The organism is Kitasatospora sp. NPDC001225, from assembly GCF_053597855.1.
In genome coordinates, this window is the sequence record NZ_JBSFJC010000045.1 from 1 (window position 1) to 57,671 (window position 57,671).

Genomic DNA, 57,671 nt, shown 5'->3' on the forward strand with positions numbered 1-57,671 from the left:
AGCCCGGCGAGCACGATCCCGCCGACGAGCAGCCAGACGAACCCGAGCCGCTGGGCGGCGATGTTGGGCCGACTTCCTGCGCACCGGCGGCTCCCCGCAGGGGGTTGACCTGCGGGGAGCCGGGTTGACGTGGCCGTGTCCCGGTACGGGCGGGGCGCGTTGGCCGGGTGTGAGTGGTTTTGGGAGGCTGCCGGAACCGGAACGGCGGCTGGCTGAGGAAACGATCCTGCACGGCGCTCCGGGCCGCCCGCCGGAGCGGCCGCCGGAGCAGTCGTGGGCGGCGCCCGTGGCGGCGCCCGTGGCGGCGCCCGTGCCGGAACCCGTGGCGGAACCCGGTCCGGAGACGCCCATCTACGCCGAACTGGCCCGGCGCTGGCAGGCCGAGGGGCGGGCCGTCCCCGGGCTGCCCGACCCGGACTGGGAGCCGCCGGCCGCGCCGGCCGGGGCTCAGGAGGCGTCCGGCTCCGGCTGGAGCCCGGCGCGGGCGTCGGGGTGGAACCCGGGGGCCGGCTCGGGGTGGAACCCGGGGTAGAACTGCCGCGCCCACCGGCGGAACAGCCCGATCGAGCGCTCCCCGGGGACGAGCCGGGGCTGCGCCAGGTACCGCTTGTGGTCCAGGACCGGGCGGTCCTGCTTGATGATCCGCACCGAGGCCTGGAGCGCCGCCCAGGAGGCCGCCCGGTCGACGGCCCGCGCCGCGCCGACCCCCGGCACCGGCACCGTGGCGGTCACCGCGAAGCGCACCCTGGTCCGCCACGGCGCGACCGGCGTCGGCAGCACCCACACCCGCAAGGCGCCGCCCACCTGCGGAAGTTCGACCTCCATGCGCATCAGCCCGAGGCCGAACAGCGTCACCGGCTGCTCCAGGCTCACCGCGCCCAGCCCGGGGAACCGGGTCGTGGTGCGCTGGTGGACGGTGAACAGCGGCCCGGCCACCTCGGGCGGGGCGGTCTCCCGGGTGTCCAGGCCGTGCAGCACCCGGGTGTGCCGGAAGTCGACGCTGTTCTCCATCACCTCCTGCGGGTGGGAGAGCACGTCCCCGCTCCACCACGCCAGCGGCCGTACCCCGACCGCCGGCGGCAGCTCCCAGGCCGGTGCGCCGCCGTCCGGACCGCCGCCCGAACCGTTGCCCGGGCCGCCGCCGGGGCCGCACCAGACGAACAGCGCGCCGTCCCGCTCGCACAGCCGGCGCCCGGCCAGGGCGCCGCGGAACCGGATGCCGTCCGGCGAACCGGTGCACGAGCCGTCCGGGCCGAAGGCGAAGCCGTGGAACGGGCAGACCAGCTCCTCGCCCCGGACCTTCCCGCCCGCCCCGAAGTGCGCGCCCAGGTGCGGGCAGTGCGGGCCGACCGCGCGCACCGCGCCCCGGCGGGTCCGGTACAGCACCACGTCCTCGCCCATCAGCCGGACCGTGCGCACCCGCCCGGGCGGCAGGTCCCGGGACCGGCCGACGCAGAACCAGCCACTGGGGTACGGCAGGGGGGCGGAGCGCTCGTCCACGCGGAGTTCACCTCGATGGCTTGACAGCCGTGTGAACGTACCAGGCGACGTGCTCCCGAACGCCGTACATCTCCACCGTGGACCGGAGATTGAGCCACTTGGCCGGATCGCCGAAGCGCCGCAGTATCTCCCACGGCAGCCGGAAGTACGCGTACACGGCCTCAGAGGTCGGCAGGTAGTACGGCGTCGCGTCCAGCGCCTCCTCGACCTCGAAGCCGGCCTCGGCGAGCAGCCGCGACAGGTTGCCGGCGTGGTAGACCTTGGAACCGGTCATCGTCATCGCGTCCAGGTACGGTTCGATCAACGCCCGTGTGCCCGGCTCCATTTCGTCCAGCGGGCCGGTGCTCATCGGGCCGAGCAGCACCAGCCGCCCGCCCGGGCGCAGCACCCGGTGGAGCTCGGCCAGCGCCCGGGGCGGGTCGTAGGAGTGGACCAGCGTCTCCATCGAGTACGCGCCGTCGAACTCCCCGTCGTCGAAGGGGAGCCGGTGGAAGTCCCCGAAGCGGAACACCGTCCGGTCGCCCATCCGGGCCCGGGCACTGAGCCGGGCCGCCTCGGCGAGGTGGAAGTCCAGGACGTCGACCCCCGTCACCGCCAGCCCGAAGCGCAGGGCCATCGCCCGGGCCACCACCCCGGCCCCGCACCCGGCGTCCAGCACCCGCGCCCCCGCCGGCAGCGCCAGCTTGCGCCCCAGCACGTCCTCCAACTGCCGCTGCGCCCGCTACAACCGCCACTTCGACTGCCCCGGCTCCGTCCACCCCCAGTGCCGCGCGTTGCGCGCCACCCGGGTGTAGAACCACCGGCTCCCCGCCCGCCCGTACACCCTGCGCAGCCCGGCCAGATCGAGTCCCTGAGCGCTCATGCCAGCGGGTTACCCGGCTCGCGGCGCCGCCTACCCCCGCCGCCCGCGGATACCCCGATGGAGTGAATCGTGCGGTCATCGTTCCATCGGTGGGGCGGGGGAGGGCAGACAGCGGGGGAGTCGGGCCCGCCGAGGTGTCAGTCGACGTCCCGGGCGGCGGAGCCCAGGGCCTCCAGGTTCCAGGTGACGATCCGCCGGGGGTGCACCCGGATGACGTCCCGGCTGAACCGGTCTGGCGCCCCCGGCGGGACGTCGACGGCGAGCACCTCCGCCCGGCCGCGGATCTCCACGCCGCGGCCCCAGCCGGGCGCGACCGGATCGTCGGCGGGCGCCATGTCGTCGACCAGGACGGACACCTCGGGGCGGTCCCGGGCGTTGCGGTACTTGCGGCTGCGGGCGTTGTCCGGTCCGCCGATGTCGATGGTGCCGTCCTCGTTGAGCCGGAACCCCACCGGCCGGACCTGCGGGGAGCCGTCCGGGCCGGTGGTGGCCAGGCGGGCCAGCGGTTGGCCGGTGAGGTAGGCGCGTTCGCGCGCGGTGAAGGTCATGCGGACGACGGTAGGAGCTCAAGCGCCCTTCAGGTCAAGGACGCTCGCCGGGCCGTCCGCGCTCCGACCAGGAGCGCTTCAGCTCCGCCCAGCGGATCGCCTGATCCTCCGTCAGGGTGCCACGGAGTTCGGCGAGTTTGAGGAGCTGGGCCTCGGCGTCGGCGCCCAGGGGCTGGGCCTCGGCGCGGTAGTGGTCGGTGAGCAGGGCGTCGAGTTCGGGGCGGGTGAGGGCGGGGTCGAGGCGCTGGGCGAGCTTGGCCATGTTGCGGTAGGAGCCCTGGAGCAGGAAGGGGGGCTCGGTGCGGGTGCGGTCGTCCTGGGCGGCGGAGGCCAGGTAGGCGCGGTTGACGGCCAGGACGGTGGAGCGCAGGTGGAGCAGGCCGGCGAGGACGGCGGTCATCCGCTCGGTCTCGGCGGCGGGCCAGGCGCCGGCCAGGGTGCCGCCGGGCAGGCCGCCGGCGCGGGCGAGCAGGGTGTCGAGGTCGGCGCGCTCGGCGGTGGCGAGCGGGGCCAGGTGGGGGCTGGCGGGCAGGGCGTTCTCGACGAAGCTGAGCGCGAACAGGTCCTCGCGCCCGGCGACGGCGTCGCCGAGGTTCCACACGTCGGCGCGGTTGGCGAGCATGTCGGGCAGTCGGAAGAGGCGGCCGGACTCGGTGTACGGGTTGGCGGCCATGACGACGGCGAAGCGCTTGCCGCGCAGGTCCCACTCGCGGGCCTCGCCGTCCCAGACGCCGTCGACCCGGCGCTGGGCGTCGCACAGCGGGATGAAGCGCTGGAGGAACTCGGGCGAGGTGTGCTGGACGTCGTCCAGGTAGAGCAGCACGTTGTCACCCGCGTGCAGGGCGAAGTTGAGCTTCTCGACCTCGCGCCGGGAGGTCGCGTCGGGGGCCTCGGCCGGGTCCAGCGAGGTGACCCGGTGGCCGAGCGCGGGGCCGCTGACGGAGACCAGCAGCAGGCCGAGCCGCTCGGCGAGGTACTCGACCAGGGTGGTCTTGCCGTAGCCGGGCGGGGAGACCAGCAGCAGCAGGCCGCTGCGGTCGACCGGTCCGCCGGGCCCGGCGGTGCCGAGCTGCTTGGCGAGGTTGTCGCCGACCAGCGGCAGGTACACCTGGTCGATCAGCCGGTTGCGGACGAAGCCGTTGAGCGGGGCGGGCCGGTACTGGTCGAGCCGCAGCCGGGCGTGCTCGGCGGCCAGCAGTTCGCCGCGCAGCCGCTGGTAGGCCCGGTAGCCGGGCGCCTCGACCTGCTCGAACTCCGTCACCCGGGCGAGTAGTTCGTCCAGCCGGAGGTCGAGCGCGCCGCCCGCGAGCCGCGGGTGGTCGCCGAGCAGCCCGGTGATCCGGGCGCCCACGGCCCCCTCGGCGGGGCGGCGCGGCAGGGACGGGCAGAGCAGCGCGGCGGCGGCCTCGGCGAGGTCCGCCGGATCGGCGTCGACGGCGCCCGACTCCAGCCAGGCGGCGGCGAGTTGGCGCCGTACCGGCAGCAGCTCGGGCTCCTCGGGCAGCGCGGCCAGCGCCTCGGTGAGACCGGCCGACTCGGGGGCGGCGCGGAACTTGTCGAGCAGCGCGGCGGCGCCCGTCGAGTGGGCGAAGCTGGGTGCGGCGGCGGCCAGTTCGGCCACCAGGTAGGGCCCGGCGGGCGCCGCTCCCGGGACGAAGTCCGCGACGGCGGAGGAGAGTTCGCGGGCGAGGGCGTCCAGCGCGGCCTGCGCCGGGGCACCCCCGAAGGCGTCCCGGGCGAGGCCCAGCGAGCGGGCCCGGGTGTGCCAGAGCAGCCGCTGCCGCTCGTCGGCGCCGTGCGCCCAGTACAGCTGCGCGGCCGCCCGGGCGCCCGCCGGGTGGCGCAACAGCCCGGCCTCGGCGTCGAGTCGGAGCAGGGCGCGGAGCAGCAGCGCGGCGTCGTGGTCGTGCACGCCGCGCTGGTAGCCCTCGTCCGGGCGCTGCTCGGCGGCCCGCCGGACGTGCTCCAGCAGCTCGGCGTCGGTGAGCGGCGCCGCCGCCTCGACGGCCGGCAGCAGGCTCGCCGCGAGGTACTCGGCGCGGTACAGCCGCGGGGTCTCCGAGGGCAGCGGGCGGTCCCAGTACCGCTCGGTGGCGGCGAAGGCCGGGTCGGTGACGGGGGAGCGGTAGTCGGTGCCGGTCAGGGTGAAGGCGGGGCGTCCGCGCCAGGGCACCAGGGCGAGTTCGGGGCGCTGGGTGGTGACGGCGAACAGGTGCCGGCCCAGCCGCAGGGTGCCGGGGCCGTCCCCGGCGAGCTCGGCGCGGTCGCGCAGGGCCCGGTGGGCGCGGCCGCGGGCGGCGCGCAGCCGTCCGGTCAGCTCCTCGGCCCGGACCCGGTCGCCGAGCGCGGTCAACTGCCCGGCCAGGTCGCGGAGTTTGACGGCGGTCGGGTCGGCGGCGAGGGCGGCGTCGATCTCGGCGGCGGTGTCAAGACCGGCCAGCCGGCGGTGCAGGGTGTCGAGGACGCGTCCGGCGGAGGCGGCCAGCCGGTCGGCGCGCCGGGCCCGCTCCTCCAGCAGGTGCTGGCGGCGGGCGGTGAGCGCGTCGTGGACCTCGGTGCGGCGGGCGGTGAGCTGCTCGCCGAGCGCCGGGTCGGCGTCGGCGAAGCGGGTCTCCAGCTGCTCGATCCGCAGCAGCAGCCGGCCGAGCTGCTCGTCGCAGGCCTCGGGGGTGTCGGCGGCGGCGAGCGCGGCGGTGGTGGCCTGGCCGAGCAGGGCGGTCTCGGCGGCGAACTCGGCGGCGGCCTCGCGGGTGCGCAGCTCCCGGCGGCGCACGGTCAGCGCGGACCGGGCCCGGTTGAGCAGCCCGAGCACGTCGGCGAGCCGGTCGAGGATCGCGGTGCGGGTGGTGGCGTCGGCCAGGTCGAGGGTGCCGACCAGCTCCGAGACGGTCTGCAGGGCCTCGCTCTGGCCGCCCAGTTCGAGGCCCAGCGGCTCGGCCTCGGCGGCGGTGGCGATGGCGGCGCAGCGCTCGGCCAGCTCGCCGGCCCGCTGCCGGTGGGGCTCGAAGGCGGTCGGCTCGGCGAGCTGGCCGACGGCGCGGTCGGCGGCCTCGGCCAGGCCCTCGGCGAGGTGCGCGGCGAGCCCGTCGATCCGCTCCGGGTCGGCGCGCGGCAGGTCGCGCAGCGCCTCGACGCGGCCCTGGGCGCGGCGCAGTCCGGCCAGCCGGTCGACCCACTCGGCGGCGTCGGCCAGGGTCTCGCCGCGGGCGGTGCGCAGCAGGCCCTCGACGTGCTCGGCGGCCTCGTCGGTCCGCCGGGCGGCGTGCGCGGTGAGCTGGGCGACGGCCTCGTACTCGGCGACGACCTGCCGGGCGGTGTCGCGGATCTCGGCGAGCGGCGCGGCGAGGTCGCCGAGGCCGTCCTGGCCGAGCCAGTGGTGCCGGTCGGCGGTGCGGGTGCAGGCGGCGAGGACGGCCTGGTGGCCGGCCGGGGTGCCGGCGCCGGCCGCGGCCAGCCGGGCCAGGGCCAGGCAGTCGGCCAGGCCGCGGACCAGGTCGGCGTTGCCGATCCGGGCCAACGGCCCGCTGCCGGGCGGCTGTTCGGCGGCGAAGCGCTCGCTGGTGAACGGGGTCTGCCAGAGCTGGACGGGGTGCAGCCGGGTCGGCCCGTCCTCGGCCGGGCGCAGCGCGATCAGGGTGCCGTCGGCGAGCAGCGCGTAGCCCTGGCAGGGCAGCGGGGCGGCGGCCTCCTGGCGGACGCTGTTGTACGGCTGGAGCAGGGCGCGGCCGTCGGCGGGGGAGCGGAACTCGTACAGCACGTCCTCGCCGTTGGGCGAGAGGAGGGTGCGCTCGTAGCGCAGGCCGTCGACCGGCTGGTCGAAGGTGCGCACGGTGCCGTCCACCAGGTGGCAGCCGCCGGGGAAGGCCACACCCTGGTCGGCGGGCAGCCGCAGGCAGGCCTGGCCGAGCGCGTCGATCCGGGTGACGGTGCCGGTGGGCAGGTGCACCACCAGGTGCCGCTCGGTCTCCTCCTGGTACGGGCGCACGCGCACCAGCAGCAGGGTGCCGAGCCGGGCGTGGGCGATCCGGGCGTCGGCGAGCGTCTGCAGGGCCTCGGCCAGCGGCTCGCGGTGCAGCTCCCGGCCGTCCGGGGCGGTGATGGTCAGCCGGCCGCCGTCGACGCCGACGAGCAGCTCGCCGGCCAGGTCGGCGCGGGGCGGGCGGCCGGGGCCGGCGGGCAGCTGGTCGTCCCGGGTGAGGGCGGTCCAGGGCAGCTGCTGCCCGTCGGCGGGGGTGTGGTCGCGTTCGCCGCGCCCGTCCAGGTAGGACGGCTGGGCGTCGTCGGCGAGGCCGCCGTCCAGGCGCCAGCGCAGCACCCGGACGTCGGCGGCGGTCGGGCCGGTGCGGAAGACGGCGAGCAGCCGGCCGTCCACCGCGCGCAGCCGCTCCAACCGGGCGTCGCGGAAGTAGCGCCGCAGGTCGGCGAGGTCCTGGCGCAGCCGCGGGTCGTCCAGCAGGGTGCCCTCGGCGGGCGCGGGGGAGAGGTCGGGGTGGTGCAGGCCGAGGACGTCGGTGAAGTCCCCGGCGCCGTCGGCGGATTCGGTCGGACGGGTGGCGAGCAGCAGCAGCCCGCCGGCGGCGGTGAGGTCCTGCGGCAGGCAGGCCCGGTCGGTGGTGAGCCGTCCGGTGCCGGCCAGCCGCAGCTCCCCGCCGCCGAACTCGGCGACCCGGCGGGCGTTCAACGCCTGGGCCCGGTCGGCGAGTTCGGCGGCGGCTCGGGCGAGCCGGTCGCGCAGGACCTCGTAGGTGCCGGCGTCGAGCCGGGCGTCGAGGGCGTCCACGGTCACGGTCACGTTCCTCAGTTGACTCGGTCGAATCGGTTGCCGCGATCGATGCGGCTGGATCGGTAGCCGCGGTCAGCGCGGTCGGCGCGGTCGGCGTGCCCGCTCAGCGCGGTCGGCGTGCCCGCTCAGCGGATCACTTGGAGCCGTTGGCCGAGGCGAGCCCGCCGGCCAGCGCCCCGATCGGGGTCTCCGCGACGCCCAGCTTCCTTGCCGACTCCAGCAGTTGGCGCAGCTGACCGGCCTGGTCGCCGGCCCCCGAGCCGATCAGCTTCATCAGCAGGGCGGACACCGTCAGGTTCTGCACGTCGGCCGTGGAGACCGAGGAGAGCACCCGGGTGAGGTCGTCCGTGAAGCTCGCCCGCCCGTCCAGCCAGGGCCCGGCCAGGGTCTGCGCGGTCTGCGAGTGGGCGACGAAGGCGTCCACGCTCTTGCCGGCCGACACCGACTGCACCAGCCGGTCGAAGAACACCGAGTCCCCGCCGACGATGTCGATCTTCGCCTTCTCCAGCCCGGCCGCGACCAGCGCCGCCTGGGCCTCGGCGATCTGCCGCTGGGTGTCCAGCCCGGCCAGCCGGACGTCCTTCTCGGCGGCCAGCCGCAGCCGGTACTCCTCGTGCCCGCGCGAGGCCTCGTCCAGCTTGGCCATCGCCGCGGCCTTCTCGGTCAGGCCCTCGGCCTCGGCCTTCAGCCGGCCGCCGATCTCCAGCGCGGCGGCCTTGGCCTTCTCCGCCTGGACGACGGCCTCGGCGCGGCCGACCTTCTCCACCGCCGCGGCCTCCTGCTCGCGGACCTGGACCCGGGCCAGGCCCTCGGCCGCGGCCTCCGCCCGGACGCCCTCGGCCATCCGGATCTTGGCGGCCGCGTCCAGCTCGGCGGCCTGCTGCCGGGCCTCGGCCAGCACCAGCGCCTCGCGGGCCTTGTGGGTGGCGGCCTGCTCGGCGGCCTCCGCGGCCTTGATGTCCTTGACGAGCTTCTCCTGCGCCTCGGCCTCGGCCTGGATCACGACGGCCTTGCGGACGCGCTCGGCCTCCTCGGTGGCGCGCAGGGTCTTGACGGCCTCCTCCTGCTCGGCGACGGTGCGGTCCACCGCGACCCGCTCGCGGACCACGTCGGCGACCTCGCGCTTGGCGGACTCGAGCTCCTTCTCCTTGGCGATCGTGGCGAGCTGGGTCTCCCGCTCGCGGCCGACGACCTCCAGCAGACGGTCCTTCTCGATCCGCTCGTTCTCCACCGCGATCACCCGCTCGCGGTTCTTCTGCGCCACCGCGACCTCGCGGGCCTGGTTCTCCCGCTGCACCCCGAGCAGCTCCTCGGTGCGCAGGAAGGCGGTCTGGGCGTTGAGCCGCTCCTCCTCCTGCACCCGGGCGATCACCGCGTCCTCCTTGGCCCGCAGGGTCTCGATCTCACGGCGCTGGCGGATCTCGGCGTCGGCCTGCCGGCGCTCCAGCTCCAGGACGGCCTCCCGGGCGTCCACGTTCTGCCGGGTGATCTCCTTCTCCTCGGTGCGCTGGTACTCGTTGGTGCGCACGTGCTCGATCGCGGTCAGCTCGGTGATCTTGCGGATGCCCTGGGCGTCCAGGATGTTGTCGGCGTCCAGCTGGTTCATCGGGGTCTGTTCCAGGTGGTCGATCGCCGCGTCCTCAAGGGTGTAGCCGTTGAGGTCGGTGCCGATGACCGCGATGATCTGGTCCCGGAACTCGTGCCGGTGGGTGTACAGGTCGGTGAAGTCCAGCTGCTTGCCGACGGTCTTGAGCGCCTCGGCGAACTTGACGGCGAAGAACTCCTGGATCGCCTGCGGATCGCTGGCCCGGGCGGTGCCGATCGACTGCGCGACCTTGATGACGTCCTCGACGGTCTTGTTGACCCGGACGAAGAACGAGATCCGGATGTCCGCGCGGATGTTGTCCCGGCAGATCAGACCGTCCCGGCCGGCCCGGTGGATCTCCACCGTCTTGGCGGTGATGTCCATCAACTCCGCCTTGTGGAGCACCGGGAGGACGATCGCGCCGGTGAAGGTCACGTCCACCTTCTTCGTCCGGGAGACGATCAGTGCCTTGCCCTGCTCGACCTTCTGGAACAGGCGGCCCACGAACAGCAGCATGGCGAGCAGGATGAGCAGCACGACGGCGACGAGCACGCCGAAACCCACGGCGATGGTGTCCATCACGGAGTCCTTTGACGAGATGGCGAGTTGGAGCGAAGAGGTGGTGCGAGGAGTCGATGGGAAGAGGTGGTGCGAAAGGGACGTGCGGTGGCGGAGGGCCGGCCGGGGAACGGGAGGCCGGGGATCAGACGCCGGTGGACGGCGGCTCGAAGGGCGCCACCAGGAAGTGCTCGCCCACGGCGTCGTAGTCGAAGATCAGGGCGGTCCGCCCGGCCGTCAGGCCCGGTTCGGGCTCTGCCGTGCGGACCTGGACGGTCGCGGTGGAGCCGTCCTCCGCGGTGACCTCGGCCTGCCCGAAGTCGGCCGTCACCCGGCCGGTCCGGATCACGCAGACCCGGCCGACGAAGTCCCCCCGGGTGGCCGGCCGGTCCTGCGGGAACAGCCGCGACAGCGGCCGGACGAGCACCCGGGTGCCCGCCCAGGAGGCGGCCAGCGCGACGACGAACACGCCGCCGCGCGCCGGCGCCCCCGAGGTGAGGACGGTGCCGGCCAGGCTGACGAACCAGGCGAGCGCGACCAGCAGCGACACCGCCACCGTCACGGGAACCCCGCCCAGTCCCAGCGCGTCCAGCACGCCCGTGTGGTGGCCCTCCCCGGGCCGGTCGGGTCCCCCGTCGGCACCGTGCCCCCCGGCACCGTGCCCCCCGGCACCGTGCCCCCCGTGTCCGACGTGCCCCCCGTGCTCGGCACCGAGGTGGTGCCCCGCGTGCCCGACGTCCATGTGGTGCCCGGCGTCGTGCCCCCCGTGCACGGCGCCGGGAACGAGGCCGCCGAACAGCATCAGCAACCAGTACCCGACCACCACCACCAGCGCGAAGCTGAACAGCGCCGTCGGAAAGGCCAGCGCGGCCGCGAAGAATCCCCCCATCCCGGCCACCCTCCCCCGCCTCTCCACCGGCGCCGCGCTTCGGCACCGGGGAGATCATGACAGCGCCGGGGCCCGTCGCACATTGCCAGGATCCGGCAATCTTTACGCCCTCTTGACACCCTGGTACACGCGGCCCGCGTGACACTGCAACAACCAGGCAACAGGACGGGCGCCGGACGGTCGCAGCGGCGCCGCGCGGGTTTCGCGCGGCGGGACCGCGGCGGCCCTTCCCTGGGCGGCGGGGACTACGGCCGTCGTGCCGCGCACTACGGCGGTAGTCCAGCGCACCACGGCGGTAACGCCGCGCACCGCAGCGGTAGTTCCGTGCACTACAACGGTTGTTCCGTGCACTACAACGGTTGTTCCGAGCACTACAGCGGTAGTCCCACGCACTACAGCGGTTGTTCCGGCCAGTTCAGCAGCCGCGCCCCCATGGCCGCCGTCTCCAGGGTGAAGCGCTGGAGCGCGTCCGCCGGGTCGTACCCGGTGAGCGCCTTGATCCGCTCCAGCCGGTAGCCCAGGGTGCGCACGCTCAGGCCCAGCCGGCGCGCCGCCTCCGCGTTCACGTACGCGGCCTCCGCCTGCACCGCGATGGTGTCCAGCAGCGGACGGGCGCCGCCGCGCGCCTCGGTCAGCGGGCCGAGCACGGTGCGCACCAGGTCGGCCATGGCCGACCGGTCGCGCATCAGCACCGGGAAGACCAGCAGCTCCTCGGCCCGCAGCTGCCGGGCCGGCAGGCCCAGCCGCTGCGCGTAGTCCAGGGCGTCCAGCGCCTCCTCGTAGCTGCGCAGCACCCCGCTCGGCCCCGAGTGCCGGCGGCCGGTGGCCACCCGCCGGACCGGCTGGTAGCCGCGGCCGGTCCCGGGACGCAGCGTCAGCTCGGCGAAGGCCTCCAGCACGGCCCGCTCGGAGTCCGGGGCGATGCACACCAGCCGGCCGTCCTTGCTGGCCAGCAGCACGTCCCGCTCGCCGAACCGCCCGGCCAGCTCCCGCTCCACCCGGTGCACCAGCGGATGGACGTCCGCGAACGGCTCGTCGCCCACCGCGACCGCCACCGTGTACGCGCCCGCCAGCCGCAGCCCGAACCGCTCCGCGCGCTCGGCGAGCAGCCCGAGGTCGCTGCGGCCGAACAGCAGGTCGTCGATGAACTCCCGCCGGGCGGCCTCTTCCTGGCGGACGGCCAGGCGCTGGGCCCGCTCGTGGCCCTCGCCCAGCGCGGCCAGCGCGGCGTCGGTGGCGGCCAGCACCGCGTCGCCGGTCCGGCGCAGTTCGGTGACGCTGCTCGCGGAGGTCGTCCCGGGCAGGGTCTGCCAGGCCCGCCGGGCCGCGGCCAGGCAGTGCGCGACCACCTCGCGCAGCCCGTGCCCGGCCTCGGCGCAGTGCTCGCCGAGTCTCCGCAGGCGCTCCAGCTCCTCGCGGCGCAGCAGCCGGCCGGTGCGGGAGACGTCGGCGAGCAGCACGAGGTAGACCTCGGCCAGCTCGGTCGGTATGTCGTAGTCGATCTCCTCGGTCACCCTGTCCTGCCAACCCCCGTGCGGCCCGGTATTTCGGCGCTGAATTTATCAGGGGCGCTCCGGCCGGGAACGGGCGCGGCGGCCCCTGCCACCGGCCGGGGAGGCCCCGGCCGCCGGCCGCTGCCGCCCGCCGCGGCGGCCCCCGCTACCGGTCCCGGAAGTGCAGGACGAAGCGGGCGCTGCTGCCGTCGATCCGCCGCCGTACGTACAGCGCCGGAGCGCCGTCCGGGGTGCAGCTGACCCCCTCGCGCACCAGCAGCGCGGTGCCCGGCGGGACGCCCAGCAGCTCGGCGTCCGCGAGGTCCGCGCCGACGGCGCCGAAGGCCCGCCAGTCGTACTCCAGCTCCACCCCGGCGGCCCGCGCCAGGTCCGGCACCAGGTTCCCGGGGCGGCCCGGCCGGACCAGCTCGGCGGGCAGCGGGCCGAACGGCACCCAGTAGCTGCACGCCGCCCGGGCCCGCCCGCCCAGCCGGATCACCGAGTCCACCCGGGACAGCTCCGCCGGAGTGCGGCCCAGCTGGCGGGCCGCCTCCGCGTCCTGCGCCGAGCCGGTGACGGGCGGGGCGGCCACCACGAACTCGCCGTCGGTGGACTCGTCGTTCGGCAGCGCGGTGGGCACGCTGCCGAGGTCGAAGCGCTGGCTGCGCGGGTCCACGGCGATCGACACCCGGACGGCGGGCGGGCGGACGAAGGTGCCCACGCCCCGGCGGATCTCCACCACGGCGGCCCGCTCCAGCTCCGCCACCGCCTGCCGTACGGTCAGCCGGTTCACGCCGAACTCGGCGCTCAGCTCGGGCTCGCTGGGCAGCCGGGTGCCGGGCGGGTAGGCGCCGGTGTCGACGCGCTCCTGGAGCCGGCGGGCCAGGCGGCGGTACACCGGGGTGTTCGGGGAGCTCGGGGTGTCCGGGGGGTTCGTCGCCACGGGCCCGATCCTACGGAGCCCGCCCGGGCCGCCTGCGTCGCTCGTGCCGCCTGTGCCGCCTGTGCCGCCTGTGCCGCCTGTGCCCCTCGTCACCGCCCGTGCCGCCCGGGCGACGTGCCGTACGGGACACCGCGGCCCCCGGGTCGCCGTGGGCGGGCGATGGGCGTGGGATAGAAGGATGTACCGATCGAGGCCCGCGTCGGCGAGACCCGCGCCACCGAGGCTTGCCCGGCGGCCCCCCGAGGGGTTACACATCTAGACGTCTAGATGTCTCCGCCTCCGGATCTCCCCGTCTCCTCCCGGGTGCGGCCCCACCGAAAGGCCTCCCGCATGTCCCTGGTCAACTTCCGCGACGCCGCCGCCCTCGGCGACCCCGAGGGCCGGCGGGTCCGCCCCGGTGTGCTGTACCGCTCCGCCCAGCCGTTCCCGGCCGCCGACGAGGCCACCGTCGCCCAGCTGCGCGGCTGCGACATCCGCACCATCGTGGACCTGCGCGACCCGCGCGAGACCGACCCCGCCGACTGGGCCGCCGCCGAGTCCGCCGGGATATCCGTCGTCGCCGCCCCGGTGAACCCCGCCACCGACGCCCTCACCGCGCGGATGGGCACCATGGCCACCGCCGCCGACCTGGGCGACTTCTACGTCCTGCTGGCCGAGTCCGCGCCCGACGCGGTGGCCGCCGCCGTCGACGCCACCGTCCGCCCCGGCGCCGTCCTGCTGCACTGCGCCGCCGGCAAGGACCGCACCGGCCTGCTGACCGCCCTCCTGCTGGACCTCCTCGGCGTCCCCGCCGAGCGCATCGTCGCCGACTACACCCGCACCGCCGACGCCCTCCCGCAGATCTTCGCGGGCCTCGCCGAGCGCCACCGCACCGCCCTCAACGACCGCACCACCTCCCGCGTCACCGACTCCCGGGGCCGCAACCTGACCATCCCCGCGCCCCTCCTGGAGGCCCCGGCCGAGGCCATGTCCGTCTTCCTCGACCGCGTCCGCACCCACCACGGCGGCGCCGCCTCCTTCCTCCCCTCCTGCGGCGTCCCGGCGGCCACCCTCGGCGCCTTCCGCACCAAGGCGGGCGCCGCCGCGGCCTGACCCCGGGGGCCGTAGCGCCGCGCCCGTAGGCGTGCCCTAATCCCGTTGCGCCGTGCCGTCGGTGCTGGCAGCGTGGCCGGGCGGGCAGCGTGCCGGGGCGGAAGGGGGTGGCGCGGGATGACCGCTCTGCGCGAGATCCGGGCCGACCACGACGGGCGGACGATCGTGCTCTACCAGGCCTACCCGTCGGCGATCGCCGACGCGGCGCTGGCGGCGGGCCGGTTCACGGCGCCGTTCGGCTTCCACCGGATGACGTGGATCAAGCCCTCGTTCCGCTGGCTGATGCACCGCAGCAACTGGGCGCAGAAGCCCGGCCAGACCAGGGTGCTGGCGGTCCGGATCACCCGGGAGGGCTGGGAGGAGGCGCTCGCCCGCGCCGTCCTGACCACCGCGCACCCGGACGAGGTGGCCCGCGCCGAGGTCCACGTGCAGTGGGACCCGGAGCGGTCGCTGCGCGGGGCGGCGCTGAACCACTACAGCATCCAGGTGGGCGTCGGCCGGTCGCTGGTCCGCCGTTACGCCGAGGAGTGGGTCGTCGGGCTCACCGACCTCACCCCGCAGGTGCAGCGGATCGCCGCGCTGGTCCGCGGCGGGCAGGCGGCGAAGGCGCTGCGGCTGCTGCCGCCCGAGCGCCCGTACCCGCTGCCCGCCGCGACGGCGCGGCGCCTCGGCCTGGGGTGACCCGAGGCCCGGGGTGACCCGCCGCCTGGGATGCCCCGAGACCTGGGGCGACCAGAGGCCCGGGGCGACCCGGGGCCTCACACGTCCCGCCGCCGCACCACGACCACCGTCACCGCCACCGCCACCGCGCCCCACACCCCCATGGTGATCCACGAGTCCAGCACGCTCGGCGCGTACTTCCCCATCGTGGTCCTGGAGTTCGGTGTGATGGTGAGCCGCTGCACGGTGGCCAGCGGCAGGTGGGTGCCGATCTCCTTCAGCCACCGGTAGCGGTCCCCGCCGAACATCATCGGCAGGATGAACATCAGCATCACCAGCGACACGATCGAGGCGGTGGCGTGCCGCAGCAGCGCGCCCAGCGCCATCCCGATCAGCGCGCAGACCGGCACGATCGCCGCGTAGGCGAGCACGGCCCGCAGGCAGCCCTCGTCGGTGATGGAGAGCCCGACGTGCCGGGAGGCCAGCATCGCGTTGATGGTGAGGAAGGAGACCGCCGAGACGACGAGCCCGGCGAGCGCGGTGATCCCGCCGATCAGCAGCACCTTGGCCGCGATCACGCCGCGCCGGTCCGGGACGGCGGCGAAGGTGGTGCGGATCAGGCCGGTGGTGTACTCGCCGAAGACGGTGATCGCCCCGAGGCTGCCGGCCGCGACCGCCATCAGGTCGCTCGCGATGCTGCCGAGGCCGTGGAACAGCGGGTCGTAGGTGTACGGCGAGCGCCCGGGCATCGGCGCGGGCGGGTGGTCGATGTACGTCAGGTCGGTGTGGACGGCGTTCACGTTGACCGCGATCGCCACCAGCGAGGCCAGCGCCAGCACCCAGTAGGTGGAGCGCAGCGAGCGCAGTTTGATCCACTCGGCGGCGAGCAGGTCGAGGAACCGGGGGGCCGGCTCGGCGACGGAACCGGTGGAACCGCCGGAACCGGTGGAATCAAGGGCCATGCTGCTCATCGGGCTTCTCCTGCCAGGTACTCGACGCTGTCGGCGGTCAGGGACATGAACGCCGACTCCAACGACGACGTCCGGGCGGCCAGCTCGTGCAGCACCACGCCGTGCCGCAGCGCGAGTTCGCCGATCCGTTCGGCCGGCATCCCGGTGACGGTCCCGAACCCCGGCTCCGTCAGCCGTACTTCGGCCCCCTCCGCGCGCAGGACCCCGGCCAGCGAGGCGAGTTCGGGCCCCCGGACGGCCACCGAGGAGACCGCGTTGCGGGCCGAGAACTCGGCGAGGCTCTCGTCCGCGATCAGCCGGCCGCGCCCGATCACCACCAGGTGGTCGGCGGTGTGCTCCATCTCGGCCATCATGTGGCTGGAGACGAAGACGGTGCGCCCCTCGGCGGCGAGCCGGCGGAACAGCCCGCGTACCCAGAGCACGCCCTCCGGGTCCAGCCCGTTGAGCGGCTCGTCGAAGAGCAGCACCGGCGGGTCGCCGAGCAGCGCGCCGGCGATGCCGAGCCGCTGCTTCATGCCCAGCGAGTAGCCGCCGATCCGGCGCCCGGCGGCCTTGCCGAGCCCGACCTCGGCCAGCACCTCGTCCACCCGCCGGAGCGGGATGCGGTTGCTCCGGGCCAGGGCCGACAGGTGTGCCCGGGCGCTGCGCCCGCCGTGCACGTCGCCCGCGTCCAGCAGGGCGCCGACGTGCCGCAGGCCGCGCGGCCGGTTCGCGAAGGGCACCCCGGCCACGGTGGCACTCCCCCCGGTGGGGGTGTCGAGGCCCAGGATCATCCGCAGCGTGGTGGACTTGCCCGCCCCGTTGGGGCCGAGGAAGCCGGTCACGGTGCCGGGCCGGACGGTGAAGGTCAACTGGTCGACGGCCGTGGTGGCGCCGTACCGCTTGGTCAGTCGCTCGATCTCGATCACGGGGACAACGCTGCCGGTCGGGCCCCCGCCCGGGCATCGGGCCGCGGGCCACAACCGCGGGCGGCCGCACTGGCCCCGGGGATTACGCCCCCGGGCCAATGTGCCGCCGTCCGGGCCGCCGCTACCATCGCGTCATGATCACCGAACCCCGTCCGCCGCTGCTCAGGCGCCTGCCCGCGGGCGTGTGGGTGGGGGCGCTGTGGACGGCCCTGGTCGTGTTCCGCTTCTTCACGCGCGAGAACGAGCTGCACCACCTGCTGAACTACCACGGCAATCCCGAGGACATGCCGATGGTGGTCACCGCGGTGGTCACCACCCTGGTCGCGACGCTGCTGGTCCGGCTGCCGATGCTCGCCATCGTGGTGGCGCTCGGGGGCGGGATGTTCGCGCTCGGGATGTGGGGCGTCCCGGAGGCGGCGCCGCTCCAGTTCCTGATCGCCGACGCGGTGGTCGGCTACTGCGCGGCCACCCGCTCCCGCCGGGTCTCGCTCACCGCCCTGGCGCTGCCGCTCGCCACCCTCGCCGGGCTGCTGCTCTGGGGCGCCGTCAACGACTACCCCGTCAACCCGCTCGCCTACGGGGGCTTCGCCGCCACCGTGCTGATCGCCTGGCTGATCGGCAACACCGTGCACCAGGGCCGGGCCCACACCGAGGCGCTGCGCGGCCGGGCCTCCGAGCAGGCCATCACCGCCGAACGGCTGCGCATCGCCCGCGAGTTGCACGACATGGTGGCCCACAGCATCGGCATCATCGCGATCCAGGCCGGCATGGGCAGCCGGGTCATGGACACCCAGCCCGCCGAGACCCGGGCCGCCCTGGAGGCGATCGAGGCCACCAGCCGGGAGACCCTGGCCGGGCTGCGCCGGATGCTCGGCGCGCTGCGGCAGGGCGAGGGGGAGCCGGCGCCGCTCGAAGTGATGCCCGGACTGGGTGAGTTGGACCGGCTGGTGGAGAAGGCGGCGGGCGCCGGGGTGCGGGTGGCGCTCACCCGCCGCGGCGAAGCCCGTCCCCTGCCGTCCGAGGTGGACCTCGCCGCCTACCGGATCGTCCAGGAGGCGGTCACCAACGTGGTCAAGCACTCCGGCACCCGGGACTGCCACGTCACCGTCGGGTACGGGCCGCGGGAGCTCGACGTCACCGTCGTCGACCTGGGCGCGGGCGCGGCGACCGGCACCCCCGGTACCGGCTACGGGCTGGCCGGCATGCGCGAGCGGGTCGCCCTGCTGGACGGCGAGTTCGCGGCCGGCCCGCGCCCCGAGGGCGGCTTCCGGGTCGCCGCGCGGCTGCCGCTCCCCGAGACCCCGGCCGTGCAGACCCCGGCCGTGCAGACCCCGGCCGTGCAGACCCCCGGCGAGCCCGGTGTCGGAACCGCCGTCGGGACCGCCGTCGAGACCCCCGTGGAGGTGGGACCGTGATCCGTGTCGTCCTGGTCGACGACCAGCCGCTCATCCGCACCGGCCTGCGCGTGCTGATCGCCGACGCCCCCGACCTGGAGGTGGTCGGCGAGGCCGGCAACGGCGCCGAGGCCGTCGAACTGGTCGCCCGGCTGCGCCCCGACGTCGCCGTGATGGACATCCGGATGCCCGGCATGGACGGCATCGAGGCCACCCGCCGGATCACCGCCGACCCGGACCTGCCCACCCACGTCCTCGTCCTCACCACCTTCGACGACGACGACTACGTCTACGGCGCGCTGCGGGCCGGGGCGAGCGGCTTCCTGGTCAAGGACCTCGCCCTGGAGACCATCCTGGACGGCGTCCGGGTGGTCGCCGCCGGGGACGCCCTGCTGGCCCCCGGCATCACCCGCCGGCTGATCGGCGAGTTCGCCGCCCGCCCGGACGCCGACGCCGCGGCCAGGCCCCGCAGGCCGGTCGCCGAGGCCGTCACCGAGCGCGAGCGGGAGGTGCTCACCCTGGTCGGCCGGGGCCTGTCCAACGCCGAGATCGCCGCGGAGCTCACCATCAGCGTGGCCACCGCCAAGGCCCACGTCGCCCGGCTGTTCACCAAGCTCGACGCCCGCGACCGGGTCCACCTGGTCATCCAGGCCTACGAGTTCGGGCTGGTCAGCGCGTAGAAGCGTGTGAAGCGCGTAAAGCGCGCAAAGCGCGCAAGGAGCGTAAAGCGCGTGGAGCGCGTCACGCGAGAGCGCCGGAGCGGGCCCGCACGGCCCACTCCGGCGCTCGCCTCACCCGGTCGTCAGTGGACGACCGCGTGCGAGATCTGGCAGCCGCTCACGCCGTTCGACCAGGTGCCCTGCATGGCGAACGAGCCCGTCGCGAACGTCACGTTCTGCGCGCCGCCCGTCCCGCCGACCCCGTTCCAGGAGCACTTGTCGGCGTTCTCGTACCCGGTCGAGTCGGTCCAGCCGCCCGCCGGGTTCTGGTCGGTGATGGTCTCCGAGTACTCGTGGCCGTACACGATGGTCACGCCGTCCAGGGTGCCCGCGCTGCCGCTGTTGACGTAGTTCTGGCCGCAGGAGCTGCCCATGTCGGTCACGTACGGGTCGTTGGTGAACGCCACGTCACCGTACGGGGAGGAGGCCGCGCCGCCGCTCAGGGTGGTGTCGCCGTTCCAGTCGTGCCAGGCGCAGAAGCCCCCGTTCGGGGTGTTGAAGCCGTCCGGGTGGGTGCCGGTCGGCGACAGCACCACGTACTGCACGTTGCGGTTGGAGGCGGCGGTGGTGTTGCCGAAGTGCCCGGCCGCCTTGACGGCCTCGGCGGCCAGCTGGTTGCCGCTGGCCTGGCCCGGAGCGGCGGCGGACCCGTCGACCCAGACGCCGGCCAGCGCGCCGCCGGTCGGGTAGCCGACGTGCGTCGAACCGGTCGGGCAGCTGGTCGCGCCCGCGGCGACGCCCTCGCAGTACTGGGTCATGACGCCGGACCAGGTCTCGCTGTTGGTGCCGAGGCCCTTGAACAGCTGCTGCGCCCGGACGGCCTCGCCCTTCGGGTCGCCGGTCAGGGTGGTGTAGCCGCTGGAGTTGGTGCCCTGGGTGCCCCACTGGGAGCCCCAGAAGACCAGGTAGACCTTCGGCGCGCCGGTGGTGACGCCGATGCCGTCGACGCCGCCGCCGTAGCTGAGGTTGTTGCCCGCGGCCTTCGCGGAGTCGCCGGCCTCCTTGGTCGGGTGCGCGCCGTGCCGGTAGGGGTGCGGCTGTCCGGCGAACTCGCCGGCCGGCCGGTTGTCCTGGGCGGCCTGGGCGACCGGGGCGGCCGCGAAGCCGGCGGCGGCCAGCGCCAGGGCGCTGAGCCCGGTCAGGGCCCGCAGTCGCATCCGGCGGGAGGTGGGGGAGATGCCCATCGTGAGGGTTCCTCTCTGGTGCCGGCCGCGGCCGGGTACGGCGCGGCGGCACGGTGGGGGACGAAGGGGGAGGAGCACGACGACGGCGAGCCGGACCTGCCGGCGGCCCGTCAGGGACGACCAGCGGGGTGGGATGGGGGACCGGTTCACCGCCGACCGCCGGAAGCAAAGCACCGCCGCCGAAACCGCTTCAAGCACGCAAAGGGTAAGACCCGCCCCAAGGAACGCCCGGGCGGACGTAGCGAACGTCAAAAGCCCGCAGCTGGACGTGGGTTGATGCGCGTAGCGCAGCCGAATGCCAACAGTTGAGAGGCGCTTCTACACCGTATGCGCCGTCAGGTCGTCGCCGAAGGCCGACTCAGGGGCCCTCGACCTCGCCGATCCGCATGATCCGGCCGTGCGAGTCCAGCACCACGTCGTAGGCGTTGCCGTGGCAGCCGTACGGGTCGGCCGGTTCGCGCTCGGCCAGGCAGTCGTCGATGTGGGCGATCAGCTCGTCGAGGCGGACGGTCCTGGCCGGTTCGTCGTGGGTGACGTCGACCAGGGTCGCCGCCACGCCCGCCCCCGCGAAGCCGTAGTGGACGGGGCTGCCGACGGGCTCGTAGCGGGCGGAGCCGCAGCTGAAGCGGGCGGCCCGGGCGGTGAGTTCGGCCGGTCCGGCGGAGACGACGACGAGGAACTCGTGGCCGGGGCGGCCGGTGGGAACGGCGCACCCGGGCCCGGTGGAAGACTCCGTGGAGGGCTCGGCGGAGGGCTCGTCGGGAGACGCGGGCGAGTCCGGCGAGTCCGGCGGGGCGGGCACGTCGGGCGAAGCGGACGAGTCGGGCGAGGCGGAGGAGAAGGCGGCGGACGGCTCGGCCGAGCCGGAGTAGTACTCCTCCTCCTCGTAGAAGAGGCCGTCGTCCTCGTCCAGCAGGTCGTCCGCGCCCTCGTCGGCCAGCGCGGCGGCGGAGGCGGCGGCCACGGTGGGGCCGGAGTCGGCGGGCGTGCAGCCGGTGAGGACGGCGGCGGCGCCGCAGGCCAGCAGGGCGGCGGCGAGGAGCATGCGGGGGGTGGCCATGACACAAGTCTCCCCGGGCGGCGGCGGTTGGCGGTACCCGCTTAACACGACCGGGGCCCGGCCCGTGGTTCCCGCCAGGGCCCCTCCCCCGCCGGATGTGCGGATCCGGCGGGGGAGGGGAGCCGATGAGCGGCCGTCAGGCGGCGGCAGGGGAGCAGGTGGCGGCCGTCAGGCGGCCACCGGCCGGCCCGCCTCGTACGCCTCGCGCACCCGGGCCTGCGCCCGCGCGCCCGCCGCCAGGTGGTCGAGGCCGAGCAGCGCCGCGCCCAGCACCGGCGGGGCGACGACGACGCGCGGCTCGGCCAGCGGCGCGGCCTCGGCGAGCCGGGCGGTCACGTTGTCCAGCAGCAGCGGATGCCGGGAGGCGAGCACGCCGCCGCCCAGCACCACCGGGGTCGGGGTGTCCAGCAGGTCCAGGCGGCGGAGCGCCACCACCGCGAGCCGGACGATCTCGTCGGCCTGGCGGTCGATCAGCCCCCGCGCCACCTCGTCGCCCTCGTCCGCGACGGCGAACAGCACCCGGACGATCTCGTGCAGTCGTGCGTGCGGCAGGTGCCCGAGGTGGACGGCCTCGGCGACGGCGCCGGCGCCGGGCAGGCCGAAGTGCTCGGCGATGGCGCGGGCGAGCCCGGTCGGCCCGCCGCGCCCGTCCTCCGCGCGGACGGCGTGCCACATGCTGGCGACGGCGAGTCCGGAGCCGCCGCCCCAGTCGCCGGTGAGCTCGCCGAGGGCGGGGAAGCGGGCGGTGCGGCCGTCCGGCAGCAGGCCGACGCAGTTGATCCCGGCGCCGCAGACCACCGCGACCCCGCGCGGGCCGTCGGTGCCGGCCCGCAGCAGGCCGAAGGTGTCGTTGACGACGGTGTTGCCGGCGCCCCAGGGGTGGGACTCCAGCGCCACCCGCAGCGCCTCCTCCTCGACCGGCAGGTCGGCGTTGGCCAGGCAGGCGCTGACGTGGCCGGTGAGCACGCCGCTCCAGGACGGGTGGCCGGCCTCGGCGGCGGCCTGCTCGACCAGCGGGGCGAGGCCGGCGACGGCCGCCGCGCCGCCGATCTTCTGCGGTTCGAAGCCGCCGCCGCGGGCGGTGCCGAGGATGCTGCCGTCGGTGCCGATCAGGGCGACGTCGGTCTTGGAGTTCCCCGCGTCGATGGCGAGGACGCCGGGCAGGAGTGGTTCGGGCTGGTGGGTCATCAGGTCCCCGCGGCTCGTACGTGGCCCGGGCCGTTGGTCGTCGGCCGGGTGCCCGGCGGTGGTCCCGGCCGGGTGGCCCGGCCGAAAGGTCCCCGGCCGGGGGTGGACGGTCTCCTCGCGGTGCCCGTCCGGCGACCGGGGGCGGTCGCCGGACGGCGCGGAGCGGGCCGGGTCAGGCCCAGGCGAGGTGCTCGCGGTTGTGGGCGAGCAGGCGGTCCGTGAGCTGGTCGGCCAGCTCGATCTGGCCGACCAGCGGGTGGGCGAGCAGGGCGTCGAAGACCCGGTCGCGGCCGCCGCGCAGGGCGGCGTCGAGGGCGAGGTGCTCGTACGAGGTGACGGCGGCGACCAGTCCGGCGTACAGCGGCTCGACGGGCCGCTGCGGCAGCGGGCGCACGCCCCGCGCGTCCACCTCGGCCGGCACCTCGATGACGGCGTCGTCGGGCAGGAACGGCAGCACGCCGTCGTTGCGGGTGTTCACCACCTGGACGGACGTGCCGCCGCCGGTGCCGAGCAGCGCGGCGATCAGCTGGACGGCCGCCTCCGAGTAGAAGGCGCCGCCGCGCTTGCCGAGCAGCTCGGGCTTGGTGTCCAGGGCCGGGTCGGCGTACAGCTCCAGCAGCTGCCGCTCGATCTCGGCGACCTGCGCGGCCCGCGAGCCCTGCTCCCTCAGCTCCGCCACCACGGCGTCGTGCTGGTAGAAGTACCGCAGGTAGTAGGACGGCACGACGCCGAGCCGCTCGATGACGGCCTGCGGCAGGTGCAGGTCCTCGGCGATCTCCTTGCCGTGCGAGGAGAGCAGCTCGGGGAGCACCTCGCGCCCGGTCGTGGCGCCCGGGGCGTCCAGCAGGGTCACCCCGCGCTCCCAGGTCAGGTGGTTGAGCCCGACGTGGTCGAGCCGGACCAGCTCCGGGTCCACGCCCAGGTGCCCGGCGAACTTGCGCTGGAAGCCGATCGCGACGTTGCACAGCCCGACGGCCTTGTGGCCGGCGGTCTGCAGCGCCCGGGTGACGATGCCGACCGGGTTGGTGAAGTCCACGATCCAGGCGTCCGGGTTGGTCCGGCGCACCTGCTCGGCGATGTCCAGCACCACCGGGACGGTGCGCAGCGCCTTGGCGAGCCCGCCGGCGCCGGTGGTCTCCTGCCCGACGCAGCCGCACTCCAGCGGCCAGGTCTCGTCCTGGTTGCGGGCCGCCTGCCCGCCGACGCGCAGCTGGAGCAGCACGGCGTCGGCGTCCGCGACGCCCGCCGCCAGGTCCGTGGTCACCGTGACGACCGCGGGGTGGCCCTGCCGGGCGAAGATCCGCCGGGCCAGGCCGCCGATCAGCTCCAGCCGCTCGGCGGCCGGGTCGATCAGCACCAGCTCGCCGACCGGCAGGGTGTCGCGCAGCCGGGCGAAGCCGTCGATCAGCTCCGGAGTGTACGTCGAACCCCCGCCGACGATTGCCAACTTCAGTGCGGACATCAGCCCTTGACCCCTGTCAGTGTCACGCCTTCGATGAAGGCCTTCTGAGCGAAGAAGAAGAGGACGATCACCGGGGCCATCACCATCATGGTGGCGGCCATGGTGAGGTTCCAGTTGGTGTGGTGGGCGGCCTTGAAGGACTCCAGCCCGTAACTGAGCGTCCAGGAGTCGTGGTTGTTGCTGGCGTAGATCTGCGGGCCGAAGTAGTCGTTCCAGCAGTAGAAGAACTGGAACAGCGCGACCGCGGCGATGGCCGGCTTGGCCATCGGCAGGACCACCCGCAGCAGGGTGCGCAGGTCGCCGCAGCCGTCGATCCGGGCGGCCTCGATGTACTCCCTGGGGATGGTCATCAGGAACTGGCGCAGCAGGAAGATGGTGAACGCGTCGCCGAAGGCCATCGGGATGATCAGCGGCCAGAGCGAGCTGCTCAGGCCCATCTGCTTGGACCAGAACAGGTACATCGGGATGACGGTGACCTGCGGCGGCAGCATCATCATCGCGATGACCGCCATCAGCGCCAGGTTGCGGCCGCGGAAGCGGAACTTGGCGAGCGCGTAGGCCACCGGCAGGCTGGAGACCACGGTCAGCACGGTGCCGGCCACGGCGTACAGCAGGGTGTTGCGCCACCAGGTGAGGAAGCCGGGGGTGTCCCAGACCTTGCCGTAGTTGCCCCAGTTCCAGCTGGTCGGCCAGTAGTCGGTGGTGAGCGCCTGCCGGTCCGACATCACCGAGGTGAGGAAGACGAACACGAAGGGCAGCAGGAAGAACAGCGCGGCGGCGATGGCCAGCGCGTGCACGGCCACCCAGTTGAGGGCCGCGCGGCGGCGGGCGGCCCGGGCGGCGGGTCCGCCGGGGCGGGAGGGGCCGGCCGCGGCCGGGGCCCTCGTGAGCGTGGAGCCAAGAGTCATGATCAGGTCCTCACGGGCCGCTAGTCGTCGCTCGCCATGAAGCCGGACCGGCGGCGGAGCAGGATCGAGGTGACGGCCATCGAGATGGCGAACAGCACCAGGGCGACGACGCAGGCCGCGCCGTAGTTGAAGCTCTGGAAGCCGAGCTTGTAGACCATCTGCGGCAGGGTCCAGGTGGAGCCGTTCGGGAAGCCGGGCTCGAAGGGCTGGCCGGAGCCGCCCGCGATGCCGCTGGCGACCTTCCCGGCGACGATCGCCTGGGTGTAGTACTGCATGGTCTGGATCACCCCGGTGACCACCGCGAACATGATGATCGGCGAGATGTTCGGCAGGGTGACGTACCGGAACCGCTGGAACGGGCCGGCGCCGTCCAGCGAGGCCGCCTCGTACTGCTCCCGGGGGACGTCCAGCAGCGAGGCCATGAAGATGACCATCAGGTCGCCGACGCCCCACATGGCGAGCAGGGTGAGCGCGGGCTTGGACCAGTCCGCGGAGGCGAACCAGCCGGGCTGCGGCAGGCCGAGCTCGCCCAGCAGGTGGTTGACCGGGCCGGTGCCGGGGTTGAACAGGAAGGCGAAGGCGACGGTGGCGGCCACCGGCGGGGCCAGGTACGGCAGGTAGAAGGCGGTGCGGAAGAAGCCGGCGCCGGTCTTCACCTTGGTGATCAGCATCCCGATGCCCAGGCCGAAGACGACCCGCAGGGTCACCATCACGACGACCAGCCACAGGGTGTTGCGCAGGCCCTGCCAGAAGGTCGGCAGGTGGTTGAAGACGTAGTCCCAGTTCTTCAGGCCGCTGAAGGTCGGGGCGCCGAAGCCGTTGTACGAGGTGAAGGAGAAGTAGGCGGTGGAGACGAGCGGGTAGGCGAAGAAGACGCTGAACCCGATCAGCCAGGGGGAGAGGAAGGCGAGGGTGCGGGCCGCCTCCCGGCGGCGCTTCCGGCGCAGCAGGTGCTGCGTGGAGGGCGCCGCCGGGCCGGTCGGTCCCGCGTCGGCCTCGTCGCTTCCCTTGCGGGTGCCGAACGCGAGTGACATGGGAGCTCCGTGGACCGTTCCCCGGCCTACTTGGCCTGGGCGATGTCGGTGTCGATCTGCTTGGCCGTGGCGGCCAGACCCGCCTGGAGGTCGCCCTGCTTGCCGGACTCGTAGTCGTAGCCGAGGTTCTGCAGGGTGATGAGGTAGCTGCCGCCGTTGACGGCCGGCGGGGTGGTGCCGGAGTGGGCGTTCTTGGCGACGTCCAGGAAGGTCTTGAAGTTCCGGTCGCTCACCAGCTTCGGCGAGTCCAGCGCCTCGAAGGTGCTCGGCACGTTGTGGATCGCGTTGGAGAAGTTCACCACCGCGTCGGTGTCCGTGGTCAGGTACTTGACGAACTCCCAGGCGGCGGCCTGCTTCTTGCTGGTGCTGGCGATGCCGATGATGGTGCCGGTCTGGTAGCCGCGGCCGTAGGTGTCGGCCTGGTCGTCCGGGACGGGGAAGGCGGCGGTGGCCCACTCGAAGTCGGGCTTGTCCTTGGCGAGCGAGGCGGTGCGCCACTCGCCGTCGAGGGCCATCGCGACCTGGCCGGTGTGGAAGGGGTTCTTGGCGCTGAACTCCTCGCCGAAGGTCGCGCGGTACTTCTCCAGCTTGTCGTAGCCGCCGAGCTGGTCGACGAGGCCCTTCTGCCACTTGAACATCGCGGCGACCTTCGGGTCGGTGGCGATGTTCGACTTGCCGTCGGCGCCGAAGTAGGTCGCGCCGTACTGGCCGAGGAAGTGCTCGGTGGTGGACTCGTAGCCGTGGTACAGCGGCATGTAGCCGAGCTGCTTGTACGAGTCGCCGTCGGCGACGGTCAGCTTGGCGGCGTCCTCGGCGAACTCGCTGAAGGTCTTCGGCGGGTTGGCGATGCCGGCGTCGGCGAAGGCCTTCTTGTTGTAGTACAGGCCGTACGCGTCGCCGAGCAGCGGCAGCGAGCACTGGTTGCCCTGGAACTGCGTGTAGTTGAGCATCGCGGCCGGGAAGGTCTTGACCGGGTCGATGCCGCTCTTCTGGAGCATCGGCTTGAGGTCGACGAAGGCCTTGGTCGAGCAGAACATGCCGACGTTGTTGGTGGTGAAGGAGGAGACCACGTCCGGCGCGTCCGAGCCGCCCGCCCGCAGGGCCTGGTTGACCTTGTCGTCCTCGAGGCCGTCCACGGACTTGACGTGGATGTTGGGGTGGGCCTTCTCGAAGGCGGCGATGTTGTCGTTGATCGCCTTCTTCTCGTTCTCCTGGCTCCAGCCGTGCCAGAAGGTGATGGTGACGTCCTTGCCGCTGGCCGAGTCGTCGGAGCCGCCCGAGTCGCTGGAACCGGTGCAGGCGGAGGCGAGCAGGGCCAGGACGGCGCTGCCGGCGACGGCGGCGATCGTGCGGCGGCCTCTGCGGGAGGTGGTGGCGTGCACTTCGGGATCCTCCTGGGGGTGCGCGGGCAGGCCTCGTTGCCTCGGGTCCCGCGTTCGGGGGTTGGGGAGAGGTGGGTGCAGGTGGCGAGGTGACAGGGGGAGCGTCAGTGGGTGCGTCGAGTTGATCGGGGGCGGGCGTCAGTGGGTGGAGAAGACCGCCTCGCGGGCGTCGGACAGGGCACGTTGCAGGGCGCCGAGCAGGACCGGCGAGCCGGACAGGGCGGTGCTGCGGACCTCCGGCCGGGCGATGGAGATCCGCGCCAGTTCGTCCTCGACCAGCGCGCGCAGCCGTTCGCCGCCCGCGCTCGGCACCACACCGGAGAGGACCACCAGCTGGGGGTCGACGACGGCGACGATCACCGCCAGCCCGACGGCGAGCCGCCCGGCCAGCTCGGCGAGGAAGGCGTCGCCGGCGCCGGGGGTGGCCAGCGCCCTGGCGATGGACTCCTGCGCGGTGGCCGCGCCGAGCCCGTGCTCACGGGCCAGCGACCGGACGGCGGGCGCGCCGACCAGCGCCTGGAACCCGCCGAACTTGCGGCGGCGGGCGTCCCACTCGACCGGGGAGTCGGGCAGCGGCATGTAGCCGACCTCCCCGGCGCCGCCGGTGAAGCCGCGGTGCAGCCGCCCGGCGATCACGATCGCCGCGCCGACCCCGGCCCCGGCCCAGAGCAGGACGAAGTCCTCGAAGCCGGCCGCGGCGCCCGAGGACCGCTCGGCGACGGCGGCCAGGTTCACGTCGTTCTCGATCGACACCGGCGCGCCGATCGCCTCGGTCAGCTCCTCGACCAGCCGCGGCGAGTGCCAGCCCGGCAGGTGGGAGGCGTAGCGCAGCTTGCCGGTGACCGGGTCGGGGGCGCCGCCGACCCCGATCGCGACGGTGCGCAGGGCGCCCTCCGGCAGACCGGCGGCCCGGACCGCCTCGGCCACCGCGGCGGCGACGGTGGGCACGGTCGCGGCCGCCGGCACACCCTTGGTCGGCACGGTGTGCCCGGCCAGCGTGGTGCCGGTGATGTCGGCGACGGCGACCTCGATGCCGCTGTTGGTGACATCCAGTCCGGCGACGTACCCGGCGGCCGGATTCACCTGGTACAGCCGGGCGTTGGGGCCGGGCCCGCCCGCCGTGGTACCGACCGGCAGGACCAGCCCGGCCGCCTCCAGCCGGGCCAGCAGCTGGGAGGCGGTGGGCTTGGACAGCCCGGTGAGGGTGCCGATCTGGGTACGGGAGAGCGGCCCGTTCTCCAGCAGCAGTTCGAGGGCGGCGCGGTCGTTGATGGCGCGCAGCAGACTGGGGGTGCCGGCGAGGGGGGCCTTGGCGGTGCTCTTGGTCATGCCCGGCATCCTCCTCTTCCGGCTGGTCGTCGACGTCCTGCGGGTGTCCCCGGCGTGGGGAGCGGGCGGGTTTCGGACGAACTGTTAGGAAACTTTCCAGTCGCTAGGGAAGGACCGTAAGCGCCCTGTCGTAGGGGTGTCAATGGTGGGCGGAGCGGAGGATGCCGAAGCGTTACCCGACACCACGAAGCCCCGCCCCCACCGTGGTGGGAGCGGGGCTTCGTCCGTGTCCGTGCGGCCGAACCGCTACGGCTTCGACGCGTCGTCCGCCGCCCGGGCCGCCGCCGGGACCGGGGCCTGGGCCGGAACGGGCTCGGCCACCCGGTCGGCGGGTGCGGCCTGTTCGGCGGCCGGGACCGGGGAGGGGGCGATCACCACGCCGGTCGCCCCGGCGGCCACCGCGGCGACCTCCTCCTTGACCTTGATCCCGGCCCCGTCGAAGGCCGCCTTCAGCCGCTGGCGCAGCGCCCGGGAGACGGAGGCGGCCTTGCCCGGGGCGGTCCTGGCCTCGACCCGCAGCACCACCGAGTCCGAGGCGACCGACTCCACGCCCAGGATCGACACCGGAGCCCAGATCAGCTCGTCGTACGGGGCCTCCTTGGCCATCTCCTCGGCCGTCGCCAGGATCAGGTCCTCGACCCGGATCAGGTCCTCCTTGTAGCCGACCTGGACGTCCACCGAGGCGGTCGCCCAGCCCTGGCTCATGTTGGCGATCCGCTTCACCTCGCCGTTGCGGATGTACCAGATCTCGCCGTTCCCGCCGCGCAGCTTGGTGACCCGCAGGCCGACCTCCAGCACCGTGCCGGTGGCGACACCGGTGTCGATCTCGTCACCGACGCCGTACTGGTCCTCCATGATCATGAAGACCCCGGAGAGGAAGTCGGTGACCAGGTTCCGGGCGCCGAAACCGATCGCCACACCGGCCACACCGGCGCTCGCCAGCAGCGGCGCCAGGTTCACGCCCAGCGCGGAGAGCACCATCAGCGCCGCCGTGCCCAGGATGCTGAAGGAGGCCACGCTGCGCAGCACCGAGCCGATCGCCTCCGAGCGCTGCTGGCGCCGTTCGGTGTTCACCACCCCGGTGTTGGCCAGCAGCCCGCCCAGCCGGCTCTCCTCCTGGTGCTCGGAGGTGCGCGCCATCCGCCCTATCAGCTGGGTGATGAGCTTGCGCACGACGGCCCGGAGGACCAGCGCGAGCACGATGATGAAGACGATCCGCAGCCCGGAGGCCACCCAGCCCTGCCAGTGGGTGTCGAACCAGCTGGCGGCCTGCCGGGTGGTGTCCGAGACCTCCTGCGCGCTGGTCGGGATCCGCAGGTCGAGCTCGGGCAGCTGCGCGGTGGGGCTGGGGGCCGGGGTCGGGTTGGCGAGCGTCGAGGACGCGTCGGACGGACCGGTGGCACCGGAGCTGAACACGTGCGGACCTTCCTGGCTGGGGTGCGTGGTGGGCCCGCACCGCCGGCAAGCGGCCCGCGGACCGTGGGCGTCAGCCTATCCGCCGCCGCGGGCCCGCCCGGACACGCCGGAACCCCGCACGGGTGTGCCCAAGGGCGTACGGAGCGTGTCGAACGCCCCGTCAACGCCCCCGTACGCTCCCCCCGAACCGGGGCTCCGGGGCCGTCCGGGGCAGGAGGGGCGCTGCTCCGGACGGCCGAACCGTGCCCCCGGCGGGCGACCCGCCGGAGTCACCGGGACCCGTCGCACCGCCACCCGGGTGCAACCCGACCTTCCCCCGGGCATACCGGCTATGACAGAGACCACACCCGGAGTTCGCGTCAGGTCCGTTACACAGGAGTGGTGGCGCCGTACAAAGGCGTAAGGCGACACTGGGGGAGATCGCGCACGAGTGGCGCGATCCAACCGCTCGTCCCGGCGCGAGCCACGCGCCGCAGGCGTCCAAGGAGGCATCCGTGCCGCATGTCCTGGTCCTCAACGCGTCCTACGAGCCACTCGGCGTCGTATCGATGCGCCGCGCACTCATCCTGGTCCTCAACCACAAGGCGGTCAGCCTGGAGGACTCGGAAGTCACTCTGCACAGCGCCACCAGCGCCCTTCCGGCGCCGTCCGTCGTCCGTCTGACCCGCTTCGTCCGGGTCCCGTTCTGCGGGCCCGTCCCGCTCACCCGCCGGGCCCTGTTCGCCCGCGACCACGGCCGCTGCGTCTACTGCGGGGCCGCCGCCACCAGCGTCGACCACGTCATCCCGCGCAGCCGCGGTGGCCAGCACCGGTGGGACAACGTGGTGGCGGCCTGCCGCCGCTGCAACCACACCAAGGCCGACCGCCACCTCACCGAGCTCGGCTGGCGGATGAAACGACCACCCGCGCCGCCCAGCGGCCTGGCCTGGCGCATCATCGGCACCGGGATCAAGGACCCGCGGTGGCGGCCCTACCTGGAGCCCTACGGCGGCGCGGACCAGCTGCGCGCCCCGCAGTGGGGCGAGTACGAGCACCACGACCGCACCGAGCAGCCGGTCCACCCGGTCCCGCTCGGCCGGGCCCACTCGGGCCACCCCGCCCCCGTCCGCCGCGGTGAGCAGCCCGAACCGCTCTCCGCCTGACCACAGCTCCACAAGGGCCCGCCCGTCACACCGTCGGTACGCGCCTCATGGGCCGCCGAGCCCCCCGCAGCGGGGAGCCGGCGGCCCGCCGCGTTTCCGCCCACCCGTGACCGGGCCCGGCGACGGCCACCACGGCCACGGCCACGGCTACGGCTTGGGCGCGATCCCGCCCGCCGCCGCCGGAGGTGTCGCCGGCGTCCCGGGCGCGCCGCCGGGCTGGGCGGCCTGGCCGCCTCCCTGGCCGGCCGGGGGCTGCGGCGCGGCCGGCGGGGTCACCGCGTACAGCTCGACGCCCCACAGCGAGTAGCCGTACTTGGTCGCCCGCGCCACGCCCTGCACCCGGAGGTACCGGACGTTGGGCGCGTCGAAGCGCACCGTCTCGTCGCCGCCCTTGCCGTTGTCCACCGTCGCGGCGTCGGTCCAGGTGTTCCCGTCCGCCGAGACCTGGATCTTGTACGAGGCGGCGTACGCGGCCTGCCAGTGCAGCACCGCCGAGCCCAGCCTGGTCGCCTGCGGCAGCTCCAGCCGCACCCAGGCGTCGTCCTTGGCCGGGGAGGACCAGCGGGTCTTCGGGTCGCCGTCGGTGACCGCCGAGGCCGGGAAGTTCGCCGTCTCGTCGCCCGAGGAGGCGGCCTTGGCGCCGAGCGCCAGGTCCGGGCCGCCGGTGGGCGGCACCACGTGCACCTGGAGCACCTGCCGGACGGTGGTGCCGCCGGCCACGAACTGCACCGGCACCCGGTACGTCCCGGACGGCGTCTCCGCGGTGGCGCTGACCAGCAGCGGCACGCCCACCCGGCCGCCGCGCGGCACGGTCACCGGGCCGGCCGGGGTCACGGTCAGGCCCTTGGCGGCGGGCGGCACCTCGGTGCGCAGCTCGCCGGTGGTGCCCTCGGGGCGGCCGGCCTCCACGGTGGCGCGGGTGGTCACGGGCGCGGAGGCGCCGGTGACCACGTCCAGGGCCGGGTCGGAGAGGCTGAGCCGGGCCGCCGGGGCGTCCGCGTACCAGGGGATCACCTGGTTGACCACCGGAGGGTCGCCGCCGGGCTTCCAGGTGAGCCGGAACGCGTCGGCGGGCTGGCCGCCGGCCGACAGCTCGTTGTAGCCGGGCTGCACGGTGCCGATGTCGGCCCAGGTGCCGTCGGCCCGGCGCACCGCGAGGGTGGCGGTGGCGCGCACGGACGGGTCGGTCAGCACGGTGAGCCGGTCCAGCGGGCGGGCCGCGCCGAGCTCGACGGTGAGCGGCTCGTCCATCGCGGTCGGTGCCTTGGCGGCCCGGTACGCGGTGTCCGGGTTGCCGTCCAGCACGGCGGCGGCGGAGGAGCCGGGCACCGCGTCGGGGCCGCCGCTGACGCTGGCCGGGGAATCGTCCGGGGCGGTGACGGTGAACTCGCGCACCGCGACGGCGGTCTTCTGCGCGGCGGTGGCCCGCAGCCGCACCGCCCGGACCACGGTGCCCGGCGGGAGCTGGGCGCTGACCGTCTTCTGGTTCTTGACGGTGGCGAGCTGCTTCCAGCCGCCCTCGCCGGTGGAGTACTCCAGCACGCCGTCGCGGATGTAGTCGTCGGCGGCGGTCCGGGCGTCCGGGCCGTTGCCCCAGCCGCCCATCAGCACGGTCACGCCGCTGACCGGGCGGCCCGCGCCGAGGTCCAGGCCGACGGCGTCGCCGGGCTGCGGGGGAGCGGAGCTCCAGTAGAAGGTGTCGGCCACGCCGTCGGTCATCAGCGCGGGCAGGTGGTCCTGGGCGGTGCCCAGGGTGGTGGTCGGGGTGGCGGCGCCGCCACCCACGCCCGACCAGTTGTCGGCGGCGCGCACGGCACGGTCCAGGAACGGGCCGAGCACCCCGGCGCCGACGGTGGCCGGGGCCCGGTCCAGCTGCTCGCGCAGCCGGTTGAGCTCGACCCGGGCCTTCCAGGCCGCCGCGCCGTCGCCGCCGTGCTGCGCCAGCAGCATGTCGAGGGCGGACTGCCCGGCCAGCCCGTAGTCGCGCAGCGGGCCCAGCCAGGGCGCGGCCTCGCCGGCCAGCTGGGTGGTGGCCGGGGTGCCGGCCAGGGTCTGCTGGGCGGTGGCCATGGTGGCGAAGGCGTCCCGCAGCGGGGCGGCGGCCTCGATCAGCCGGGCGAGGTCGGGGGCGGCGCCGGAGGTCGGCTCGGCGGCCGCCCAGAACCGGTCCAGCAGCGGTGCCAGGTAGCCGGACTCCTGCTTGGACAGCGGCGAGGAGGTGCTGTTCCCGGCCAGCGCGGTGACGGCGGACAGCGCCGTCCCGACGGGCGTCGGGGCGGCGCCGGTCGGCCCGGCCAGCGAGCGTACGGCGGCCTGCCAGGACTCGTCCGGCTTGTACCCGGCCGGGTTCCAGGCGAAGTCGCCGGCCGTCGACACGGCGATCCGGGAGGCCACCGGCTGCTGCATCGCGCCGGTCAGCAGCGCCGCCGAGCGGGTGGCCACCTCCGGGTCGCGCCCGGTGTAGGCGCCGAGGAAGAGCCGGTCCGGGGTGGCGTCGTTGACCGGGTAGTTGTCCATGGTGAGCAGCGGGTGCCCGTACAGCCCGGCGGTGTCCGAGGCCTGGGCGCCGGTGATCTTCTCCGGGATCACCCCGACCCCGCTCCAGGCCACCTGCACGCCCTCCGGCAGGGCCGCCGCCAGCGCCTTGCGGTACGGGGTGGAGCCCTGCTGGTGGTACTCGGTGGGGACGACGGACAGCGGCGCCAGGCCCGGGTTCCTCGCGATCAGCCGGTCCTGCACCTTCTTCACCAGCTCGGCCTGGGCCTTGGCGGCCGCGGCGGGCCCGGTGCCGTACTCGTCGCGGTCGTCGCCGCAGTGCCACTCGTCGTAGCTGACGTCCAGGAACTGCAGCTGGAAGGCGGTGAAGCCGAGCTTGCGCAGCCCGTCCAGCTTGTTCACCAGGGCGTCCACGTCCTTGCCGGAGCTGAAGCAGAGGGACTGCCCCGGGTCGAGCGCGTAGCCGAGCGCGACGTGGTTCTGCCGTGCCCGGAAGCCCAGTTCGCGCAGCTCCTCGGCCTGGGCCGCGGGGTAGGCGGTGCGCCAGCGGGAGAGCCGGTACGGGTCGTCACCGGGCGCGTAGAGGTAGAAGTTCTGCTTGGAGCGGCCCAGGAAGTCGACCTGCTCCAGCCGCTGCTGCGCGGTCCACGGGGTGCCGTAGAAGCCCTCCGTGACGCCGCGCACCGGGGCGCCGGTCGGCCAGTCCCGCAGCGTGATCCCGGGCAGGCCGAGCCCGGCCGCACCCGGCGCCTGCCCCTGCCCGGCCGGTACGGCGGCGAGCAGCTGACGCAGGCTCTGCGCGGCGTAGAAGGTGCCGGTGGCGTCCACGCCGGCCAGCACCACGGCGCCGTACGCCCCGCCGCCCTGGGCGGGCAGCTGACCGGCCGACAGCACGTACCCGCCGGCCGGCATCCCCGCGGTCGTCGGCCCGGCGCCGTCCTTGCCGCCCGCGGCGGCGGACAGCTGGCGCAGCACCCGGTCCACCTCGCCGCCGGCGCCCTCGGCGGGCCCGCCGACGTACACCACCAGCGCCCCGGCGGCCGGCGTCCCGCCGTCCGGACGCGGCGTCACCTCGCCCGCCCCGGCGACCTCCAGCACCTCCTGGACGGCCCGCACCGCGCCGATGTCCGCCTTGGGCGCGCTCACCAGCGTCACGGCGGACGGCACCGCGACGGGCTTGCCCGCCACGGTCTGCTGCTGCGGCTTCGGGAACACCTTCGGGTCGGTCACGCTGCCCAGCGGCGTCTGCGGCGCGGTGCTCACCACGTCCGAGGCCGTCGAGGCGGCCGTGGCCGCCGCGTACGCCGCCGACGGCAGCGAACCGGCCAGCAGCCCGCCGACCACCGCCGCGGCCGCTACCCCGGCCGCGATCTGCATCGCCCGCCGCCCCGGCCGCCCGGCCCGGTCCGCCCGGTCCGCGCGCTCCTCGCGCACCGACGCCAACAGCGGCTCGGTGCCCTTGAGATCGGCGATCAGCCGGTCCGCCGTCCGTGGCGCCAACTGACGGCACGTCCGCGCCGTGGCCCGCCGCGCCGCCTCCGCCGCGGGGTGCTGCAGCACCTCCCGCAACGCCGGACTCTGCTCCAGTTGCGACCTGAGCCGCCGCCCGGCCGCTACGGACACTCGGGCTTGCACAGGAGCCTCCTCGCCAGGCCACGACCACATCGTCCGCAACCCCACCAGCTGGCCGATCCGGTGTCAACGCCGCCGACTGCTATGACCGTTTTGCGCCGTTTCATTGCATGTCGGACCAGCCCGGAAACACCCGCGGGCACCGGGCTCGGCGGGGTGATCCCTCCCCGGAGGGTGCCCGGCAGACGCGAAGGGCCCGCGCCGCCGGGTGGCGACGCGGGCCCTGGTGGCCACTCAGGACCGTGGGCTCAGGACCTGGAGGTCAGGAGCGCGGCGGAGCGGGCAGCACGGCCGTCCGCAGGGTCGGGATGGTCCACTGCTGGTTCGGCCCGTAGCCGCAACCGGCGATCTGGAGCCGGGTGCCGCTGGTGGCAGGTCCGCCCGGCAGCTCGAAGCACTTGCCGGAGGCGGGGTGGAACAGCGCGCCGTTCGCGAGGGGGATCCACTTCTGCGCCGTGGTGCCGTCGCAGGAGTGGTACTCCAGCTGCGTGCCGTCGACCGTGCCGGCGTTCACCGTGGCGATGCAGCCGCCCTTGACCCGGATGGTGCCGTCGTTCCCGAGAGCGAGCTGCTGGGCCTCGGTGCCGTTGCAGTTCACCAGCATGATCGGGTTGCCGTTCGCGGTGCCCCCGTTGACGTTGTCGACGCACATGCCAGCGTCGGCACCCGAGCGGACGACACCGGTCGCGCTCGGCGCGGTCGGCGCCACCGCGAACGGGTAGACGGCGGTGCTGCTGATGCTTCCGTCGAAGCTCGCGGTCGGCTTGGACTGGTACTTGTACCGGCCCAGGGTGAACGGCCCCGAGGACGCCGGGCTGGTGCCGGCCAGGTGGAACTTGGTGCCGGCCAGGACGCCGTCGACGTAGAGGGCCATCGCCCCGGTGTCGGCGTTGTACGAGGCCGTCAGGCGGGTCCAGACGCCGGGCCGGGTCTCGGCGCTGGCGTTCTGGGTGTCGGTGTAGTCGTACGACCAGGTGTCGTCGTCCGTGTAGGCCAGGCCGAAGTGCCAGTTCTTGCCCGCGCCGTCGGTGTACAGCAGGAAGTTGCTGGCGTGCCCGGTCTCCTGGCTGGCGACGACGCCGGGGCCCGAACCGGCCTTGGCCCAGGTGGAGATGGTGAAGCTCTTGCGGGTGTCGACCACCGGGCCGCTCATGGTGATGTTCGAGCCTGCGCCGGAGGCGAAGGTGCCCACGGTGGTCTTCTGGCCGTCCACGGTTTCCTGGACCCAGCCGACGTTCGTCGCCCACCCGTCGGTGCGCTTCTGTCCGTCGCGAACGGTGTTGGTGCCGTCGGGCGCCGCCAGCCAGTTGCCGACGGGGCGGTTGAGGTTGCCGAGCGCGACCGGGTTCTTCTCCAGGCCGGTCACCGTCGGGCCGCCGGCGGGGTTGTTCTTGTCCTTCGGGGTGCCGATGCCGGCCCAGGCGACGAGCTGGTTGTTGGTGTCCACGGCCCACAGGTCGGGGATGCCGTCACCGGTGACGTCGCCGTTGGAACCGACCTTCGGGTACAGCTTGGCGTCGACGCCGTTGGCCAGCCAGCCCTTGGTGGGGCTGGAGAAGGCGGAGGCGTCGAAGGTGTTCCCGGGCTTGGTGGCCAGCTGGTAGGCGTGGATGGTGCCGTCGAACTTCGAACGGGCCCACAGGGTGGGGATGTTCGTCCCCTTGCTCGGACCGGGGGTGATCAGGTCGTAGTAGTCCCAGTCCTGCTTGTCCTTGAGCGGATCCGGCTCCGACAGCAGGATGGCGGTACCGTCGAGCTTCCGGACGTTGGTCGACAGCGCGAGCCAGAGCCGGCCCTTCTCGACGTAGAGCAGAGAAGAACGCGGCAGCCCGGCGGTCGTGGTCCCCGGGTTCTTCGGGGTGTCGCCCGTGGGGGAGCCGAACGCCGCGATCTGGGTCACCGAGGACCAGTCGCCGCCGTTCCCGTAGGCCGAGCAATCGATCTTGGTCCCGTCGGGGAGCCCACACTTGCCGGACTTGTACAGGGACTCGTGCGCCTTGCCGTCCAGGTGGCCGGCGGTGTCGTCGTTGCTGTAGAGGTACAGCTCGGCGGCGCCAGGGGCGTGGGCGACCAGGTCGTCGACGTTGCGCTCGGTGAACGAGCCCCGGTGGGTGGTCTGGACGGTGCTCCAGTCCTGGTTGTCATCGGCCCCGGGAGCGGAGGCCGGCTTGGTGTTCGGTGCCGCGTACGGGTCGGCGTTGGCACCGACCAGCCGCAGGGAACCGGTGCTGTCGGGCAGCAGGACGTCGGCCTTCCGGTCGCCGTCGATGTCGCCCATGATCGGGTCACCCGCGGCGGGGTTGCTCGGCACGAAGAAGGTGTAGGCGACCGGCTGGGACATGTTGCCGGCGTTGTCCTGGGTCTGCAGGTAGAGGAAGTTCGTCCCCCAGTGGTTGGCGATGAAGTCTTTCAGCTCGACGCTGCCGTCGCCGTTCATCTTGACGACGTTCCCGCCGTCGTTGCACTTCCAGCCAGTGGCCGAGGCCTGGATCGGGTCGGTGGTCCAGCGGGCGCAGGCCAGGCCCGAGGAACGGCCACCGGTGGCCGGGGCCGGGTCGGTGCCGGTCAGGATGAAGGAGCCGGGCTCGCCGACGCGCTTGGGATGCCCGCCCAGGGTGCCCGACTCCGGGAAGTCGGTCGAGGTGATGCGGGCGGTCGGCGGGGTGCGGTCGATGCGCAGGAAGCACATCGGGCTGTTCGGGCTGGTGAGCGTGCCGTCGGTGGTGGCCGCGAACCAGCCGTACTGGTGGCCGTCGATCAGCGACCCGACGCTCGCGTTCTTGCGGCCCGAACTCGCGCCCCAGCCGGTCTCGTAGAGCTTCGAGGACCCGTTGTCGTCGTCGTCCCAGATCTTGAACGAGGTCCAGAGCTGCTCACCGGTCCGCGACCAGGTGTCCACGCTCAGGTTGATGTCGGTGTTGATGCCGACCCAGCCCGGATTGTCCCAGGGGTTGGCGGTGCCGGGGGTCTGGCACGGGCTGGACGTCGCGTCGCGCGCGAAACCCGGGGGCGGACTGGTCACGGCGTCGCCGATGTTGGGCGTGAAGTCGTACGTCACGACGACGTGCGGGTTGTTGGCCCACCGCTGGCGGTAGTACTTGTTGCCCTCGTCGTCGGGGGCGAACATGAAGGTCCAGCCGTCCCAGTGCTCGCGGGCGGCCTGAACCATCTGGCCGTAGACGTCGAACTCCTTGCCGCCGCCGCCGGAGATCCAGTTCATGCCGACCTTGGAGCAGTTCGACGGCTCGGGACAGGGCTGGGCGTTCCAGCGCGTCCACTTGTTGATCGGGTTGCTGTTGCCCGACCCGGTCGAGTACAAGCCCATCGGGGTGGAGGTCGAGGGGCTGGACGACTGTGCGACGGTGGCGTAGAGCTTGGCGCTGAGGACGGTCGAGTCCCAGAACGTCGAGTTCAGGCCCACCTGGAAGTAGGCGCGCTCCTTGCCCTCCTTGTCACAGCGGTTGTTCGTGTCGATGTAGCCGCAGTAGCCGGACGCCGGCTTGTCCTGGCCGAGCTGGGTGCCGTTGTACTCCATCGTCTCCGGGTAGGCCGACTGCACCTGGGCCCAGGCCTGGGTGCCGTTGTCCACGCTGGGGTTCCAGCCCGGGTCGATGAACCAGGGGCCGGTGCCCTGCCCGAGGAGCGAGGCGTCCGGTACCAGGTCGATGCCGCCGCCGCTGACGGTGGTGGCGATCGGCGCGGTCCGGGCGCCGGGGCCGGGAGCCTTGCTGTCGGAGCCGGCGGCGCCTGCCGCACCGTCCGCGGCGGGCGCGGCGGCGGCCTTGGCCGCGGCCTTGGACTCGGCGGCGGTGGAGGAGTCCCACATCACGGGCGTCGGGGCGGTGAACCGGGCCTGGCCGGCAGCGTCCTCGGCCGACAGGTTGCCGTTGGCATCCGCCTTGACGGTCAGCCCGTCGGTGACGGTGTCGAGGTGGAGCTTCTTGATCTTCGGGTCGGCCGCCGCCTGGGCGGTGCGCACGATCAGGACCTGGCGCCAGCCACCCGCGGGGGTGGCGCTCAGTTCCAGGTCGACGTCGGGCAGGACGGAGCGGTAGAGGGCGCTGCTGCCGCTGAGTTCGGGCTTCGGCAGGGAGAAGGGCGCCTTGACCGACAGCTTCTTGCCGTCCGTCGTGGCCATGGTGGCCAGCGGGCCGGCGCCGCCGCCGGAGAAGGTGAGCCCGGAGGGTACGGCAGTGGGTGCGACCGTGCCGTCGGGGTTGGTCCGCAGCGTCGCGTCCACAGCGCGCCAGGTTCCGTCGGCGTTCTTGATCCGCTCCACCACGGGGGAGGAGTCGGTGGTCAGCGTGCCGTCCGGGTTGGCCGTGGTCTGGCTGCCGCCCGTGGTCATGGCGTCGACCACGACGGGCTTCCCGGCGCTCTTCGCCTTCGCCTGGGCGGCGAGTATCGCGGCGGTCTGCGCCGAGGGGGAGTCGGGCTGTCCCTTGGCCGGAGGCGTCGGCCACGAGGCGTCGGCCGGACCGTGGTTGCGGTCGGCGGGAGCCGCCACCGCGATGCCGGGCACCGCCAGCAGCCCGGCGCCCAGGGAGAGGACGGCCGTGCAGGCGAGCGGCAGGAGACCTGCGCGGAATGTCCGGAGGCCCGTGGGGCGTCCGCCAGGAGTGGGAGATGGAGGATGTGATCTTGACATGAAGACCCCTTGGCATTGGTGATGTGAGCAGAGATCGGTCGCACGCTGCCTTCACATTTGAGCGACTGTCAAAGCGTTTTATCGACAAGGTGTCCGAGTTGTCGGGGTGGTGGCGCATTGCTCTCCGGGTGACATTGATCACACAGAGTGGTTCTCTTCCTTTCCTATCTTCGGTAGGTCGTATGCCCCTAAGGTGCCGGGGGCCTGGGCCGGTGCGACTGGCCCGATTCAAGGCTTGGCAATCTCTGGGGGGATCAGTTGTCCCGTTCTGTCCGCCTGTTCACCAGACCGCGAAGTCTGCGGGTGGCCGTGGTGGCGGCGCTGGCCGTCACCATGTCCGTGGTGACACTTCCTTCGATCGAGGCGGTCGCCCAAGCGGCGGCCCCGCCCGAGGTGTGGGTGCCACCGAACACGCCGGTGCCGGATGCCCGACCGGTCAAGGGTGCCGATGACAAGCCCGTCGGCCACACGCCGGACCCGGGCAAGAAGTGGTCGCCGCCGGCCGACTCCAGCCCGCCGGCCGGTACGGCCACCGCTGTCCTCGGCGCTGCCGGAGCCGGAGCGGCCCTGGCGCCGAGGGCTGCTGACGCGACCTCGGTTCCGGCGCCCGTCCAGGCCGGTTCGCTGCCGGTCTGGATCGCACCGGCGACCGGCGCGAAGCCCGCCGCCCCCGCGGCCAAGGACACCGCCTCCGCCGCTCAGGCCTCGACTCTCCAGGTCGAGTTGGCCGACCGGCCCCGCGCCGACGCGGCGGGCGTGAACGGTGCCCTGGTGGGTGTCAGCGACACCGGTGCGGGCGCCGGAGCCGGCCGGGTCGAGGTCGGGATCGACATCCAGGCCTGGGCAAAGAACGCCGGCGCCAACTGGGCGTCACGGGCCCGGATCGTCCAACTTCCCGGCTGCGCCCTGACGACTCCGGGAGCCGCCGGCTGCACCACCCGCACCCCGGTGGCGTCGCACCGGGACGACTCGACCGGCCGCCTGGTGGCCGAGGTCGACGTCCCGCAGCCGACCGCCTCCGTGGCCGCCAAGTCCTTCGCCTCCGGGGCCTTCGCGAGCCCGGCCGCGGCCTCTCCCACGGTGGCGCTCGCCGTCGAGGCGGACGTCAAGGGCAACAGCGGTGACTTCAGCGCATCACCGATCACCCCGTCCGCCTCATGGCAGGCTGGTGCCAACGCGGGCAACTTCACCTACGGCTACACCGCCGAGCTGCCCTCCGCACTGGCCGGCCCGGCCCCCGACGTCTCGTTCGGTTACGACTCCTCCGCGGTGGACGGCAAGACCGCCTCCACCAACGCCCAGCCGTCCTGGATCGGTGAGGGCTGGGAGTGGCACCCGGGCTCGATCGTCCGCGGCTACAAGGGCTGCAAGGACGCCGGGATCGACAAGTCCGGCGACCAGTGCTGGGGCGGCGACCTGCTCCAGCTCTCGCTCGCCGGGCATGCGGGCCAGCTGGTCAAGGACGACAAGTCCTGCGACTGGCACCTCCAGGGTGAGGACGGCACCAAGGTCGAGCGGTTGACCGGCCAGAACAACGGTGCCTGGAACGGCGAAGCCTGGCGGATCACCACCACCGAGGGCACCCAGTACTACTTCGGAGCCAACCACCTGCCCGGTGGCGACGGCACCGACCAGGCCAGCAACTCGGTCTCCACCGTGCCGGTCTACTGGCCCGGTGGCCAGGACCCGTGCCTGAAGACGGGCTCGCCGGCCACCAACTCCTGGAACCAGATGGGTTGGCAGTGGTCGCTGGACTACGTCGTCGACCCGCACCAGAACCTGATCACCTACCGGTACGACCAGGAGCAGAACTACTACGCCCGGGGCGGCGGCCAGAACAACGGCAACGGCACCCGGACGCAGTACCAGCGGGCGAGCTACCCGACCTGGGTCGGTTACGGCCAGCGCCTGCCCGACCAGATCGCCGCCAAGGGCAAGGCCAACCCGGCCGCCCAGGTGTGGTTCCGCACCGCGGAGCGCTGCCTGTCCACCAAGGACTTCAGCTGCGACCCGTCCCTGCGGAACAAGGACAACGCCAAGCGCTGGCCGGACACGCCGATCGACCAGAACTGCGAGGCGACCGGTGACTGCACCGTCTACTCGCCGACCTTCTGGACCACCAAGCGCCTGACGAAGGTCGACACCGAGGTCTGGGACGGTGCCAAGTACCGTCCGGTCGACTCCTTCGCCCTCAACCAGTCCTTCCAGGACCCGGGTGACGGCACCTCACCGTCGCTCTGGCTGGACTCGATCCAGCGCACCGGCACCAACAACCGCACGCCGCTCACCCTGCCGGCCGTGTACTTCCAGCCGCTGCAGATCGCCAACCGCGTCGCGGGTCAGATCGTCAAGCCGGACGGCACGTCGGCCTCGATCGAGCCGTACAATCGTCCGCGCATCCAGAAGATCACCACCGAGACCGGTGGCCTGATCAACATCGTGTACCGGCCCGCCGAGTGCTCGCGCGAGGCGGGCGGGAAGATGCCCGCGTCCGAGGACGGCAACACGATGGCCTGCATGCCGGTCAAGTGGTACCTGCCCGGACAGACCGCGCCGGACCCGGTCAACGACTGGTTCAACAAGATCATCGTGCAGTCGGTCACCCAGCAGGACACGGTCGCCGGCAATCAGCCCGCGGTCGTCACCGACTACGAGTACGGCGGCGGCGCGGCCTGGCACCGCAACGACTCCGAGATGGCCGACGCCAAGTCCCGTACCTGGGACCAGTTCCGCGGCTACGCGACGGTCACCACGCGCACCGGCAGCGGAAGTGGTGTCGAGGCGCCCCGCACCAAGTCGACCGCCACCTTCCTGCGCGGCATGGACGGTGATGTCCTCGCCGACAAGACGGCCCGCCAGGTGTCCGTGAAGGACGTCCACGGCGGCACCATCAAGGACGAGAACGTCCTGGCCGGATTCGTCCGCGAATCCGCCAGCTACGCCGGTGACAACGGCGAGGTCCTGGCCACCATGGTCTCCGAGCCGTGGCTCGGTCCGATCACGGCCACCCGAGCCCAGTCCGGCGGCATGCCGGAGATCACCGCCCGGGCCGTCAACGCCCAGAAGGTGACCACCCGCCAGAAGCTGGCCAGTGGTGCCTGGCGCACCAGCGAGCGCTCCACCACGTACGACTCGACGCCGTTCACCCGCCCGCTGGCGGTCTACGACAACGGCGACATCGCCCACCCCGAGCAGCTGCTCTGCACCTCCTTCGAGTACGCCACCGGCCCCGGCGACGTGCCGACGCAGCTGGCCTCGCGCACCCTGGTCCTGAAGGGCGCCTGCGGCCAGACGCCGACCAAGGACAACACGGTCGCCGACACCCGGTCCTACTTCGACGGCCAGGCGCTCGGCAAGGTCGGTACCAAGGCCGAGCAGACCTCGACCGAGGTCCTGGAGCGCTACGACGCGGCGGGCAAGCCGGTCTACCGGGCCACCGCCCGGGTGAGCTTCGACGACTATGGTCGGGTCGTCAGCACCGTCGACCCGACCCGTACCGACGCCACCCACCCGACCGGTGCCGAGACCAGGACCGCCTACTCGCCGGCCACCGGGCAGCTGCCGACCCAGATCACCCACACCAATCCGATGGGCTGGCAGACCGTCAGCACCCTGGACGTGGGCCGTGGCTCGGCGCTCAAGATCAAGGACGAGAACGGCCGGATCAGCGAGCAGGAGTTCGACTCCCTCGGCCGCGCCTCGGCGGGCTGGAGCCCCGGCAACGATCGGGCCAAGTTCCCGAACCGACCGAACCGCAAGTTCTCCTACTCGGTCAACGGTGCCGAAACGCCCTCGCAGGTTCTCAGCCAGGCGCTGATGGGCGACCTGAAGACGTACACCTCCAGCTTCACCATCTACGACGGGCTCGGCCGGATCCGCCAGACCCAGGCCAGCACCCCGTCGGGTGCCACCGGCCGCATGATCACCGACGCGCTGTTCGACTCGCACGGCTGGCAGATCAAGACGAGTTCGGCCTACTACAACGACCAGGCGCAGCCCAGCGGTCAGCTCTTCCTGCCGAACGGCGGTGTGAACCCGGACGGGAAGATCCCGTCCCAGACCGTCCAGACGTACGACGGCGCGGGCCGGGTGACCGACTCGGTCTTCCAGTCCTATGGCGTCGAGCAGTGGCGCAGCCACACGGACTACCCCGGTGCCGACGAGGTCCGCACCACCCCGCCGGCCGGCGGCTACGCCTCCGCGACGGTGTCGGACGCCCGTGGCAACACCGTCGCGCTGCGTCAGTACAAGGCCAACACTCCGACCGGTGCGTACGACGAGACCACCTACGGCTACACACCGCAGGGCAAGGAGGCCTGGCGCAAGGACGCGGCCGGCAACCAGTGGACGTACGAGTACGACCTGCTGGGCCGCCCGGTGAAGTCCACCGACCCGGACTCGGGCACCGGCACGACGACGTACGACGACAGCAGGAACCTCGTCACCGGCACGGACTCCCGGGGCAAGAGCGCCACCAGCGTCACCGACCTGCTGGGCCGCAACGTCGCGGCCTACGAGGGCACGGCGATCGACCCGACCAAGCAGGTCGCCGCCTGGACGTACGACTCACTGGCCAAGGGAAAGCCGACCTCCACGACCCGCTACGTGGGCGGGACGACCGGAGACATCTACAAGTCGGAAGTCACCGGCTACGACATCGGGTACCGCGAACTCGGTACCAAGACCACCATCCCGGCCGTGGAGAAGGGCCTCGCCGGCGTCTACCAGACCGACAACACCTACGACGACGCAGGCCGCCTGACCTCCACGACCCTGCCGGCAGTGGCCGGGATGGGCCGGGAGACGCTCAGCTTCGCCACGGACACGGTCGGACAGTTCGTCGGCCTGAGCAGCGTCTTCGGGTACGAGCCCGCCACGACCTTCGTGGCCGATGTCCGTTACGACCCGTACGGCCGGCCGTACCGCACCACGATGGGCGGCGCGGGCACCCAGGTGGTGGCCACCATGCTGATCGACGACGCGACCGGTCGGGTGACGCGTTCGATCCTGGACAAGCAGACCGCCGAGACCGCCCACGTCGACTCCGTCGACTACACCTACAACCCGATGGGCCAGGTCACCTCGGCCCGCGACGCGCAGGACGGCCAGGTCGCCGACCTGCAGTGCTTCACCCACGACTACCTCGGGAGGCTCACCCAGGCCTGGACCGACACCGGCACCCAGACCACCAGGCCGCAGCCGAGCGTCCCCGGCGTCGGTGCCTGCACCAACACCGACGGTCCGTCGGTGAGCGGCGGCAAGCCGAGCGTCGGCGGCCCGGCGCCGTACTGGCAGCAGTACGAGTACGACCTCATCGGCAACCGCACGAAGCTGGTCCAGAAGGACGTCACCGGCAACACCGCCAAGGACGTCACCACCGCCCAGACCTTCGGCTCCGGCGCCAACACCCCGTCCTCCGACCCGAAGACGGGCGGCGGCACGGGCGGTCCGCACGCGCTGATGAAGTCCACCCAGACCGGCCCGGCCGGCACCGCGGTGACCTCGTACGCCTATGACGCGGCGGGCAACACCACCTCGATCACCGACACTCCGGGCACCAAGTCACTGACCTGGAACGCCCAGGGCAAGCTCGACCAGATCACCGGTACCGGCCAGAGCGGTGCGACCAGCTACCTGTACGACGTGTCGGGCAACCAGCTGATCCGTCGCGAGGCCGGCAAGACCACGCTCAACCTGGGCGCGGACCAGATCACCCTGGACACCACCAACAACGCCAACGTCGTCACCAACGTCCGCACCTACGGGGCGCCCAACGGCCTCTCCGTCACGCGTACGACGACCAACGGCGCGTCCAAGCTGGCGTACCAGGGCGCGGACCCGCACGGCACCAACGGCGTCCAGTTCGACTCGGCGACGCTCGCCCACGTCCGGCGTCCCACGGACCCGTTCGGCAACGAGCGCGGCACCCAGCCGACGGCGGGCGTCTGGGCCGGGGACAAGGGCTTCGTCGGCGGCACCAAGGAGAAGTCCACCGGCTTCACCCTCCTCGGTGCCCGCGAGTACGACCCCAAGACGGGCCGCTTCATCAGCCCCGACCCCATCACCGTCGCCGACGACCCCCAGCAGTGGAACGCCTACGCGTACGCCAACAACAGCCCGATCAACAAGTCGGACGCCAACGGCCTGCGCATCGACTGCGACCGGATCACCGAGTGCTCGGGCTGGAACTTGGCTCCGGGAGTCACTCCACAGCCGCCCGCGGCGACGCCTGACCCCGACGAGGGGACCCCGCCGGTCACCCCGGCGGTTACGGACGCCAAGAACAAGAAGGACGCCGCTGACGACGCCGTGCGCAAGTCCAAGCGCAAGCGCGACGAGCTCGTGCACAAGGTGGTCGACATCATCGGCGACCTGATCGGCTTCAACGACGCCCGTGACTGCTTCACCAAGGGCGACGTGATGGGCTGCGTCAACACCGCCCTCAACGCGGTGCCCTGGGGCAAGATCCTCAAGGCCGTCAAGGTCGGCATCCAGGCCCTCAAGATCTACAAGGAGATCGAGAAGACCTACACCGCCATCCGCTCCGGCGAACGCGCGGCCAAGGAAGCCGAAGCCGCGTACGTCGGCGCCAAGACGGCCGCCGCCGAAGCCAGAGCAGCCGAAAAGGCGGCAGCCAAGGCAGCAGAAGAAAAAGCAGCAAAGGAAACAGCGACCGACGCGGCAGGAACAGAGGGTAAAGCCGCAGCCCATGAAGCTGACGAGGCCGCCTCGAGCTGCTCCCTGATCCGCAACAGCTTCCCGACCGGCACCCGGGTGCTGATGGGGGACGGCACCCTCAAGCCGATCGAGGAGATCCAAGAGGGCGACATCGTCATGGCGACCGACCCCCAGACCGGCGAGACCCACCCCGAGCCGGTGACCGCCACCATCACCACCCCCGACGACAAGGACTTCACCGACCTCACCCTCACCGACGACACCAGCCCCCGCGGCCCCCCGGCCGACGAGCAGTCGAAGATCACTTCCACCTACCACCACCCCTACTGGAGCGAGACCCGCCAGCAGTGGGTCGACGCCGGCGAACTGACCTCCGGCGAACAGCTCCGCCAGCCCGACGGCACCACCCTCACCATCCAGTCCGTCCGCAACTACCCCTACGCAGTCACCACCCACAACCTCACCGTCAGCTTCCTCCACACGTACTATGTGCTGGCAGGTGCGATGCCGGTACTCGTCCATAATTGTGGTCCGGTTGAGAACAATCAGCCAGAGAAGCTTTCGATGGAGATGCTCGAAGCAGAATTCTCAGGTGTCGCCCCCGCCGCAGCGGGCACAGGGGCCTTCAATGAATCCGTCTCGGCCGGAGGCCGCCATATCTGGTCGGTGGACGTCGCTGGGACTCTCCGAATAGCACCCGCGATGCCGGGCATCAAGCATCCTATCCTGACCGAGGGAAGGGCGGTGGTTGGGGCAGGCGAGGCTCACATAAATGAGCGTGGAATCGTTGAGTACATCAACAACCACACCGGTCATTACACGCCCTGTCAGACATGTTCTGAAGGGTTCCTGATGAATGGTGTGCGCGCGTTCGAGGGGGCTGGGGTCCCAGTTCTTCGGCGGGGAATAACGAACCTGGGAGGCAAGTAGTGGACGTCACCCGACAAGATTTTCTCGACTTTTGCGCCTTGGATCCCGAAATGCGCAACGGTTGGCTGAAAGCCAGGTTTCCAGAAGGCGCGCCTGTCCACTGGTGGTTCTTCGTTATTGAATCACTGGAATCTCGGCTCAGCCGCTTCTCGGAAGCTCTGCCGGAGGAGCGGAAGCAAGCGCTGAGGTGCGGCATTGAGACGACGGTCTTCGCCACCTCAACAGGCAACCTTTCCGAGGTTAGGGGTGTCGTGTTGATCGCGGGGCTCTTGGTCCGGGCATCGCTGCTCAAGGGGGTGGTGGATATTCCCATCGAAGGCGAGGTCGACAATGTGATCAGGTCGGCGCTGGGTGTCGTCTCGCTGTCTCCGGAGGCGGCATTGGCTGCGGCTGACCGAAGGCGCGTGGAAGGGCGAAATCTGGAAGAGTCCGTCCACTGGCCCGGAGCTCCGACCGCATCATGCGAACTGCCCGAGGATGAGGACATTCGTCGCCTGGTTGAAATCGAAGAGATGCTGGCGGCTCTTCGGCCCTTGTCGGCTCTGGTGGTTGACCCCAGTCTGCGCCTCGAGATCGGTGTTTGGTTCGATCTGGAGAATCGGTTCGGATTGGGTAACACTGCATCAGATGAGATGCTTCGGAGATGGAATGAAAGGGGGGTGGGCAAGAGGGTGGATCATTCAGAATGAAGTAATTTCGTCGCCATAGGGATTGCGCCCAGGTTGGCGTAGCCCGTCAAATCGTCGGCAAGGCTCTAGAAGGCCGATAGTCAAGAGCCCTATGGGATCACGATCCCATAGGGCTCTTGGTCGATTTGACAGCAGCGCGAGGCCGTCGGCACGTGGAGCGTCGCCGTCCTGCCGGCCAGCAGCATGGTGGGGTGAGTTGATTCTCTACTACATCAAGGCGGTCCGCTGTCACCATGACTTCCTGATGAGCGCCACTGAAGACGATCTTTCAGGGATGGCGGCCAAGAGGTTCTCCCGGCAGCCGACCGAGATGGGACGTGCCCAGTAGAAGCGCGCGGAGCCCGGCAAGCGTGAAGAAGTAGGGTCAGGCGCGCATTGATCTGTACGGCTTTGGCAAACTGACGGACAGGGAGCGCTCGGAGGTCGGGGAGGAGATGATCCATGAAATTCTCACCGACCCGAGCGCGAAGAGGGTGATCAATCCTCACGCCAAGGACCCGAAGAAATATGGAGGGGCGACTCTTGATATCAAGATCGATGGAGGGTGGGGGCCAGGTGGTATATGACGAACGGATCCCTGGCGTTCGCTGGATTCCTCTAGTTCTTGAGTCGAAGGTGGTCGACCGTGGAATATGATCCGAATCACTTCGAGGTCGACGGTGCCCTGCGCGATATCTCTGTACTTGATATCGGAATCCAGGAATGGGAGCTGATGATGTCGGCGCTCCCGGAGCTGGGTGCCATGGTCGCTCTTGAGATTGATTCTGAATCGAGTCCTGAGATATGGGATCCGGCAGAACTCTTTTCGCTTCTGGAGAGTGATGATGATGCGTCGGCAAAGCTGACCGTCGAGGTGGGTGGAATCGAGTTCCGGTGCTACTTCTATCGTGTTTGTGAGATCGAGTTCACTTTCGATCCCGGGTCGGTGGGAGGTGTCGAAGATTTCGCAAGCCTGGAAAAGTTCATCAGGTGGCTCGGTGAATCCTGTCGGAGACGCGTTTCCATGACTATGGAGGGGGTCGGCGGGGCGCCTTTCCCGGCGCTGCTGGAGTATGACCCGCAGGGCTGACGTGGGTCAGTGAGAAGGTGCCCACCCCGTTCGGAGCGGGGTGGGCACCTTTTGCGTTGCCTGCCGACAGGTTCCGCGTCGACGCCCGTACGTCCGGCCGACCCGCCTCCGGATCCAGGGGTCCCGCCGCGCCTGTACATGGTGGAGCGGGACCTCGGTCGGTCTGGCAGGGTTCACGCTGTGTCGCGCTGGGTGATCGTGGTGTCACGCGGGTAGGACTGTGGCTGTCCTGAACGGGCGTTGCCGAGACATCGCAGGAGCCGCGAGTGGCCGCTTACCACGACAGTGACGGAGCCGAGCAGGTACCGGCGCAGGATGCCCCGCCGCCGCCCGCCGAACTGGTGGCGCTGGCGCGGGCGTACGGGGTGGACGTCCGGTACCCGGGGCCGGGCGGGCAGGCGGTGGGGGCGCGGACGCTGGTGGCGGTGCTGGGGGCGATGGGGGTGGCGGCCGGGTCGCCGCAGGAGGTGGGGGAGGCGCTGGAGCGTCACCGGGCCGGGCAGCGGGCCCGGTTGCTGCCGCCGTGCGTGGTGGTCCGGCAGGGGCGGCGGACGGCGCTGGACGTGCCGGCGGACGCCCGGTTGCGGGTGGAGCTGGAGGACGGCGGGAGTTGGGAGCTGCCCCGGGGGCACTCGCACTGGGTGCCGGGGGACCTGCCGTTGGGAATGCATGTCCTGGTGGCGGAAACCGGCACGAGGACCGCGCGGGCCGCGCTGGTGGTCGCCCCCGAGCGGCTGCCGCAACTCCCGGGCCGCAGCTGGGGGTTCCTCGCCCAGCTGTACTCCGTGCTCTCCGAGCGCTCCTGGGGCATGGGCGACCTCGGGGACCTCGTCGAGCTGGCCCGGTGGGCGGGGGCCGGCCTCGGCGCGGGCTTCGTGCAGATCAACCCGCTGCACCAGGCCCTGCCCGGCGCCCCCTCCGACCCGTCCCCGTACCGCCCGTCCTCGCGCCGCTTCGCCGACCCGGTGCACCTGCGGATCGAGGCCGTCCCCGAGTACGCCTACCTGACCGGCGCCGGGCGCGAGCAGGCCGAGGAGCTGACCCGGCGGGCCGCCCGGCTGCGCGACGAGGTGCTGGTCCACGACGCCCTGATCGACCGGGACGCCGTCTGGCAGCTCAAGCGCGAGGCCCTGGAGCTGCTGCACGAGGTGCCGCGCGGCCCCGGGCGGCAGGCCGAGTACGACGCGTACCGGCTCCGCGAGGGCGAGTGGCTGTACCGGCACGCGCTGTGGAACGCCCTGGCCGAGGAGCACGGCACCGACTGGCACCACTGGCCGAAGGGGCTGCGTCACCCGGACGGCCCACAGGTCGAGCACGCCGCCAAGGAGCTCGAGGAGCGGGTCGAGTTCCACCGCTGGCTCGCCTGGCAGGTCGACCAGCAGCTCGCCCACGCCCAGCGGGCGGCCCGCGAGGCCGGCATGCCGGTCGGCCTGATCCACGACCTGGCCGTCGGCGTCCACCCGGACGGCGCGGACGCCTGGGCGCTGCAGGACGTGCTGGCCGGCGGCATCTCGGTCGGTGCCCCGCCGGACGCCTTCAACGCCCACGGCCAGGACTGGGGCCTGCCGCCCTGGCGCCCGGACGCGCTCGCCGAAGCCGGCTACGCCCCGTACGCGGAGCTGCTGCGGGCCACCGCCCGGCACGCGGGGGCCCTGCGGATCGACCACGTGATGGGCCTGTTCCGGCTCTGGTGGGTGCCGCAGGGGCACCCGCCGACCGAGGGCGCGTACGTGCGCTACGACGCCGAGGCGATGCTCGGCGTGCTGGCGCTGGAGGCGCACCGGGCGGGGACGGCGGTGATCGGCGAGGACCTCGGCACGGTGGAGCCGGGGGTGCGGGAGGAGCTGGCGGCGCGCGGGGTGCTCGGCACGTCCGTGCTCTGGTTCGAGCGGGACTGGCGGGGCGACGGCGCGATCCTCGGCCCGGACCGCTGGCGGTCCGGCTGCCTGGCCACCCTCACCACCCACGACCTGCCCAGCACCGCGGCCCGGCTCTCCGGCGAGCACGTCGAGCTGCGGCACCGGCTGGGCCTGCTGGCCCGGCCGCTGGGGGAGGAGCAGGGGCAGGCGGCGGCGGAGCTGGCGGACTGGCGGGCCGAGCTGGGCCGGCTCGGGCTGCTGGCCGAGGGCGAGCCGCTGACGATGCCGGTGCTGTACCGCTTCCTGCGGGCCACCCCGGCGGAGCTGGTCGGGGTCTGGCTGCCGGACCTGGTCGGGGACCCGCGTCCGCAGAACCTGCCCGGCACCTGGGACCAGTACCCGAACTGGCGCCTGCCGGTTGCGGACGGCTCCGGCGACCCGGTCACCCTCGAACGGCTGGCCACCGCCCCGGCCGCCGGCCTGCTCGCCTGGCTCCTGGCCCCGCGCGGTTCCGCCGGGTCGGCCCCGAGGCACGTCCTCCCGTCCCGCCCGACCGACCCCGACGAGCGCGCCCCCGTAAGCGGCGGGTAAGTTGGAAACGTGGACAAGAGGAACGCTTTGCGAGCCGGCGCGGTCTCCGCAACGGTCACGCTGATGATGCTGCTGTCGTCGCCCGCCATGGCCTTCACCAGGGACGACGGTGATGACCCCGGTTCCGGCCTGAGTGTGGGCCAGACCCTCGGCCTGTACGTGTTTCTCCCGCTGGTCGCCTTCGCGGTGATCGCCGGTCTGGCGGGCCTGCCCTACGGCAAGGGCAAGAAGAAGTAACACCCGCGCAGACGTCCCCAGGACTCGCACGACCCGCAGGTCCCGTACGACCTGCAGAGCCCGCACCACCCGCAAGGCCCGCAAGACCGCGAAGGGGCGCCGGACGATCCCGTCCGGCGCCCCTTCGCGGTTGCGAGGAGACCGTCAGCGGCCGCCCGCCGCACGGTCGGCCGCCTGGGCCTTGAGCGCGCGCTCGACGCCCGCCCGGGCCTCGACGACCTGGCGCCGCAGCGCCGGGGCCGGCTCGGCCGAGGCCAGCCACGCGTCGGTGGCCTCCAGGGTCGCGGCCGTCACCTGGAGGGCCGGGTACAGCCCGACGATGATCTGCTGCGAGATCTCGTGGCTGCGGGTCTCCCAGACGCCCTTGACCGCCGCGAAGTACTTCGCCGCGTACGGCGCGAGCAGCTCACGCTGGTCGGACTGCTGGAAGCCGGCGATGACGGCCTCCTGCACATAGTTCGTCAGCTTGTCGGACTCCACCACCGACGCCCAGGCCTCCGCCTTGGCCCCGGCGGTCGGCCGGGCGGCGCGGCAGGTGGCCGCGTGCTCCTGGCCGGCCGCGGTGTTGTCCCGCTCCAGCTCGGCGGCGATGGCGGCCTCGTCGGCCCGGCCGGTGGCGGCGAGGCGCACCAGCAGGGTCCAGCGCAGCTCGGTGTCCACCGCGAGGCCCTTGATCTCGACCGAGCCGTCCAGCAGCCCGGCGAGCAGGCCCAGCTGACCGTCGGTACGGGCGACCGAGGCGAGGGCGCGGGCCCAGGCCAGCTGGTGGTCGCTGCCGGGCTCGGCGGCGCGCAGGTGCTCCTCCGCGGCGGCGGCCCAGCGGTCGAGGCCCTGCTCGCGCCACTGCGGGTCGGTGTAGGCGTCGAGGGCGAGCTTGACCTGGCGGTGCACGGACTGCACCACGCCGATGTCGCTCTCGCGCCCGATGCCGGACAGCGCCAGCGCCAGGTAGTCGCGGGCGGCCAGCTCGCCGTCGCGGGTCATGTCCCAGGCGGAGGCCCAGCACAGCGCGCGCGGCAGCGACTCGGTGAAGCCGCCGAGGTGCTCGGTGACGACGGCCAGCGAGTCCTCGTCCAGCCGGATCTTGGCGTACGAGAGGTCGTCGTCGTTCAGCAGCACGACGGCCGGGCGGTGCCGGCCGACCAGCTCGGGCACCTCGGTGCGCGGGCCGTCGACGTCCAGCTCGATCCGGTCGGTGCGCACCAGCGCGTCGCCGTTCAGCTCGTACAGGCCGATCGCGATGCGGTGCGGCCGCAGCACGGCCTCGCCCTTGGCGCCGGCGGGCAGCGCGGGGGCCTCCTGGAGCACCGCGAAGGACTCGATCTCGCCGTCGGTGTTGAGCACGATCGAGGGCCGCAGCACGTTGATGCCGGCGGTCTCCAGCCAGGCCTTGGACCAGGCCTTGAGGTCGCGGCCGCTGGCCTCCTCCAGGGCGCCGAGCAGGTCGCTGAGCCGGGTGTTGCCCCAGGCGTGGCGCTTGAAGTACGCCTGCACGCCCTGGAAGAAGGCGTCCTGGCCGACGTACGCCACCAGCTGCTTGAGCACCGAGGCGCCCTTGGCGTAGGTGATGCCGTCGAAGTTGACCTGGACGTCCTCCAGGTCGTTGATGTCCGCCATGATCGGGTGGGTGGACGGCAGCTGGTCCTGCCGGTACGCCCAGGTCTTCATCTGGTTGGCGAAGGTGGTCCAGGAGTGCGGCCACTTGGAGCCCGGGGCCTCGGCCTGGCAGACCGCCTCGGCGTAGGTCGCGAAGGACTCGTTGAGCCAGAGGTCGTTCCACCACTCCATGGTGACGAGGTCGCCGAACCACATGTGGGCGAGCTCGTGCAGGATCGTCGCGGCCCGGGCCTCGTACGCGGCGTCGGTGACCTTGGAGCGGAACACGTACTGGTCGCGCAGGGTGACGGCGCCCGCGTTCTCCATCGCGCCGGCGTTGAACTCCGGGACGAAGAGCTGGTCGTACTTGGCGAACGGGTACGGGAAGTCGAACTTCTCCTGGAAGTAGTCGAAGCCCTGCTTGGTGACCTCGAAGACGGCCTCCGGGTCCAGGAACTCGCGCAGCGAGGGCCGGCAGTAGACGCCCAGCGGCACCTTCTGCTCGCCGTTCTCGTAGGTGTCGAAGACCCCGACGTACGGGCCGGCGACGAGCGCGGTGATGTAGGTGGAGATCCGGCCGGTGGGCTCGAACGTCCAGACCCGGGTGTCGCCCTCGCCGACCGGCTCCGGGGTCGGCGAGTTGGAGACCACGACCCAGCCCTCCGGCGCGGTCACGGTGAACGCGAACGCGGCCTTCAGGTCGGGCTGCTCGAAGTTGGCGAAGACCCGGCGGGCGTCCGGCACCTCGAACTGGGTGTACAGGTAGGTCTCGCCGTCGACCGGGTCGACGAACCGGTGCAGGCCCTCACCGGTGTTGGTGTACTCGCAGTTCGCGACGACCCGCAGCTCGTTCTCGGCGGCGAGGCCCGGCAGCGGGATGCGGCTGTCGGCGAAGGTCGCCGGGTCGAGCCGCACGCCGTTGAGGGTGATCTCCTCGACGCTCGGGGCGACGAGGTCGATGAAGGTCTCCGCCCCCGGGGTGGTGGCGGTGAACCGGACCACGGTGGTGGACCGGAAGGTACCGCCCTCGCGGGCCGAACCGAGGTCGAGCTCGATGTCGTACGCGTCCACGTGGAGGAGGTCGGCCCGGGTGCGGGCCTCCTCACGGGTCAGGTTTGTGCCGGGCACTCGCTGCACTCCTTTGTCAGACTGATGGTCCGAATCCTCGCACGTCCAACGGACGGGGCGGCCGAAAAATCACAGGCGGGGCGGGCTCGGGCGATCAGCCCGTGCCCGCCCCGCCCGTGTCGGTCGCCGCGCGGCCCGCGACGAGGGGTCACGCCCCCGGGATCAGCCCCGGAGGCGCCCCGGCGTCACTTCTTCCACTTGGTCAGCGGACCGTCGCTGGCGCTGTAGCGGCGGAACGCGTAGACGGCGGCGCCGTCGTCCGAGACCAGGTACTCGGAGGTGCTGCTGCCGATGCCCATGCTGCTCGGCATCGTCATGGTGCCGAGGTCGGACATCGAGCCGTCGGTCGGGGAGAGCGTCACCAGCCGGGCCGGCTTGTTGTAGCCCTGGTCGACGATCGCGCGGACCTTGCCGTCCTTGTCGGTCCCGGCCACCAGGCGCATGTCGTTGCTCGTCGAACCGGAGTTGGCCGACCACAGCCGCTTGCCGGTGTTCAGGTCGTAGGCGTTGATGCCCGGCTTGCCGCCGCTGACCTGGACGTACAGCGTGGTGCCGCTGACCACGTTGCGGGTGAGGGCCTCGTTCTGGCCGGAGAGGCGCAGGCTGTCCGCGCCGGGCTCCTTGACGGACATCTGGGTGCCCGGCTTGTTGTCCTTGTCGAACGGCAGGACGTAGTCGCCCTGCGGGCCGTTGCCCATCAGCAGCACCAGCGGCTTGTCCTGGACGACCGAGTCGACCTCCTCGATGTTGCCGGTGAGGGTGATCGGGGTGCTGGCCGGCTTGCCGGTCTCGGCGTTGACGATGACCAGCTGCGACTTCGGGCCGCTGGTGCCGTAGCAGCGGTCGCTGACCGCGATCTGGGCGCCGGCCGCCTTGCCGCGCAGGACGCAGTCCTTGTCGCGCGGCTGGTACTGCCAGGCCGGCTGGCCGTTGGCGATGTTCAGGGCGGCGACGGCGTTGCCGCCGACGGCGACGACGTTCTCGGTGACGCTGAGGGTCGGCGAGGACATCCGGTCGGCCGAGACCTTGACGCTCCAGAGCAGCTTGCCCTGGGTCAGGTCGATGGCGCCGACGGTGGAGCAGTCGCTGTCACCGGTGTTGAAGGAGACGGCGGCGACGCCCTTGGAGTTGGCGGCGTACGAGGCGGTGCACAGCTCCTTGCTGCCGGCCGGGGCGGCGATGGTCCACGCCTCCTTGCCGTCGGTCAGGTTGAAGGCCCTGATCCCGGAGCTGTCGACGCGCACCGCGAGCTTGTCGGTGCCCCAGACGCCGAGCATCTGGTTCGAGCTGTCCGCGTTGGCCGGCTTGGGGGCGCTCCAGGCGACGTTGAAGGTGGCGCCCTTGGGAGCGGGGCCGGGGGTGGGGCCGCTGCTGGTCCCGCCGTTGTCGGTGGTGCCGGTGCTGACCGGGTCCGGGCCCGGGTCGGGGGCGGGCTTGGGGTCCTTGAGCAGGACGACCAGGGCGACCACGATCGAGATCGCCAGCACACCGCCGATGATCCCGCCCCACAGCATCACCGGGTTGCGCTGCTTGGGCGCGACCGGTGCGACGGGGTAGCCGTACCCGGGCTGCTGCGGGTAGTTGTAGCCGCCCGGGTTGTAGGCCTGCCCGGCGTCCGGGGCACCGTACGGGGCACCGGGGACCGGGTCGTACGGGCCGACCGGCGCGGCACCGGGCGGCGGCGGGGCCTGGCTGGGGAACCCGGGGGCGGTCGGCGCGTACGCCGCGTACTCCGGGCTGCCGACCGACGGCTGCGCGGGCGGCTGCACGGGCGGTGCCGGCGGCTGGCCGGGCGGCGGGCCCGCGGGCGCGACCGGGCCCGGGGTGACCTGCCCCGGGACGGCGGCGCCGTCGAGCTGCGTCATCTGGTCCGCGACGGCGGCCGGATCGACACCGCCGCCCGGCGGGCGCCCGAACGAGACGCCCCGGTTGTCCTGCGGACCGCTGCCGGGCGTTTCGCCTGCACCCGGCGTAGGGTGATCCCCTGCCATCTGATTCCCCGTCATGTCTGGATGCGTCCCCCTGGCGGTGCCGTCCACGGCCCCGATGGGACGGGTGAGAAGTGGCACCATGTTAGTGGTGCGTGGTTTTCGGCCGTCGCCAGGACAGCGGTTCCCCGTCCCCGCAGGTCCAGGCCGCGCAACACCTTCACCCCCCGAACACCCCGCCCCCACCTGCGCGCCCCCGCTCGCCGGCCCGCGCCGGGCGGCCGCCGTCCGCGCCTCCCTGCGCGCCCGCCCGCCGCAGCCGGGATCCCCGCCCGGGCCCCCGGGCCGTACCCTTCAGGAGTTGAAGGGGACGCCCGGCGGAGGGGTCCCCGCCCTGGGAGGGTGGATCATGTCGACGGACACACCGGGCTCGCAGTCGTCGCTGCACCGGGCGAACCTGGAACGGGTGCTCCGCGCGGTGCGGATGGCCGGCTCGCTGACCCAGGCCGAGATCGCCCGCGGCACCGGACTGTCCGCGGCCACCGTGTCCAACATCGTGCGGGAGTTGAAGGAGAGCGGCACCGTCGTGGTCGCCGACACCTCCTCCGGCGGCCGCCGCGCCCGCAGCGTCTCGCTCAGCGGGGACGCCGGCATCGTGGTCGGCATCGACTTCGGCCACACCCACCTGCGCGTCGCGGTCGGGAACCTGGCCCACCGGGTGCTGGCCGAGGAGAGCGCCCCGATCGACGTCGACGTCTCCGCCCAGCAGGGCTTCGACCGCGCCGAGGCGATGGTCGAGCGGCTGCTGACGCAGGCGGGCTTCCGTTCCGACAAGGTGATCGGCGTCGGCCTCGGCGTGCCCGGCCCGATCGACGTGGAGACCGGCGCGCTCGGCTCCACCGCGATCCTGCCCGGCTGGACGGGCATCGCCCCGGGCCGGGAGCTGGCCGAGCGGCTCGGCATGCCGGTGCACGTGGACAACGACGCCAACCTGGGTGCGCTCGGCGAGCTGGTCTGGGGCGCCGGCCGCGGGCTGAGCGACCTCGCCTACATCAAGGTCGCCAGCGGGGTCGGCGCCGGGCTGGTGGTGAACGGCCAGATCTACCGCGGCCCGGGCGGCACCGCGGGTGAGATCGGGCACATCACCCTGGACGAGGCCGGGCCGGTCTGCCGCTGCGGC

The 57,671-nt window shown here is 72.9% G+C and carries 34 protein-coding genes and 1 pseudogene (1 of these 35 running past the window's edge); 11 read left to right on the forward strand and 24 right to left on the reverse strand.

Annotation, left to right across the window (positions count from 1 at the left end):
- Positions 1-447: 447 nt before the first annotated feature.
- From ACWDCZ_RS17825 to ACWDCZ_RS17865, 9 genes are all read right to left on the reverse strand, one after another.
- Positions 448-1,500 (reverse strand): aromatic ring-hydroxylating oxygenase subunit alpha, encoded by a 1,053-nt coding sequence (locus ACWDCZ_RS17825; RefSeq protein ID WP_449816343.1) that lies wholly within the window; start codon positions 1,498-1,500, stop codon positions 448-450.
- 7 nt (positions 1,501-1,507) lie between these two features.
- Entirely contained in the window at positions 1,508-2,206 is a 699-nt protein-coding gene (locus tag ACWDCZ_RS17830) for a class I SAM-dependent methyltransferase (RefSeq protein WP_449816344.1), read from the reverse strand.
- 15 nt (positions 2,207-2,221) lie between these two features.
- Complete coding sequence (locus tag ACWDCZ_RS17835; RefSeq protein WP_449816345.1) at positions 2,222-2,362, reverse strand: hypothetical protein; 141 nt, start codon at positions 2,360-2,362, stop codon at positions 2,222-2,224.
- Positions 2,363-2,499: 137 nt separating this feature from the next.
- A complete protein-coding gene (locus ACWDCZ_RS17840; protein ID WP_449816346.1) occupies positions 2,500-2,910 on the reverse strand; it encodes a PPOX class F420-dependent oxidoreductase in 411 nt (136 codons plus the stop codon).
- Between the two features lie 34 nt (positions 2,911-2,944).
- Positions 2,945-7,702 carry a DNA repair ATPase gene (locus ACWDCZ_RS17845; RefSeq protein ID WP_449816347.1) on the reverse strand — a complete coding sequence of 1,586 codons (4,758 nt, stop codon included), beginning with the start codon at positions 7,700-7,702 and terminating at the stop codon, positions 2,945-2,947.
- Between the two features lie 124 nt (positions 7,703-7,826).
- On the reverse strand, positions 7,827-9,857 hold the full coding sequence (locus ACWDCZ_RS17850; protein WP_049655427.1) for a flotillin family protein: 2,031 nt from the start codon (positions 9,855-9,857) through the stop codon (positions 7,827-7,829).
- Positions 9,858-9,981: 124 nt separating this feature from the next.
- Positions 9,982-10,725, reverse strand: coding sequence for a hypothetical protein (locus tag ACWDCZ_RS17855; protein WP_449816348.1), 744 nt, complete (start codon positions 10,723-10,725; stop codon positions 9,982-9,984).
- 392 nt (positions 10,726-11,117) lie between these two features.
- Positions 11,118-12,239, reverse strand: a complete 1,122-nt coding sequence (locus tag ACWDCZ_RS17860; RefSeq protein ID WP_387974920.1) for a PucR family transcriptional regulator — start codon at positions 12,237-12,239, stop codon at positions 11,118-11,120.
- A 145-nt stretch (positions 12,240-12,384) separates the two neighbouring features.
- A complete protein-coding gene (locus ACWDCZ_RS17865; protein WP_074005604.1) occupies positions 12,385-13,161 on the reverse strand; it encodes a GntR family transcriptional regulator in 777 nt (258 codons plus the stop codon).
- 330 nt (positions 13,162-13,491) lie between these two features.
- Here ACWDCZ_RS17865 and ACWDCZ_RS17870 point away from each other — a divergent pair, with 330 nt between their 5' ends.
- Positions 13,492-14,253, forward strand: a complete 762-nt coding sequence (locus ACWDCZ_RS17870; RefSeq protein WP_449816349.1) for a tyrosine-protein phosphatase — start codon at positions 13,492-13,494, stop codon at positions 14,251-14,253.
- A 117-nt stretch (positions 14,254-14,370) separates the two neighbouring features.
- Complete coding sequence (locus ACWDCZ_RS17875) at positions 14,371-14,934, forward strand: DUF4291 domain-containing protein (RefSeq protein WP_449816350.1); 564 nt, start codon at positions 14,371-14,373, stop codon at positions 14,932-14,934.
- Positions 14,935-15,011: 77 nt separating this feature from the next.
- Here the strand turns inward: ACWDCZ_RS17875 and ACWDCZ_RS17880 are convergent, their stop codons facing one another.
- Together ACWDCZ_RS17880 and ACWDCZ_RS17885 are read right to left on the reverse strand one after the other, a co-directional pair.
- Positions 15,012-15,884, reverse strand: coding sequence for an ABC transporter permease subunit (locus ACWDCZ_RS17880; protein ID WP_449816351.1), 873 nt, complete (start codon positions 15,882-15,884; stop codon positions 15,012-15,014).
- On the reverse strand, positions 15,881-16,792 hold the full coding sequence (locus ACWDCZ_RS17885; RefSeq protein ID WP_375873222.1) for an ABC transporter ATP-binding protein: 912 nt from the start codon (positions 16,790-16,792) through the stop codon (positions 15,881-15,883). The genes ACWDCZ_RS17880 and ACWDCZ_RS17885 overlap by 4 nt, the downstream gene beginning before the upstream one ends.
- A 134-nt stretch (positions 16,793-16,926) precedes the next feature.
- Between ACWDCZ_RS17885 and ACWDCZ_RS17890 the strand changes: the two genes are divergently transcribed.
- Both ACWDCZ_RS17890 and ACWDCZ_RS17895 read left to right on the forward strand, forming a co-directional pair.
- A complete protein-coding gene (locus ACWDCZ_RS17890; RefSeq protein WP_449816352.1) occupies positions 16,927-18,207 on the forward strand; it encodes a sensor histidine kinase in 1,281 nt (426 codons plus the stop codon).
- The gene (locus ACWDCZ_RS17895) at positions 18,204-18,866 is read left to right on the forward strand and encodes a response regulator (protein WP_049653795.1); all 663 of its coding nucleotides are present in this window, start codon (positions 18,204-18,206) and stop codon (positions 18,864-18,866) included. The genes ACWDCZ_RS17890 and ACWDCZ_RS17895 overlap by 4 nt, the downstream gene beginning before the upstream one ends.
- 122 nt (positions 18,867-18,988) lie before the next feature.
- On the opposite strand, the gene ACWDCZ_RS17900 is transcribed toward ACWDCZ_RS17895, so the two are convergent.
- The 9 genes from ACWDCZ_RS17900 to ACWDCZ_RS17940 all read right to left on the reverse strand — a co-directional run bounded on the left by ACWDCZ_RS17900 (position 18,989) and on the right by ACWDCZ_RS17940 (position 29,868).
- On the reverse strand, positions 18,989-20,089 hold the full coding sequence (locus tag ACWDCZ_RS17900; protein WP_449816353.1) for a hypothetical protein: 1,101 nt from the start codon (positions 20,087-20,089) through the stop codon (positions 18,989-18,991).
- 358 nt (positions 20,090-20,447) lie between these two features.
- Positions 20,448-21,149 (reverse strand): hypothetical protein, encoded by a 702-nt coding sequence (locus ACWDCZ_RS17905; protein WP_449816354.1) that lies wholly within the window; start codon positions 21,147-21,149, stop codon positions 20,448-20,450.
- A gap of 168 nt (positions 21,150-21,317) precedes the next feature.
- Entirely contained in the window at positions 21,318-22,337 is a 1,020-nt protein-coding gene (locus ACWDCZ_RS17910) for an N-acetylglucosamine kinase (protein ID WP_449816355.1), read from the reverse strand.
- A 172-nt stretch (positions 22,338-22,509) separates the two neighbouring features.
- On the reverse strand, positions 22,510-23,790 hold the full coding sequence (locus ACWDCZ_RS17915; RefSeq protein WP_449813398.1) for a 6-phospho-beta-glucosidase: 1,281 nt from the start codon (positions 23,788-23,790) through the stop codon (positions 22,510-22,512).
- Between the two features lie 8 nt (positions 23,791-23,798).
- Entirely contained in the window at positions 23,799-24,707 is a 909-nt protein-coding gene (locus tag ACWDCZ_RS17920; RefSeq protein WP_049651466.1) for a carbohydrate ABC transporter permease, read from the reverse strand.
- 20 nt (positions 24,708-24,727) lie between these two features.
- On the reverse strand, positions 24,728-25,741 hold the full coding sequence (locus ACWDCZ_RS17925; RefSeq protein ID WP_117489905.1) for a carbohydrate ABC transporter permease: 1,014 nt from the start codon (positions 25,739-25,741) through the stop codon (positions 24,728-24,730).
- Positions 25,742-25,767: 26 nt separating this feature from the next.
- Positions 25,768-27,123 (reverse strand): ABC transporter substrate-binding protein, encoded by a 1,356-nt coding sequence (locus tag ACWDCZ_RS17930; RefSeq protein WP_049651467.1) that lies wholly within the window; start codon positions 27,121-27,123, stop codon positions 25,768-25,770.
- A 138-nt stretch (positions 27,124-27,261) separates the two neighbouring features.
- On the reverse strand, positions 27,262-28,452 hold the full coding sequence (locus tag ACWDCZ_RS17935; protein WP_049651468.1) for an ROK family transcriptional regulator: 1,191 nt from the start codon (positions 28,450-28,452) through the stop codon (positions 27,262-27,264).
- 246 nt (positions 28,453-28,698) lie between these two features.
- Entirely contained in the window at positions 28,699-29,868 is a 1,170-nt protein-coding gene (locus ACWDCZ_RS17940) for a mechanosensitive ion channel family protein (RefSeq protein ID WP_388046029.1), read from the reverse strand.
- A 494-nt stretch (positions 29,869-30,362) separates the two neighbouring features.
- On the opposite strand from ACWDCZ_RS17940, the pseudogene ACWDCZ_RS17945 reads away from it, so the two are divergent.
- A pseudogene (locus tag ACWDCZ_RS17945) lies at positions 30,363-30,872 on the forward strand (HNH endonuclease); the annotation flags it as partial.
- 285 nt (positions 30,873-31,157) lie between these two features.
- Here the strand turns inward: ACWDCZ_RS17945 and ACWDCZ_RS17950 are convergent.
- On the reverse strand, positions 31,158-35,006 hold the full coding sequence (locus tag ACWDCZ_RS17950; RefSeq protein WP_449816356.1) for a beta-N-acetylglucosaminidase domain-containing protein: 3,849 nt from the start codon (positions 35,004-35,006) through the stop codon (positions 31,158-31,160).
- A 394-nt stretch (positions 35,007-35,400) separates the two neighbouring features.
- Positions 35,401-39,786 (reverse strand): ricin-type beta-trefoil lectin domain protein, encoded by a 4,386-nt coding sequence (locus tag ACWDCZ_RS17955; RefSeq protein WP_449816357.1) that lies wholly within the window; start codon positions 39,784-39,786, stop codon positions 35,401-35,403.
- Between the two features lie 342 nt (positions 39,787-40,128).
- On the opposite strand from ACWDCZ_RS17955, the gene ACWDCZ_RS17960 reads away from it, so the two are divergent.
- From ACWDCZ_RS17960 to ACWDCZ_RS17980, 5 genes are all read left to right on the forward strand, one after another.
- A complete protein-coding gene (locus ACWDCZ_RS17960) occupies positions 40,129-47,394 on the forward strand; it encodes an RHS repeat-associated core domain-containing protein (RefSeq protein ID WP_449816358.1) in 7,266 nt (2,421 codons plus the stop codon).
- On the forward strand, positions 47,394-48,083 hold the full coding sequence (locus ACWDCZ_RS17965) for a hypothetical protein (RefSeq protein ID WP_449816359.1): 690 nt from the start codon (positions 47,394-47,396) through the stop codon (positions 48,081-48,083). The genes ACWDCZ_RS17960 and ACWDCZ_RS17965 overlap by 1 nt, the downstream gene beginning before the upstream one ends.
- Before the next feature lie 625 nt (positions 48,084-48,708).
- Positions 48,709-49,152 carry a hypothetical protein gene (locus tag ACWDCZ_RS17970; RefSeq protein WP_449816360.1) on the forward strand — a complete coding sequence of 148 codons (444 nt, stop codon included), beginning with the start codon at positions 48,709-48,711 and terminating at the stop codon, positions 49,150-49,152.
- Between the two features lie 266 nt (positions 49,153-49,418).
- The gene (gene malQ / locus ACWDCZ_RS17975; RefSeq protein ID WP_449816361.1) at positions 49,419-51,602 is read left to right on the forward strand and encodes a 4-alpha-glucanotransferase; all 2,184 of its coding nucleotides are present in this window, start codon (positions 49,419-49,421) and stop codon (positions 51,600-51,602) included.
- Positions 51,603-51,611: 9 nt separating this feature from the next.
- Positions 51,612-51,839, forward strand: a complete 228-nt coding sequence (locus tag ACWDCZ_RS17980) for a hypothetical protein (RefSeq protein WP_030238515.1) — start codon at positions 51,612-51,614, stop codon at positions 51,837-51,839.
- A 144-nt stretch (positions 51,840-51,983) separates the two neighbouring features.
- Here ACWDCZ_RS17980 and pepN read toward each other — a convergent pair whose 3' ends face one another.
- Positions 51,984-54,563: an aminopeptidase N gene (gene pepN, locus ACWDCZ_RS17985; protein ID WP_074005616.1), complete on the reverse strand. Its 2,580-nt coding sequence runs from the start codon at positions 54,561-54,563 to the stop codon at positions 51,984-51,986.
- Positions 54,564-54,748: 185 nt separating this feature from the next.
- Positions 54,749-56,428: an outer membrane protein assembly factor BamB family protein gene (locus ACWDCZ_RS17990; protein WP_117489916.1), complete on the reverse strand. Its 1,680-nt coding sequence runs from the start codon at positions 56,426-56,428 to the stop codon at positions 54,749-54,751.
- A gap of 472 nt (positions 56,429-56,900) precedes the next feature.
- Here ACWDCZ_RS17990 and ACWDCZ_RS17995 point away from each other — a divergent pair, with 472 nt between their 5' ends.
- Positions 56,901-57,671: the 5' portion of an ROK family transcriptional regulator gene (locus ACWDCZ_RS17995; RefSeq protein ID WP_449816362.1), read on the forward strand. It continues 408 nt past the right edge of the window; the window shows 771 of its 1,179 coding nt (coding positions 1-771); its start codon is at positions 56,901-56,903; its stop codon lies off the right edge, out of view.

Excerpts from the sequence above, each read along its gene's own strand:
- ACWDCZ_RS17835 (WP_449816345.1), bottom strand. The coding sequence starts at position 2,362 with ATGAGCGCTCAGGGACTCGATCTGGCCGGGCTGCGCAGGGTGTACGGG.
- ACWDCZ_RS17840 (WP_449816346.1), bottom strand. The coding sequence starts at position 2,910 with ATGACCTTCACCGCGCGCGAACGCGCCTACCTCACCGGCCAACCGCTG.
- ACWDCZ_RS17850 (WP_049655427.1), bottom strand. The coding sequence starts at position 9,857 with ATGGACACCATCGCCGTGGGTTTCGGCGTGCTCGTCGCCGTCGTGCTG.
- ACWDCZ_RS17855 (WP_449816348.1), bottom strand. The coding sequence starts at position 10,725 with ATGGGGGGATTCTTCGCGGCCGCGCTGGCCTTTCCGACGGCGCTGTTC.
- ACWDCZ_RS17870 (WP_449816349.1), top strand. The coding sequence starts at position 13,492 with ATGTCCCTGGTCAACTTCCGCGACGCCGCCGCCCTCGGCGACCCCGAG.
- ACWDCZ_RS17875 (WP_449816350.1), top strand. The coding sequence starts at position 14,371 with ATGACCGCTCTGCGCGAGATCCGGGCCGACCACGACGGGCGGACGATC.
- ACWDCZ_RS17880 (WP_449816351.1), bottom strand. The coding sequence starts at position 15,884 with ATGAGCAGCATGGCCCTTGATTCCACCGGTTCCGGCGGTTCCACCGGT.
- ACWDCZ_RS17890 (WP_449816352.1), top strand. The coding sequence starts at position 16,927 with ATGATCACCGAACCCCGTCCGCCGCTGCTCAGGCGCCTGCCCGCGGGC.
- ACWDCZ_RS17900 (WP_449816353.1), bottom strand. The coding sequence starts at position 20,089 with ATGGGCATCTCCCCCACCTCCCGCCGGATGCGACTGCGGGCCCTGACC.
- ACWDCZ_RS17905 (WP_449816354.1), bottom strand. The coding sequence starts at position 21,149 with ATGGCCACCCCCCGCATGCTCCTCGCCGCCGCCCTGCTGGCCTGCGGC.
- ACWDCZ_RS17910 (WP_449816355.1), bottom strand. The coding sequence starts at position 22,337 with ATGACCCACCAGCCCGAACCACTCCTGCCCGGCGTCCTCGCCATCGAC.
- ACWDCZ_RS17920 (WP_049651466.1), bottom strand. The coding sequence starts at position 24,707 with ATGACTCTTGGCTCCACGCTCACGAGGGCCCCGGCCGCGGCCGGCCCC.
- ACWDCZ_RS17925 (WP_117489905.1), bottom strand. The coding sequence starts at position 25,741 with ATGTCACTCGCGTTCGGCACCCGCAAGGGAAGCGACGAGGCCGACGCG.
- ACWDCZ_RS17935 (WP_049651468.1), bottom strand. The coding sequence starts at position 28,452 with ATGACCAAGAGCACCGCCAAGGCCCCCCTCGCCGGCACCCCCAGTCTG.
- ACWDCZ_RS17955 (WP_449816357.1), bottom strand. The coding sequence starts at position 39,786 with ATGTCAAGATCACATCCTCCATCTCCCACTCCTGGCGGACGCCCCACG.
- ACWDCZ_RS17990 (WP_117489916.1), bottom strand. The coding sequence starts at position 56,428 with ATGACGCAGCTCGACGGCGCCGCCGTCCCGGGGCAGGTCACCCCGGGC.